General features: G+C 62.7%; 54 protein-coding genes (2 of these 54 only partly in view). 22 read left to right on the forward strand and 32 right to left on the reverse strand.

Annotated elements, in window-relative coordinates; genetic code table 11:
- The 4 genes from JMY24_RS09515 to hemP all read left to right on the forward strand — a co-directional run.
- On the forward strand, positions 1-209 hold the final stretch of the coding sequence (locus tag JMY24_RS09515) for a pirin family protein (protein WP_128585444.1). The gene continues 670 nt to the left of window position 1, outside the view; 209 of the gene's 879 nt are visible here — the last part of the coding sequence; its start codon lies beyond the left edge, outside the window; the stop codon is at positions 207-209.
- A gap of 204 nt (positions 210-413) precedes the next feature.
- A complete protein-coding gene (locus JMY24_RS09520) occupies positions 414-812 on the forward strand; it encodes an OsmC family protein (protein WP_128585443.1) in 399 nt (132 codons plus the stop codon).
- An 85-nt stretch (positions 813-897) separates the two neighbouring features.
- Entirely contained in the window at positions 898-1,380 is a 483-nt protein-coding gene (locus JMY24_RS09525) for an SRPBCC family protein (protein ID WP_128585442.1), read from the forward strand.
- Positions 1,381-1,599: 219 nt separating this feature from the next.
- Positions 1,600-1,869: a hemin uptake protein HemP gene (hemP, locus tag JMY24_RS09530; protein ID WP_128594754.1), complete on the forward strand. Its 270-nt coding sequence runs from the start codon at positions 1,600-1,602 to the stop codon at positions 1,867-1,869.
- A 311-nt stretch (positions 1,870-2,180) separates the two neighbouring features.
- On the opposite strand, the gene JMY24_RS09535 is transcribed toward hemP, so the two are convergent.
- From JMY24_RS09535 to uvrB, 5 genes are all read right to left on the reverse strand, one after another.
- Positions 2,181-3,587: a 4Fe-4S binding protein gene (locus JMY24_RS09535; RefSeq protein WP_201701913.1), complete on the reverse strand. Its 1,407-nt coding sequence runs from the start codon at positions 3,585-3,587 to the stop codon at positions 2,181-2,183.
- On the reverse strand, positions 3,584-4,429 hold the full coding sequence (locus tag JMY24_RS09540; protein ID WP_128585439.1) for an FTR1 family iron permease: 846 nt from the start codon (positions 4,427-4,429) through the stop codon (positions 3,584-3,586). Before JMY24_RS09540 ends, JMY24_RS09535 begins: the two co-directional genes overlap by 4 nt.
- An 80-nt stretch (positions 4,430-4,509) precedes the next feature.
- Positions 4,510-4,842, reverse strand: coding sequence for a cupredoxin domain-containing protein (locus JMY24_RS09545; protein ID WP_128594753.1), 333 nt, complete (start codon positions 4,840-4,842; stop codon positions 4,510-4,512).
- Positions 4,843-4,960: 118 nt separating this feature from the next.
- Positions 4,961-5,509, reverse strand: a complete 549-nt coding sequence (locus JMY24_RS09550; RefSeq protein WP_128594752.1) for an iron transporter — start codon at positions 5,507-5,509, stop codon at positions 4,961-4,963.
- Between the two features lie 359 nt (positions 5,510-5,868).
- Positions 5,869-7,962, reverse strand: coding sequence for an excinuclease ABC subunit UvrB (uvrB, locus tag JMY24_RS09555; RefSeq protein WP_128585437.1), 2,094 nt, complete (start codon positions 7,960-7,962; stop codon positions 5,869-5,871).
- A 336-nt stretch (positions 7,963-8,298) separates the two neighbouring features.
- Here uvrB and JMY24_RS09560 point away from each other — a divergent pair, with 336 nt between their 5' ends.
- Positions 8,299-9,498: an amino acid aminotransferase gene (locus JMY24_RS09560; protein ID WP_128594751.1), complete on the forward strand. Its 1,200-nt coding sequence runs from the start codon at positions 8,299-8,301 to the stop codon at positions 9,496-9,498.
- Positions 9,499-9,618: 120 nt separating this feature from the next.
- Here JMY24_RS09560 and JMY24_RS09565 read toward each other — a convergent pair whose 3' ends face one another.
- Both JMY24_RS09565 and JMY24_RS09570 read right to left on the reverse strand, forming a co-directional pair.
- Positions 9,619-10,857, reverse strand: a complete 1,239-nt coding sequence (locus JMY24_RS09565; RefSeq protein WP_128594750.1) for a DUF3734 domain-containing protein — start codon at positions 10,855-10,857, stop codon at positions 9,619-9,621.
- A 10-nt stretch (positions 10,858-10,867) separates the two neighbouring features.
- Positions 10,868-11,665 carry a 3-hydroxybutyrate dehydrogenase gene (locus JMY24_RS09570; protein ID WP_317022494.1) on the reverse strand — a complete coding sequence of 266 codons (798 nt, stop codon included), beginning with the start codon at positions 11,663-11,665 and terminating at the stop codon, positions 10,868-10,870.
- Between the two features lie 243 nt (positions 11,666-11,908).
- Here JMY24_RS09570 and JMY24_RS09575 point away from each other — a divergent pair, with 243 nt between their 5' ends.
- Entirely contained in the window at positions 11,909-12,880 is a 972-nt protein-coding gene (locus JMY24_RS09575; RefSeq protein ID WP_128594748.1) for a potassium channel beta subunit family protein, read from the forward strand.
- A 242-nt stretch (positions 12,881-13,122) separates the two neighbouring features.
- Positions 13,123-13,968, forward strand: coding sequence for a 23S rRNA (adenine(2030)-N(6))-methyltransferase RlmJ (locus JMY24_RS09580; protein ID WP_128585432.1), 846 nt, complete (start codon positions 13,123-13,125; stop codon positions 13,966-13,968).
- A gap of 47 nt (positions 13,969-14,015) precedes the next feature.
- Here JMY24_RS09580 and JMY24_RS09585 read toward each other — a convergent pair whose 3' ends face one another.
- The 4 genes from JMY24_RS09585 to cueR form a co-directional block, all read right to left on the reverse strand.
- On the reverse strand, positions 14,016-15,053 hold the full coding sequence (locus JMY24_RS09585; RefSeq protein WP_128594756.1) for an ABC transporter substrate-binding protein: 1,038 nt from the start codon (positions 15,051-15,053) through the stop codon (positions 14,016-14,018).
- Positions 15,054-15,283: 230 nt separating this feature from the next.
- Positions 15,284-15,643 carry a hypothetical protein gene (locus JMY24_RS09590; RefSeq protein WP_128594747.1) on the reverse strand — a complete coding sequence of 120 codons (360 nt, stop codon included), beginning with the start codon at positions 15,641-15,643 and terminating at the stop codon, positions 15,284-15,286.
- A gap of 221 nt (positions 15,644-15,864) precedes the next feature.
- Positions 15,865-16,011 (reverse strand): DUF3563 family protein, encoded by a 147-nt coding sequence (locus tag JMY24_RS09595; protein ID WP_020069992.1) that lies wholly within the window; start codon positions 16,009-16,011, stop codon positions 15,865-15,867.
- Between the two features lie 273 nt (positions 16,012-16,284).
- Complete coding sequence (gene cueR, locus JMY24_RS09600; protein WP_128585431.1) at positions 16,285-16,737, reverse strand: Cu(I)-responsive transcriptional regulator; 453 nt, start codon at positions 16,735-16,737, stop codon at positions 16,285-16,287.
- Between the two features lie 123 nt (positions 16,738-16,860).
- Between cueR and JMY24_RS09605 the strand changes: the two genes are divergently transcribed.
- Together JMY24_RS09605 and JMY24_RS09610 are read left to right on the forward strand one after the other, a co-directional pair.
- Complete coding sequence (locus JMY24_RS09605; RefSeq protein ID WP_128594746.1) at positions 16,861-17,079, forward strand: heavy-metal-associated domain-containing protein; 219 nt, start codon at positions 16,861-16,863, stop codon at positions 17,077-17,079.
- A gap of 14 nt (positions 17,080-17,093) precedes the next feature.
- Positions 17,094-18,014 (forward strand): dTDP-4-dehydrorhamnose reductase family protein, encoded by a 921-nt coding sequence (locus tag JMY24_RS09610; RefSeq protein WP_201701914.1) that lies wholly within the window; start codon positions 17,094-17,096, stop codon positions 18,012-18,014.
- A 70-nt stretch (positions 18,015-18,084) separates the two neighbouring features.
- On the opposite strand, the gene JMY24_RS09615 is transcribed toward JMY24_RS09610, so the two are convergent.
- From JMY24_RS09615 to JMY24_RS09650, 8 genes are all read right to left on the reverse strand, one after another.
- Complete coding sequence (locus JMY24_RS09615; RefSeq protein ID WP_128594744.1) at positions 18,085-21,234, reverse strand: error-prone DNA polymerase; 3,150 nt, start codon at positions 21,232-21,234, stop codon at positions 18,085-18,087.
- Between the two features lie 6 nt (positions 21,235-21,240).
- Positions 21,241-22,722, reverse strand: coding sequence for a Y-family DNA polymerase (locus tag JMY24_RS09620; protein ID WP_236597358.1), 1,482 nt, complete (start codon positions 22,720-22,722; stop codon positions 21,241-21,243).
- Complete coding sequence (gene imuA, locus JMY24_RS09625) at positions 22,652-23,359, reverse strand: translesion DNA synthesis-associated protein ImuA (RefSeq protein WP_128598739.1); 708 nt, start codon at positions 23,357-23,359, stop codon at positions 22,652-22,654. Before imuA ends, JMY24_RS09620 begins: the two co-directional genes overlap by 71 nt.
- A 320-nt stretch (positions 23,360-23,679) precedes the next feature.
- On the reverse strand, positions 23,680-24,591 hold the full coding sequence (locus JMY24_RS09630) for a ketopantoate reductase family protein (protein WP_128598738.1): 912 nt from the start codon (positions 24,589-24,591) through the stop codon (positions 23,680-23,682).
- A 141-nt stretch (positions 24,592-24,732) separates the two neighbouring features.
- Positions 24,733-25,887 carry a sensor histidine kinase gene (locus JMY24_RS09635; protein ID WP_201701916.1) on the reverse strand — a complete coding sequence of 385 codons (1,155 nt, stop codon included), beginning with the start codon at positions 25,885-25,887 and terminating at the stop codon, positions 24,733-24,735.
- Positions 25,888-26,023: 136 nt separating this feature from the next.
- Complete coding sequence (locus tag JMY24_RS09640) at positions 26,024-26,410, reverse strand: response regulator (protein ID WP_128598743.1); 387 nt, start codon at positions 26,408-26,410, stop codon at positions 26,024-26,026.
- Positions 26,411-26,590: 180 nt separating this feature from the next.
- A complete protein-coding gene (locus JMY24_RS09645) occupies positions 26,591-27,277 on the reverse strand; it encodes a response regulator transcription factor (RefSeq protein WP_128598742.1) in 687 nt (228 codons plus the stop codon).
- 123 nt (positions 27,278-27,400) lie between these two features.
- The gene (locus JMY24_RS09650) at positions 27,401-32,479 is read right to left on the reverse strand and encodes a trifunctional serine/threonine-protein kinase/ATP-binding protein/sensor histidine kinase (RefSeq protein WP_201701918.1); all 5,079 of its coding nucleotides are present in this window, start codon (positions 32,477-32,479) and stop codon (positions 27,401-27,403) included.
- A 409-nt stretch (positions 32,480-32,888) separates the two neighbouring features.
- Between JMY24_RS09650 and JMY24_RS09655 the strand changes: the two genes are divergently transcribed.
- Positions 32,889-33,221, forward strand: coding sequence for a hypothetical protein (locus JMY24_RS09655; RefSeq protein ID WP_128597768.1), 333 nt, complete (start codon positions 32,889-32,891; stop codon positions 33,219-33,221).
- Positions 33,222-33,293: 72 nt separating this feature from the next.
- On the opposite strand, the gene JMY24_RS09660 is transcribed toward JMY24_RS09655, so the two are convergent.
- From JMY24_RS09660 to JMY24_RS09675, 4 genes are all read right to left on the reverse strand, one after another.
- A complete protein-coding gene (locus JMY24_RS09660) occupies positions 33,294-34,073 on the reverse strand; it encodes an alpha/beta fold hydrolase (RefSeq protein WP_128597769.1) in 780 nt (259 codons plus the stop codon).
- Positions 34,074-34,156: 83 nt separating this feature from the next.
- Complete coding sequence (locus tag JMY24_RS09665; RefSeq protein ID WP_128597770.1) at positions 34,157-34,492, reverse strand: DUF4148 domain-containing protein; 336 nt, start codon at positions 34,490-34,492, stop codon at positions 34,157-34,159.
- Positions 34,493-34,732: 240 nt separating this feature from the next.
- Complete coding sequence (locus tag JMY24_RS09670) at positions 34,733-36,241, reverse strand: M81 family metallopeptidase (protein WP_201701920.1); 1,509 nt, start codon at positions 36,239-36,241, stop codon at positions 34,733-34,735.
- A gap of 117 nt (positions 36,242-36,358) precedes the next feature.
- The gene (locus tag JMY24_RS09675; protein WP_201701922.1) at positions 36,359-37,648 is read right to left on the reverse strand and encodes an MFS transporter; all 1,290 of its coding nucleotides are present in this window, start codon (positions 37,646-37,648) and stop codon (positions 36,359-36,361) included.
- A 153-nt stretch (positions 37,649-37,801) separates the two neighbouring features.
- On the opposite strand from JMY24_RS09675, the gene JMY24_RS09680 reads away from it, so the two are divergent.
- The gene (locus JMY24_RS09680; RefSeq protein WP_128597771.1) at positions 37,802-38,770 is read left to right on the forward strand and encodes a LysR family transcriptional regulator; all 969 of its coding nucleotides are present in this window, start codon (positions 37,802-37,804) and stop codon (positions 38,768-38,770) included.
- A 63-nt stretch (positions 38,771-38,833) separates the two neighbouring features.
- On the forward strand, positions 38,834-39,421 hold the full coding sequence (locus JMY24_RS09685) for a TetR/AcrR family transcriptional regulator (RefSeq protein ID WP_128597772.1): 588 nt from the start codon (positions 38,834-38,836) through the stop codon (positions 39,419-39,421).
- A 242-nt stretch (positions 39,422-39,663) separates the two neighbouring features.
- Here the strand turns inward: JMY24_RS09685 and JMY24_RS09690 are convergent, their stop codons facing one another.
- From JMY24_RS09690 to JMY24_RS09700, 3 genes are all read right to left on the reverse strand, one after another.
- Positions 39,664-40,173 carry a cytochrome P460 family protein gene (locus JMY24_RS09690; RefSeq protein ID WP_128597773.1) on the reverse strand — a complete coding sequence of 170 codons (510 nt, stop codon included), beginning with the start codon at positions 40,171-40,173 and terminating at the stop codon, positions 39,664-39,666.
- A 22-nt stretch (positions 40,174-40,195) separates the two neighbouring features.
- Positions 40,196-41,227 carry an alpha/beta fold hydrolase gene (locus JMY24_RS09695; protein WP_128597774.1) on the reverse strand — a complete coding sequence of 344 codons (1,032 nt, stop codon included), beginning with the start codon at positions 41,225-41,227 and terminating at the stop codon, positions 40,196-40,198.
- 152 nt (positions 41,228-41,379) lie between these two features.
- A complete protein-coding gene (locus tag JMY24_RS09700) occupies positions 41,380-41,709 on the reverse strand; it encodes a DUF4148 domain-containing protein (RefSeq protein ID WP_128597775.1) in 330 nt (109 codons plus the stop codon).
- Between the two features lie 318 nt (positions 41,710-42,027).
- Between JMY24_RS09700 and JMY24_RS09705 the strand changes: the two genes are divergently transcribed.
- From JMY24_RS09705 to JMY24_RS09730, 6 genes are all read left to right on the forward strand, one after another.
- Positions 42,028-43,227 carry a cytochrome P450 gene (locus tag JMY24_RS09705; protein WP_128597776.1) on the forward strand — a complete coding sequence of 400 codons (1,200 nt, stop codon included), beginning with the start codon at positions 42,028-42,030 and terminating at the stop codon, positions 43,225-43,227.
- Positions 43,228-43,636: 409 nt separating this feature from the next.
- Entirely contained in the window at positions 43,637-43,906 is a 270-nt protein-coding gene (locus JMY24_RS09710) for a DUF4148 domain-containing protein (RefSeq protein WP_128597777.1), read from the forward strand.
- A gap of 64 nt (positions 43,907-43,970) precedes the next feature.
- Complete coding sequence (locus JMY24_RS09715) at positions 43,971-44,258, forward strand: hypothetical protein (RefSeq protein WP_128597778.1); 288 nt, start codon at positions 43,971-43,973, stop codon at positions 44,256-44,258.
- 208 nt (positions 44,259-44,466) lie between these two features.
- On the forward strand, positions 44,467-45,738 hold the full coding sequence (locus JMY24_RS09720; RefSeq protein ID WP_128597779.1) for an epoxide hydrolase family protein: 1,272 nt from the start codon (positions 44,467-44,469) through the stop codon (positions 45,736-45,738).
- Positions 45,739-45,996: 258 nt separating this feature from the next.
- A complete protein-coding gene (locus tag JMY24_RS09725; protein WP_128597781.1) occupies positions 45,997-46,791 on the forward strand; it encodes a GNAT family N-acetyltransferase in 795 nt (264 codons plus the stop codon).
- 98 nt (positions 46,792-46,889) lie between these two features.
- Positions 46,890-47,735, forward strand: coding sequence for a CPBP family intramembrane glutamic endopeptidase (locus JMY24_RS09730; protein ID WP_128597782.1), 846 nt, complete (start codon positions 46,890-46,892; stop codon positions 47,733-47,735).
- On the opposite strand, the gene JMY24_RS39235 is transcribed toward JMY24_RS09730, so the two are convergent.
- Positions 47,730-47,861 carry a hypothetical protein gene (locus JMY24_RS39235; protein WP_268960761.1) on the reverse strand — a complete coding sequence of 44 codons (132 nt, stop codon included), beginning with the start codon at positions 47,859-47,861 and terminating at the stop codon, positions 47,730-47,732. The two genes, JMY24_RS09730 and JMY24_RS39235, sit on opposite strands and share 6 nt — an antisense overlap.
- A 168-nt stretch (positions 47,862-48,029) precedes the next feature.
- Here JMY24_RS39235 and JMY24_RS09735 point away from each other — a divergent pair, with 168 nt between their 5' ends.
- From JMY24_RS09735 to JMY24_RS09745, 3 genes are all read left to right on the forward strand, one after another.
- Positions 48,030-48,578, forward strand: a complete 549-nt coding sequence (locus JMY24_RS09735) for an RNA polymerase sigma factor (protein WP_128597783.1) — start codon at positions 48,030-48,032, stop codon at positions 48,576-48,578.
- Entirely contained in the window at positions 48,575-49,549 is a 975-nt protein-coding gene (locus JMY24_RS09740; protein WP_201701924.1) for an anti-sigma factor, read from the forward strand. Before JMY24_RS09735 ends, JMY24_RS09740 begins: the two co-directional genes overlap by 4 nt.
- Before the next feature lie 586 nt (positions 49,550-50,135).
- A complete protein-coding gene (locus JMY24_RS09745; protein WP_236597359.1) occupies positions 50,136-50,585 on the forward strand; it encodes a universal stress protein in 450 nt (149 codons plus the stop codon).
- A 115-nt stretch (positions 50,586-50,700) separates the two neighbouring features.
- Here the strand turns inward: JMY24_RS09745 and JMY24_RS09750 are convergent, their stop codons facing one another.
- On the reverse strand, positions 50,701-52,101 hold the full coding sequence (locus tag JMY24_RS09750) for an amidase family protein (RefSeq protein WP_128598675.1): 1,401 nt from the start codon (positions 52,099-52,101) through the stop codon (positions 50,701-50,703).
- 272 nt (positions 52,102-52,373) lie between these two features.
- Complete coding sequence (locus JMY24_RS09755; RefSeq protein ID WP_128598674.1) at positions 52,374-53,462, reverse strand: sensor histidine kinase; 1,089 nt, start codon at positions 53,460-53,462, stop codon at positions 52,374-52,376.
- A 523-nt stretch (positions 53,463-53,985) separates the two neighbouring features.
- Here JMY24_RS09755 and JMY24_RS09760 point away from each other — a divergent pair.
- Entirely contained in the window at positions 53,986-54,129 is a 144-nt protein-coding gene (locus JMY24_RS09760) for a hypothetical protein (RefSeq protein ID WP_164853873.1), read from the forward strand.
- Between the two features lie 65 nt (positions 54,130-54,194).
- Here the strand turns inward: JMY24_RS09760 and JMY24_RS09765 are convergent, their stop codons facing one another.
- From JMY24_RS09765 to JMY24_RS09775, 3 genes are all read right to left on the reverse strand, one after another.
- Entirely contained in the window at positions 54,195-55,574 is a 1,380-nt protein-coding gene (locus JMY24_RS09765; protein WP_128598522.1) for a tripartite tricarboxylate transporter permease, read from the reverse strand.
- Positions 55,574-56,074, reverse strand: coding sequence for a hypothetical protein (locus tag JMY24_RS09770; RefSeq protein WP_128598521.1), 501 nt, complete (start codon positions 56,072-56,074; stop codon positions 55,574-55,576). The genes JMY24_RS09765 and JMY24_RS09770 overlap by 1 nt, the downstream gene beginning before the upstream one ends.
- Positions 56,075-56,439: 365 nt before the next feature.
- Positions 56,440-56,682: the end of a hydroxymethylglutaryl-CoA reductase, degradative gene (locus tag JMY24_RS09775; RefSeq protein WP_201701926.1), read on the reverse strand. It continues 1,044 nt past the right edge of the window; 243 of the gene's 1,287 nt are visible here — the last part of the coding sequence; its start codon lies off the right edge, out of view — the gene reads right to left on this strand; its stop codon occupies positions 56,440-56,442.

Here is a 56,682-nt window from a genome sequence, read left to right on the forward strand (position 1 = left end):
ACCCGCGCAAGATGGTCGTGTTCAACAACGACGGCGACTCGGTGACGCTCACTGCCGGCGCCGAGCCGCTCGAGGTACTGCTGCTTGGCGGCGTGCCGTTGAAGGAACCCGTTGTGCGCTACGGTCCGTTCGTCATGAATACAGAAGACGAAATCCGCCAGGCGGTCGTCGATTATCAGGCTGGCCGCATGGGTTCGATCACCCACTGAGCAACTTGCTGAGCGAGCGCGCCGGCCAGCAGACATTTGCCGGACCGCGCGCGCGAGCCCGGGTTGGCACCACCTGCAAACCTGCGCGCACACGCGGCGCAAATGCCGCCGACTTCGTTCACAATAGCAATTCCTGCCGCGCCCTCGTCTCGACGCTGTCGAGCGGCAGCGCGCGGCGATTTCCGTCCCAGCTCAGGAGCCCGCATGGCAGAAGCCACCGTCACCGCGAATATTGGTTCGACGAATTACCAGGTCCATTTCGACGACGGAAAGCACACGTGGCTCGCCGACGAACCCGAGTCGCTCGGCGGCGGCGATCGCGGCCCGACTCCGGTTTCGCTGCTGCTATCGAGCCTCGGTGCATGCACGTCGGTCACGCTCAAAATGTACGCGCAGCGCAAGGGCTGGCCGCTCGAAGGAGTGCATGTGACCCTCGGCATGGAACAGGGCGACGAAGGCTCGACCATCGACCGCAAAATCACGCTGCACGGCGAGTTGTCAGATGAACAGCGGGAACGGCTCTTGCAAATCGCCAATGCATGCCCAGTTCACAAGATTCTCACGGGCTCCATCACGATCCGCTCGGGCTTGACCGTCGCGTGACGTGGCGAACGGCCCGGCAAGCGCGCGAAGCTGTCCGGGCCGCGTTACTGCACCGCTTGCAACGCTTTCATAGGATGCCGTCGTCTTGAATTTCGAACACCTTATCCAGATCAACGACCCGTTGAATCCGTTTGTCGACTCCATGACCCGCGAGCAATTGTGGGAAGGACTCGTGCTGCGCGCCGAACAGCCGCAACTGTTCGTGATTGGGCTCGACAGTTGCACGATTCTCTCGCGCGAAGGCAACACGCTCGAGAGGGAGTTGCACTATGGCCAGGCCACCGTGCGCGATCGCGTGACGCTGCACGAAAGCCAGGCCGTGCGCTATGACATCCTGCCGACGGCGGACTATGTCGGCGGCTCGCTGACGATGACCATCGAACAGCCGGATGAACTGCAACTCTTCCTGCGCTTCGAATACGCGACCACGCTGCCCGTCTCCGACGACCAGGACGCCGTGCAGACGCAGGAGATCGTCAAGTCGGCTTATCGCGAGAACGACATTGATACGGTGCGCCTGATTCGTCAGTACGTGCAGGCGAAACAGGAGCCGGGCTCGCTGCACTGAGCTTCCTCTGGCCGCCACCGCGCCACCCGGGCGAATCGTGACCGGGCGGGTGCAGGTTCGCTGCGCGCAACAGGCGGCCGTCTTTCATGCGTCGCCGCGTCCTCCACCTCTGCTCTGGTCCGCCTATCGAAAGTTTGAACCGATGAATTTCTGCCTCTTGTAAATAGGAATGGTTATCATTTAGAATTCATCCATCGAATCAAACAACAGCAAAGACGAATGACCGATACCACTCGCACCTCCACGCTCAGCCTGCGCCGCCCGGCCGCCGCGTTGACGAGCCGCCAGAAGCCTTCGGCAGCCACGGCATCGGCAACGGCCGCCGCAAAGCCTGCAGCCGACCGTGCGAACGGATCCGGCGAAACGGCCGAACGGGTAGTGCGCAGCGACGCTTTGCTGCAAGGACATAGTCACATCAGCATTCTGCATAACGGCGAAACGTATCAACTGCGCGCCACCCGTTTGGGCAAGCTGATCCTGACCAAGTAACGACGAACGAGATTTCAGTACCGGGTATTGTGGGGACCACCTCCCAGAGAGGTGTTGGGCATTAGCCAGCCACGACGGCTTGCACGTGAGAACTAGACCCCTTCGTGCAGACACCAAGCCAGCCGTCGCAGCCAGCCAGGCCGCTTTTTTGGTTCCCGCCCATGCGGACACGAAACGCCGTGTACCGTCATGCCAATGAAAAAGCCGTGGAGACGATGTCGTCTCCACGGCTTCTGTTTTTGTGTCGGGTGGTGTCGGGCGGTGTTGGGCAAGCGAGTGCCCCGAAACGAGTAGCCGCCCCTCCCGCGCGCCTACTTCGAGGCCCAGCCCCAGAACATCAGCCACCAGGCGCTGTCGACCACGGCGAGCGCAGCGGCAAACCACAGCATTGCGAGGCCGCGTTGAACGAAGCGCTCGCTGTAGCGCCGCGTGACGAGCCACGCAAGCCATGCGCTCCAGAGATTGGCGATCGCCAGAATCGCGATGCGCAGATCGGAAGCCCACCACAGCGGCACGTGCTCGGCGCGCAACAGCGACAGCGTAGTGGCCGACAAGCCAAGGAACACGCCCGCGCCTGCAATCGGAATCAGCCCTTGCGTCAGATGATGCAGACGCACGCTGCTGAAGCGCCCGAGCATGCGCGTCGCGCCCGTCATCAGGACGAGTAGCGCAGTGCCGTAGACGAGCGCCGTCGCGAGGATGTAGCCGATCACCATCGTGCCGTCGAGCCACGAGAACACGTCGTTCTGTTCAGGGTAATGCGTGAACAGGAACCAAGGCGCGTTCGTATCCAGCGGCCAGGTGATGTCGTGATCGACGAGCCACGTCGCGAAGAACATCTTCAGGTTGATGAACCAGCGCGAAGCCGTCCAGTGAAATGCGCCAATCGCGATACCGAGCAGGCCGTACAGGATCAGCGCGGTGTCCCATGGGTTCGCCTGCTTGTCGCCGAGCTGCACGACTTCCGACGACGGCGCGCGCCACGTGAGCGCAATCGCGTCGCGGTGGCCGCTGCAACGTCCGCACATATGGCAGTCGGACGCTCCCTTCATGTTGCGCAACGGCACGAGCGGTGCGCAATTGATCGGAATCACGCGATGCCCGTGTTCGCCGTTCTTGTACGAGCGGCGCCACGCGTCTTCATCGACTTTGTAGTGGAACGGCGCGAGGCGCGCCAGAAGCGAAAAAACCCCGTTCACGGGGCAGAGGTATTTGCACCAGACGCGCTTCTCCCGCCCGTACAGCAGGCCGATCACAATGGCCGCCAACGTCGAGCCGCCGAGCACCAGCAGCACCGCTTTCGGGTACTGGTAGACGCTCACCATCTGACCGTAGATGGTCGTGATGCCGAACGCGACGAAAGGCCAGCCGCCCCAGCGCATCCAGTGAGGAATCGCCTTGCCGCGACCGTGCTTGCTGGCAAATTCCGCGAGCGCGCCTTCGGGGCACAGCACGCCGCACCAGACGCGGCCGAGCATCACCATCGACAGCAGCACGAACGGCCACCAGATGCCCCAGAACACGAATTGGGCCGCAAGCGTCAGGTTGTTCCACAAATGCGCGCTGTCATCCGGCAGCGGCATCACGGCCGGAACGAGGATCAGCAACGCATACACCGTCACCACGACCCACTGGATACCGCGGATCGCTGAACCGTGACGCTGCATCCACTGCCCGGCCGCGGCGAGACGCCCCGGGCGGGTCATCAGCGTACTCATGCTGCGCGCCCTGCCGCTTGTTGCGCTGGCTTGCGGTTGGCACGGCGCAGCAGCAGATAAACCACTGCCCAGTACACTGCATACGCAATCAGGTTCATCAGCGCGGGATGCGCGCGATAACCGGTGAGCGTCGCGACGAGCGAGCCGAAGGTGCTCGAATCATCGAGCACGGCCGACGTGTTCCACATCTGGTCGACGATGGTCGGCAGGAATTCCTTGTCGATCAGCTTATCGACGCCCGTTTGAAAGAGCCCCGCGCCGAGGAACAGCAGCATGATTTCCGTGACGCGGAAAAAGAGCCGCCACGAGAAGAACTTACCGCCCAGCTGCAGCATGTAGAACGTGAGCAATGCGAGAGCGAGGCCGATCACGACCGCGAGCATCTGGTTGGTATCCACGTGACCGGACTGACCGAAGCCGAGGCCGTACAGGAAAATCACAGTCTCGCTGCCTTCGCGGGCGATCGCCAGAGCCACGAGCACCGCCACGCCCCACCAGTTCGAGTCACGCTGGCTCTGTTGCAGCGACCGTTCCATGTCGCGTTTCAGCGAGCGGCCGTGCTGCTTCATCCACAGAACCATTTGCACGATCAGCACGCAGGCGACCAGCACCATTGCGGTCTGGAAATAGTCCTGCGCGTCGCCGGAGAGCACCTCGGTAAAGCCGACGAGCGCCGCGCCGAGCGCTACCGCTGCAATCAGGCCCGCCACGACGCCGCCCCACAGGTACGGCAAACCGCGGCGCGCATCGTCGTCGCCATTTTTCAGCCACGCGTACAGGATGCCGACGACCAGCAATGCCTCGACACTTTCCCGCCACACGATGAATAGAATCTGACCCATCAAGGACTCCCTTCAGCTCTGCAACTGCTCTTGCGAGTGCGAGCGGCCCGAGGCCTTCGCGCCCGCCTCAAAAACCACTGCTACTTCGCGACGATCACGCCCTGCGCCTGCTGGTGAAAATCGTCGAAAAACTTGTACTCGCCGGGTTCCAGCGGAGCGATCACGACGAAAGAATCCGCGCCTGGCGCGAGGACTTTTTCCTTGCGCAACTGGACGCTTTCGAACTCGGCCGCGCCCTTGCCCGTATTGCGCACCTCGATCTTGATACGCTGCCCCGCCGGCACTTCGATGCGCGCGGGAGTCAGCTTGCCGTCGTTCATTTCGAGCTTGAAAGTGGGCAGATCGGCTGCATGCGCCGCGCCCGCCAGCAAAATCGACGAGGCAAGTACAGCGATCTTTCGATTAATTGTCATTGGCGTTTCCAGAAAACGCGGCGCGAGGCGTGGAGTCCGCGCGCCGCCTGCTGCATTCATTCACCTGTCACGCGTTGCTCGCATACTGCCAGGTGACGAGCTGCGACGATCGTGGAGATCAGTACCCGCCCTTCTTGCCGATGCCGGCGAACGTGAAGTCGTATTCAAGCGTGATCGGCTTGAACCACGGACCCACGCCAGTTTCCTTGTCGACGTGGCGGCCAAACGCCATGTGGCCGGTTTGCATCGGCGCTTCGACGATCATCTTCAGGTGATACTTGCCGGGGCCTTGCAGCTTGACGTTGTCGCCGTAGTGCGGGCCGTCGTTGGCGACCATCGCCATCAAGTCGCCCTTTTGTGTCTCTTTCGAACCGGCTTTCGTCAGTTCGTAGCGCACTTGCAGATACGGCATCCAGTCGCCTTCCGCGAAGCCTGTCGGATTGTTCTTGACTGCGTGGATGTCCGCTTCGAGGTGGATGTCCGAATCCGACGCCTTGCGCATCATGCCTTCCGGCTCCATCGTGATCGGCTGCAGGTATACCGCGCCGATTTCCATGCCGCCCTGAATCTGCTGCTTGCCGATCGGATATTCAGCGGCTGTTGCCGAAAGAGCCGCCACAGCCGCAGCCGCGGCTACGCCGCCACGCACAAATGAAGAAATCCGCATTGAAACTCCTTGTTTTTATCAGACTCGATTTGATCCCATTGGAACAGTGCGTCGGGCGACAAACCGAAGCAGATCGCATAGTTGAACGTTAATGCGAACCATTCTCAATATTGGTCGAGTTTATCATCTCTCGCCTGCCGGAACAAATACGAACGCACGCCAAGCCTTATGCCAGCAGGGTCTTAAGGGTGTCTTAAGAAACGACGTGTGGGGATGAGGCGGCAGATGGCCGGCGGTTTCCTCGGTGGTTTTGTCGGCGGTTTATCGGCGGTTTTGGCGGCCTGTCGGCGAAAATAAGGCGCGGCATTGCCGCGCCCTTGCGTTGGAACCACACTGCTTCGCTGCATAGTGCTGCCGTTTTACTCGACGCCGGATACGTGATCACCGACGTTCGCCCCGAACACGCGCTGACGCAGCAACGCCAGCTGGTCGCGCGTTTGAGCGGCCTTCTCGAACTCGAGGTTCTTCGCGTGCTCCATCATCTGTTTTTCGAGGCGCTTGAGTTCCCTGGCAAGCTGCTTCTCGGACATGTCCTCGAATTTCGCGCGCGTTTGCTGTTCCTTCAGCTCGGCGCGGGCGTCGTCGACGTTGTACACGCCGTCGATAATGTCGCGGATGCGCTTCACCACGCCGCGCGGCGTAATGCCGCGTTCGAGGTTGAAGGCAATCTGCTTGGCGCGCCGCCGCTCGGTTTCGTCGATGGCGCGGCGCATTGAATCCGTCACCTTGTCCGCATACAGAATGGCCTTGCCGTTCACGTTGCGCGCCGCCCGGCCGATGGTCTGAATCAGCGAGCGCTCTGCGCGCAGAAAGCCTTCCTTGTCCGCGTCGAGAATCGCGACGAGCGACACTTCCGGAATATCCAGACCTTCGCGCAGCAGGTTGATACCGACGAGCACGTCGAAAGTACCCAACCGCAGGTCGCGGATGATCTCGACGCGCTCTACCGTGTCGATGTCGCTATGCAGATAGCGCACCTTGACGCCGTGGTCGCTGAGAAACTCTGTCAATTGCTCGGCCATGCGCTTGGTCAGCACGGTCACCAGCACGCGGTCGCCCGCCTTCACGCGCTCGTTGATCTCGGCGAGCACGTCGTCGACCTGGCTGCGCGCGGGGCGCACCTCGATTTCCGGATCGACGAGCCCGGTCGGACGCACCAGTTGCTCCGCCACCTGGCCCGAGGTCTTCTTTTCGTAGTCTGCCGGCGTGGCCGACACGAACACGACCTGGCGCATCTTGCGCTCGAACTCGTTGAACTTCAGCGGCCGGTTGTCGAGCGCCGAAGGCAGACGGAAACCGTAGTCCACCAAATTTTCCTTACGCGCCCGGTCGCCGTTGTACATGCCGTTCAACTGGCCGATCAGCACGTGCGATTCGTCGAGCAGCATGAGCGCGTCCGACGGCAAGTAATCGACCAGCGTGGGCGGCGGCTCGCCGGGCGCCGCGCCCGAAAAGTGCCGCGAATAATTTTCGATGCCTTTGCAGAAACCCAGCTCCTGCAGCATCTCCAGGTCGAACCGGGTGCGCTGTTCGAGCCGTTGCGCTTCGACCAGCTTGCCTTCGCTATAGAAGAATTCCAGCCGCTCGCGCAGCTCTGCCTTGATCGTTTCGACCGCGCGCACGACGGTGTCGCGCGGCGTCACATAGTGCGACGACGGATAGACGGTGAAACGCGGAATTTTCTGACGCACCCGTCCGGTGAGCGGATCGAAGAGTTGCAGCGTTTCGACTTCGTCGTCGAACAATTCGACGCGCACCGCCATTTCCGCATGTTCGGCCGGGAAGATGTCGATGGTATCGCCTCGTACGCGGAACGAGCCGCGCTGGAAGTCCGCCTCGTTGCGGTTGTACTGCATCGCGATCAGACGCGCGATGATGTCGCGCTGGCCGAGCTTGTCGCCCGTGCGCAGCGTAAGAATCATCTGGTGGTATTCGGACGGATTACCGATACCGTAAATTGCCGACACGGTCGCGACGATCACCACGTCGCGCCGCTCCATCAGGCTCTTCGTGGCCGACAGGCGCATCTGCTCGATGTGTTCGTTGATCGACGAGTCTTTCTCGATGAACAGATCGCGCTGCGGCACGTACGCTTCCGGCTGATAGTAGTCGTAGTACGAAACGAAGTATTCGACCGCATTGCGCGGAAAGAACTCGCGGAATTCCGAGTAAAGCTGCGCGGCAAGCGTCTTGTTCGGTGCGAACACAATGGCCGGACGCCCGAGCCGCGCGATCGTGTTGGCCATCGTGAAGGTCTTGCCCGACCCCGTCACGCCGAGCAGCGTTTGGAACGAGAGGCCGTCCTCGACGCCTTCGACGAGCGTCTCGATCGCCGTTGGCTGGTCGCCGGCGGGCGGATAGGGCTGATAGAGCTGGAACGGCGAGCCTTCGAAGCGGACGAATCTGGATTCGTCGAGCGTGTCGTCGGCTTCGGTCAAATGTTGTTCGGACATGGGGGCGGCAGCGGCCTTAGGCAAAAAACTATTCTAACGGGTTGCATGGAGATGGACCGGCGACGGACTAAGCGGATCTGCGTAGGCTGGCAGCGCGGTGTGATGCGGTCGGCTTCAGTCATTTAGCGACGGCCTGCCCGTTTTTCAAGCAAATAAGTCCGGCAAGGGGCGTTCTCGTCCGAAAAACGTTCGTAGATTCGTTACAATGCGAAGTTGCGCTCGCTTGCGGCTGTCCGCGTTCTGCATCATCCGGCGTTTGCGTTTTGCATTAAACGCAGCCGGCACGGTCGCGCATGCTCGTAGCTGCCCTCTTTTCACTACTGCTGCCCACCCACCATGTCTCTGTTCTCCGCCGTCGAACTTGCTCCCCGCGACCCGATTCTGGGCCTGAACGAAGCCTTCAACGCCGACACGCGTACCACCAAGGTCAACCTCGGCGTTGGCGTGTATTTCAACGAAGAAGGCAAGATTCCGCTGCTGCGCGCCGTGCGCGATGCGGAAAAGGCACGTGTCGAAGCCGCGTTGCCGCGCGGCTATCTGCCGATCGAAGGCATTGCCGCATACGACGCAGCCGTGCAAAAGCTGCTGCTCGGCAACGATTCGCCGCTGATCGCCGCGGGCCGCGTCGTGACGGCGCAAGCACTGGGCGGCACGGGCGCGCTGAAAATCGGCGCGGACTTCCTGAAGCGTCTGAACCCGAGCGCCAAGGTCGCGATCAGCGACCCGAGCTGGGAAAACCACCGCGCACTGTTCGAAGCCGCGGGCTTCGAAGTGGTGTCGTATCCGTATTACGACGCGCACACTCACGGCGTGAATTTCGACGGCATGTTGAGCGCGCTGAACAGCTACGCAGCGGGCACGGTCGTCGTGTTGCACGCGTGCTGCCATAACCCGACCGGCGTGGACCTGACCGTCGATCAGTGGAAGCAGATCGTCGAGGTCGTCAAGGCGCGCAATCTGGTGCCGTTCCTCGACATCGCCTATCAGGGCTTTGGCGACAACATCGAAGCGGATGCTGCGGCCGTGCGCCTCTTCGCGACCTCCGAGCTGAACGTGTTCGTCTCGTCGTCGTTCTCGAAGTCGTTCTCGCTGTACGGCGAGCGTATCGGCGCACTGTCCATCATCACCGGCAGCAAGGAAGAAGCTACTCGCGTGTTGTCGCAACTCAAGCGCGTGATCCGCACGAACTACTCGAACCCGCCGACGCATGGCGGTTCGGTGGTCGCCGCGGTGCTCGCGTCGCCGGAACTGCGCGCCACGTGGGAAACGGAACTGGCGGAAATGCGTGACCGGATTCGCGCAATGCGCAATGGCCTGGTCGAACGCCTGAAGGCAAGCGGCGTGGATCGCGACTTCAGCTTCGTGAATGCGCAGCGCGGCATGTTCTCGTACTCGGGCCTGACCGCGCCGCAAGTGGACCGTCTGCGCGAAGAGTTCGGCATTTATGCCGTCGGCACGGGCCGCATTTGCGTCGCTGCATTGAATACGCGCAACCTCGACGTGGTGGCCAACGCGGTTGCCCACGTGTTGAAGTAAAGCGTTTCGCAAGGCGCGCGGTGACGTGCGCTTTGGTTGACTCGGTTGAAGCTGAATGTAAGAACGGCGCCCCTTCGAGGGCGCCGTTCTTGTTTGGGGACCCCGCGTTGGCGGATGATGTCAGCGCGAGTCGCGATGAATGTCGTGCGTGACGAAGCCCGCGTCGTTATCCGGCATGGCGAGCCAATCCGGCTGCGACAGCGAATGGCGGATGTCTTCCAGTCCGCTTTCCCAGTGCTCCCGCATGGTGGAGAGGCCAAACTGGAAGTCCTTGTAGTGCCCTTCGTATTCCTTCTGCCGGTAGATCAGATGGATCACGTTGAAGCGCTTCGAGCACGACAGGTCTTCAGCCAGCTTGCACCATGGATCGTCAAGCTGGTCCGGCGACACTCGGTCCAGCACCTCGCGCAGCACATGCCGGAAACGCTGCGAGCGTTGCAGCATGTCGGTCACAAGACGCGTGCGACTCGAATACTGAATGTCTTTCATGCGTCCCTGCACGTCGGTGATGCTGTCGGGCACCGGCCCGATCGCGCTCCACAGATCGACCTGGAAAGCGAGGGTGTCGCGTCGCGGCGTGGTCTGCACCACCTCGTAGAGCGGCGTGTTCGACATCAAGCCGCCGTCCCAGTAATACTGGCCGTCGATTTCCACAGCTGCGAACCCCGGCGGCAAAGCACCGGACGCCATGAAGTGCTCGGCCCTCAGCGTGGTCTGCGTGTTGTCGAAGTACGCAAAATTCCCCGTGCCGCAATTAACTGCGCCAACGGACACGCGCATTTCCCGTGAGTTGATGCGATCGAAGTCGCACAGACTTTCCAACGTTGCTTTCAGCGGCGCGGTGTCGTAGTAGCTGGCCGTTTGAGGCGGCCCCGACACCGTCGGCAAGGGCGGCGGGAAGCGCGGCACAAAAAAGCCCTTTTGCCCTTCGACGAGCGCACCAATGGCCTGCGTTGCCGTGAAAGCTTTACGCACGGCGTCGCTCGAATTGAAGAACGCGTGCTCGATAAACGCGGGCAGCGGCAGACCGAATGCCGGCTGGCAGATGGTCTCCCAGAATTGCAGCAGCCGTTCGACCCGCTTTTCCGGCGGATTGCCGGCGATGATCGCCGTATTCAACGCGCCGATAGAAATGCCCGCCAGCCAGTTCGGCTCGACGCCGGCTTCCTGAAGCCCCTGAAAAACGCCGGCCTGATATGCGCCCAGCGCGCCGCCACCTTGCAGTGTGAGCGCGATGGTTTCGTAGGCCGGCACTTGCACGCGCTTGCCGCGAGCGGAAGCGGACGCCGCGCTGGCGCCTGCGCCTTCCTCATTGCCGGTCGCACCGAGGCGCGCCCGTTTCAGATTGCGTTGCGCCATGCGCACCTCCTTATTGCATGTACCAGCCGTGACTCACGATGAACGATTGGCCCGTCAGTGCGGCCGTGGGGAAAGTCGACAGGAACAGGACGGTTTGCGCGACGTCTTCCACGGTGGTGAAAATGCCGTCCACAGTGCCGCCCAGCATGACGCGCTTGACCACTTCTTCTTCGCTGATGTTCAGTTCCTTTGCCTGCTCCGGAATCTGCTTGTCGACGAGCGGCGTACGCACGAAGCCCGGACACACGACATGCGAGCGCACATTGTGCCTGGCGCCTTCTTTGGCGAGCACGCGAGCGAGGCCGAGCAGCGCATGCTTGGCCGTCACGTAGGCGGACTTGAGCGGCGACGCCTCGTGCGAATGAACCGAGCCCATGTAGATCACGATGCCGCCGCGATCGTCCTTGTACATGTGCTTGAGCGCCGCCTTCGTGGTGAGGAACGCACCGTCCACGTGAATGGCTTGCATCTTCTTCCAGTCGGAAAACGAGTAGTTTTCAATCGGGTTGACGATCTGAATGCCGGCATTGGAAATGAGGATGTCGACCGAACCGAGCTCCGCCGCCACTTTGTCTATGCCCTGGTTCACCGCGTCTTCGTTGGTGACGTCCATTGCGATGCCGATCGCCTTGCCCCCGCCCTTCGTAATTTCTTCAGCGACGGCGTTCGCGCCGTCCTGGTTCAGGTCGGCAATTGCGACAGCCGCGCCCGCAGCCGAAAGGGTCAACGCAATCTGCTTGCCGATTCCGCTCGCCGCGCCGGTGACGACCGCGACCTTGCCATTCAGATTTGTGTTCAGTGACGACATCCAGAACCTCCATGCAGTTGATGAGCAATGAGACCACGAGCCGCGCGCAGCGAGAAGTCGACCGAATGGCATAGGCGCGCATAGGCGCTGTCCTATATCGTTCAGCCGATGTTGCACTGCGGCCGATGCTGCTATTGTGCATGAACCGTGTGGAATCGATCGGTAAAAAGCACGCCCCGGCTTATCTATTTAAACTAGGCGTTCTCGCAGAATTCCGGTCGCTTCACTATCGAGGAGAATTGCATGAATTATCGGCGTCTAGGCCGCTCGGGCTTGCAGGTCAGCGAGTTGTCCATCGGCTCATGGGTCACGTACGGCAATCAGGTCGACCATCGCGCGGCGCGTGAATCGCTCGCGGCCGCGCGCGATGCGGGCGTGAATTTCTTCGACAACGCGGAGGTATACGCAGGCGGCAAGTCGGAAGAAATCATGGGCCAGGCGCTCAAGGAACTGGCGTGGCCACGCGTGAGCTATGTCGTGTCGACGAAATTCTTCTGGGGCCTCGAAGAAGCGCCCAATCAGTACCACACGCTGAATCGCAAATATCTGCTGAACGCAATCGACTCGTCGCTCGAGCGTCTCCAACTCGACTATGTCGATCTGGTCTTCTGCCATCGCCCTGATCCGAACACGCCCGTCGAGGAAACCGTATGGGCAATGAGCGACATGATCACGCGCGGCAAGGCCTTGTACTGGGGCACGTCCGAGTGGAGCGCCGACGAAATCCGCGCCGCTTATGACATTGCGGAGCGGCACCATCTGCACAAGCCGGTCATGGAGCAGCCGCAGTACAACCTGTTTCACCGCAAGCGCGTCGAACAGGAATATAAGCGTCTTTACGAAGATATCGGTCTTGGTCTGACTACCTGGAGCCCGCTCGCGTCCGGCCTGCTCACCGGTAAGTATCGCGACGGCGTGCCGACGGACAGCCGCGCGCAGTTGCAGGGCTACGACTGGCTGCGCAAACAGGTTACCGACGCAGGCAAAAACAATGTAGTCGGCAAGCTAGGCGAAGTGGCCGACGAATTGGGCTGCACCGTCGGCCAGCTTGCGATTGCATGGATTCTCAAGAATCCGCATGTCAGCACCGTGATTACGGGCGCATCGCGCGTCGAGCAGATTAGCGAGAACATGAAATCCGCTGAAGTCGCCGAGCAGATCACGCCGGAGATCAAGGAGCGGATCGAAGGCATTTTCGGCGACGTGTACGACTAACGCCGCTCTGTCGGACTTCTGCGTGCGGCCGCAGCAGGATCGCGGTCGCACAAGGAGAAGGAGCCGCGCATTCCGACAACGGGCCCGGTAACGCCGCCGCAACTCACTGCGCCGCGCGCGGCGTCGCGTACAATACGCGACCGCGCTGCACATCGGCGCTCTGTGCCGCCGTGCCGCCGCAATGCATCCGCATCGCCGACTCCAGCCTGGAACGGCGCGCCCTCTTTCAGCATCTCCTCATCATGCTCAGCTATCGCCACGCCTTTCATGCAGGCAACCACGCCGACGTTCTCAAACACGCGGTCTTGTTGCAGCTATTGCGCTATCTCGGTCAGAAGGACAAAGCCTACTGGTATATCGACACGCATGCCGGCGCGGGCGTCTATTCGCTGAAGGAAGGCTATGCCGTCAAGACCGGCGAGTTTCAGACAGGCATCGCCAAACTTTGGGAGCGCAACGATCTGCCGCCGCTCTTCTCCGACTATGTCGACGAAGTCGCCGCACTCAATTCCGACGGTCAGCTGCGCTTCTACCCCGGCTCGCCCTACATCGCCTGGCGGCAGATGCGCGAGCAGGACCGCATGCGCTTGTTCGAGTTGCACACCACTGAAATCGACGTGCTGCGTCACAACTTTCGCGATGCGGGCCGTCGCGCGATGCTGTACGCGGGCGACGGCTTCGACGGCATTCTCGCGCTGCTCCCGCCGGCGCCGCGCCGCGCGCTGGTGCTGCTCGATCCGTCCTATGAGGACAAGCGCGACTACACGCGCACGTTGCGTTGCGTCGAAGAGAGCCTCAAGCGCTTTCCGACCGGCACTTACGCGGTCTGGTATCCGCAGGTGAAGCGCCCGGAATCGCAACGCTTTCCCGAGCAGCTGAAAAAACTGCAGGAGCGCAACTGGCTGCACGTCAGCCTGACAGTGAGCAATCCGCCGGCGGACGGCTTTGGGCTTTTTGGCAGCGGCATGTTTATCCTAAATCCGCCGTACACGCTGCCGAAGATGCTGAAGGATCAGATGCCCTGGCTGGTGAAGGCGCTCGGTGAGGACAACGCCGCGCAGTTCAAGGTCGAATACCGCGGCGATTGAACCCCGCGAGGGCGCGCATGGTCGAACGGCGCGCCCTCGCCGCGCTCTTACTTGAGTTGCGCCGCGGCCTTGCGGGCGAAATCGTTGGTATAGGTCGAGTTCAGGTCGATCTTTTTAGGATCGAGCCGGTTGTCGAACGACGCCAGCGCGCGCAACGAAGTCGCCGGACCGTCGGCGGGCATCAGGCCATCCGGCGAATAGGCGTCGCGCACATTGTGGAAAGCCTCGACATAGAGCGAGGAGTCGTTGAGCAGATATGCCGGCGGCACCATCTTCAGCAGATCGGCATCGCTCGCGGTCTGCAGCCAATGATCAGCGCGCACGATGGCATTGGCGAGCGCCTGCGTCGTCTTTGGATATTTCTGAATGAAACTCTCCGACGCATAGAGCGTGGCCGCCGGCATCGTTCCGCCGAACACGTCCTCGGTGCCCTTCACGGTACGCGTGTCCACCAGCACTTTGATTGCGCCGCTGCGCGTGAGCTTCGTCATCATCGGGTCGACGTTGGACAGCGCGTCAATCTGACCGTTGCTCACCGCCGCGAGCACCGTTGCGCCGCTGCCTACACCGATCGCCGCAATGTCGCTTCTTTGCACGCCGGCCTTGCGTAGAGCGACGGTCAGCACGAGATCGGTCGATGACCCCGGCGCGCTCACGCCGACCTTTGCGCCTTTGAAATCAGCGAGCGTCTTGATCTTGTCCGCCTTCGACGTCAACACGGCGACGACGATCTGCGGCGCGCGGCCCATCAACGCAAAGGCCCGGTAGTGTTGCCCCTTCGCCTGCATGAAGAGCGTGTGCTCGAATGCCCCGGCGCCGATATCCGCGCTGCCGCCCACCACCGCTTCGAGTGCTTTGGAGCCGCCCGCGAAGTCTTCGAGCGTGACCTCGAGACCCTCGTCCTTGAAATAGCCCAACTGCTGCGCCGTTAGCACCGGCAAATAGTAAAGACCCGGCAGACCGCCAACGGCCATTGTCAGCGCCGGCTTTTCAGGGACGTCTTTCGCGGACGCCACGCCGTGCAGTGCGACAACGGCGAACATCGCGGCGCAAACGGCGGCTCGCCGCATCCAGTGATTGGGCATGGGCATTTGACGTCTCCTTTTTGTATGTTCTCGTTCAATCTGTTGCCGGGCCGCCCCCTTGTGAGGCTATCGGCTGGGCTTTGCGGCAGAGACCGCCTGAGGATTGTCGTCGCCCGGCTGGAGGCGCGCCATGCGCCCAAACCCGAATGACCAGGCGCGGGCGCACGAATTCGCCGCGCCGCGCGCGGACTTCCGGGCAACAAGCTACGAGAAGGATCGGTGCGAGTCAGTTATTGCGGACGCGGCACCGGCCGAGGCCAGGGGTGCGGTTGGGGTTGCGGTTGCGGTGCGACACCACCGCCGCCGGCGGGGAACTGGATATACGGCGCGACGACGATCGGCACAGACGAATTCGGCGCCAGTTCGGTAGGCGTAGCGATAGGTTGGGCTTCGACGATGGGTTGCCGCGATAGCGGCGCTGTCTGCAGGACGGTGCCGCTCTGCCCGTCGCTGATCCCATTCTGCGAGTCGAGGATCACAGGTTTGCGGCTATTGCTCGACGCAGCAGACACGCTCGACACGGAGCAGGCCGTGACAAACAAAACTGCAACGGCGACCAGAGAGGGTTTGAACGAACGGATCGAAGACATGGGGCGGACCGGTTGAGCCGGGAAGGCCGGATTGCGCTGAAAAACGCTTTACCTTACCGCGACGCGGGCTTTGCCGCTAGTCGATATTCGCCATCTCGAGTTTTTCGACGCCTCGCGGACAACGTGGCGCCCAGATGTGACAAAGCCCCGCAAAAGACGGGGCTCACACTTAACAGCTACTACTGAACTACGCTGGCGGCACGAGACGCGCGCGATGAAACTTACAGCGAATAGCCGTTGGCTTCGAGCGAGCGGATGCGCTGTTCGAGCTGGACGATATCCGACGACGAAGCCAGATACGCTTCACGACGATCGCGCTCTGCAGTTTCAAACCAGGTGCTTAGCTTTTCAAGGACGTATGCAAACATGATGTTCTCCAAGGATCCGATTGAGTCCCCGGTGGGTTAGGCATCAGGGATTTCCCGTAAAAGGGTTAACCCGGATTATATGCCGATGGTGCAACCGCGCCAGTGAAATGCTCGCATAATGTGCATTCCAATTTGGAATGCCGCACCTAGTCAGTGCATGGAAGGTATTGATTTAATTGGAAGGCGACACGGTCGGTAGACCAAAAAGTCCGTTATAGACCGAAGTTATGCACACATTAGGTGCATACAGCAACGGATCGCGAGTCGCCGCCCCTACAGGTCGACGTTCGCCTTGGAAAACCCCTTGCAAGCGCCCCCGCTCTCCGGTGAAACCATGCCTGCGTCCGCGAGCCCCTCGATGATCGGACACTCCGGACGGTCGTCGCCGTGACAATGGTCGGCAAGGTGCGCCAGTGTGTCGCGCATATCGGTGAGTTCGGCGATGCGTCGATCGAGTTCGGCGACGTGGTCCAATGCGATCGCCTTCACTTCGGCACTCGCGCGCGTGCGGTCGTGCCACAGCGCGAGCAGGCGCCGGATGTCTTCCACCAGGAAGCCGAGCCGACGCGCCTGGCGAATGAAGCGCAGTGAATGCACCTCCTGCGGACCGTAGACGCGATAGCCGGCCGTGGTACGGGACTTTGCCGCGAGCAAACCGACGCTTTCGTAGTAGCGAATCATTTTCGCCGTGACGCCCGACGCGCGGGCCGCTTCACCAATGTTCATCACTATTTCCCCACTGAGTGCGTCGATCGTACACCTTCCCATGATGGGAAGGTCAGCCACTTAAATCTGGTCGGGAAGGCATAATTCAATCATCTCAACCGTCATTTCCCCGAGGCACTTCCGATGAAAACCGAGTTCCAGGTTGAAGGCATGAGCTGCCAGCATTGCGTGGCGGCAGTCACCAACGCTATTCGCGAGCACGACGAAGCTGCGCAAGTGCAGGTGGATCTCGCGGCGGGCCGGGTCGCGGTCGAGTCGACGCAATCTGTCGACGCATTGAAGGCCGCCATCGACGAGGCCGGCTACACGGTCAAAGGCGTGTCGTCCGACGCGGCGCGCTAGGGAGAACGCAGATCATGTTCAAGGTCGCTGTCATAGGAGCTTCTGGCCTGCTCGGTCGCGCTGTCGTCGACGAACTGGCGGCTCAGCCGGCCTGGCAAGTCGTCGGCACCGCCTTCAGCCGGCCAGCGCAGAACACCGTGGCGCTCGACGTCCGCGATCCGCGGGCAATCGAACAGTTTGTCGAGCGCGAAGCGCCCGATGCGCTCGTGATTGCCGCCGCCGAGCGTCGGCCGGACGTGTGCGAGCGTCAACCGGAACTGGCCCGCGCGCTCAATGTGGATGCCGTGCGCGCGATCGCCGCCGCCGCGCATCGGCGCGGCGCGTGGACGCTGTCCATTTCCACCGATTACGTTTTCGACGGCACTCATCCGCCCTATCAGCCTAATTCCGCACCGGCGCCGCTCAATGCATATGGGCGCAGCAAGCTGGACGGCGAGCAGGCATTGACCGACACGACCGACCTGGGCTGCGTGCTGCGCTTGCCGCTGCTGTACGGGCCGATTGTCGATTGGGCGGAATCCGCCGTGACGAGTCTCGTGCCGGCCATTGCCGCGTCGGCATCGGCGCAAGGGAAAGCGGCCAACATGGACGCATGGGCGATCCGTTATCCGACCTTCACGCCGGACGTCGCGTTCGTGATCCGGCAGATGCTCGAGCGTCACGCCGCGGGCAACGCAATTCGCGGCATTGTCCAATGGTCGGGCGACGAACCGATGACCAAGTACGAGATCGCCATGCGCCTCGCGCGAGCGCTGCAACTCGACGCGCGGCTGGTGCCGCAATACGCGCCGACCGATGCGACGCCGCGTCCGCATAATTGCCACCTGGCCTCGGACCGGCTGGAGCAACTCGGGATCGGCCGCCGCACGCCGTTCGATACGGCGATACGCCAGGTATTGGCCGCGTTTCCGTGGCGCGGCGATACGTCCGCCTGAAGCGGATCGCGATTTTGTTCTCTGCAGGCATGCGGTCAACGTCGAGGGCCGCTCGAAGCGCACAATCCTCTCAGCAAAAATCCCTGCTAACGGAATGCAGGCCGCCCAGCAGATGCGACATATCGACGAGCCGCTGTGCCACCAGATGCCGGACCTCACCCTGGCATTGCCATACTCCATAGACAGCCAGCAGCGACGCACTGAGCGCTTCCTTGCGTTGCTTCTCGAGCAGGCTTGGCCACACGATGACGTTCACGTTGCCCGTTTCGTCTTCGATCGTCACGAATACCACGCCTTTCGCGGTGCCGGGACGTTGCCGCACGGTGACAAGACCGCAGCCTCGCGCAAGCCGGCCGTCGCGATAAGTGCGCAGCGTCGCAGCCGGCATCAACCGGTTTGCCAGCAACTGCGGGCGCAAAAGTTCCAGCGGATGGCGGCCGAGCGTCAGACCCACTGAGCGGTAGTCCGCCACGATGTCATGTGCTTCGGAGGGCGCGCCGAGTTCGGGCGTTTCATCCTCGACGGCCGCGACTGCGAGCATGTCCTTGTCGGGCACGGCAGCGACCGACTGCCACAGCGCCTCGCGCCGGTTGCCGGCAAGCGAGACCAGCGCATTGGCGTCCGCCAGGATATGCAGGTCCCGGCGATCGAGCGCCGCGCGACGCGCGAGGTCTTTCGCGCTTGCGAACGGGCGCACCGCACGCGCATTCTCAATCCGCTCTGCCGTGCCTTCCTTCATGCCACGCAGCAGCGACAGACCCAGGCGCACCGCAGGCCGTCCGGCATCCGCAATACGCTCAAGAGACGAGTTCCACCCACTGATGGTCACATCGACTGGCAGTACGCTGACACCATGTCGCTGCGCATCCTGCACGAGTTGCGAAGGCGAGTAGAAGCCCATGGGCTGGCTGTTGAGCATCGCGGCCAGAAATGCCTCGGGCTCATGGCATTTGAGCCAGCTGCTCGCATACACGAGCAGCGCGAAACTCGCGGCATGACTCTCCGGAAAACCATATTCGCCAAAACCTTTTATCTGCTCGAAGATGGCTTCCGCAAACGCAAGGTCATAGCCTCGCTCCTGCATGCCGAGCACAATGCGGTCATAGTATTTTGCAAGACCACCCTTGCGTTTCCACGCCGCCATCGCGCGCCGCAACTGGTCGGCTTCGCCCGCCGTGAAACCCGCGGCGAGAATCGCGACCTGCATCACCTGCTCCTGGAAAATCGGCACGCCGAGCGTGCGGCCCAGTGCGGTCTTCAAATCGTCGCTCGGATAGGTGACCGGCTCAAAGCCCTGGCGACGGCGCAGATAAGGATGAACCGCACCACCCTGAATCGGACCCGGCCGCACGATGGCCACTTCGATCACCAGGTCGTAGAACGTTCGGGGCCGCATGCGCGGCAACATCGACATCTGTGCGCGCGATTCAATCTGGAACACACCCACCGTGTCGGCGGCGGAAATCATGTCGTACGTTGCATCGTCTTCTGAGGGAATGTCCTGCATCTCGAAGCGCTCGCCGCGCTGCTCCGACACGAGGTCGAGCGTGCGCCGAATGGCCGACAGCATGCCGAGCGCAAGCACGTCGATCTTGAGCAGCCCCAGCGATTCGAGGTCGTCCTTGTCCCATTGGATGACGCTGCGCTCTGCCATCGCGGCGTTCTCAACGGGAACGAGGCGCGTGAGCTTGCCCCGGCTGATGACGAACCCGCCCGAGTGCTGCGACAGATGCCGCGGAAAGCCATACAGTTGCGCGGCGAGCGTGGCCCACGCGCGGATGAGCGGCGTTTGCGGGTTCAGCCCGCATTCCTCGAAGCGCTTCAGCAGGTCCGCGCTGTTATCGAACCAGTGATGCGACTTGGCGACCGCATCGACTATCTGCATATCGACACCGAGCGCCTTCCCCGTTTCGCGCAAGACGCCACGCGCCCGATACGTCGAGACCGCAGCGGCAATCGCCGCGCGGTCGCGACCGTACTTGCGATAGATGTACTGAATCACTTCTTCGCGCCGCTGATGCTCGAAGTCGACGTCGATATCAGGCGGCTCTCCGCGCTCTTTCGAGATGAAGCGCTCGAAAAGCATGTTGCCGCGCGCGGGGTCCACTTCCGTCACGCCGAGGCAATAGCAGACTGCCGAATTGGCCGCCGACCCGCGTCCCTGACACAGGATGTGCTGACTGCGCGCAAAGCGGACCAGGTCGTAGACCGTCAGGAAATACGGCTCATACTGCAGGTCGGCAATCAGTTCGAGCTCGTGCTCGATCTGCTCCTGCACGTGGTGCGGAATGCCTGACGGAAAGCGCCGCTGCGCGCCGATGTACGTCTCCTGCCGGAGATAGGCGGTTGGCGTGAAGCCGGGCGGTATCAGTTCGTCGGGATACTCGTAGCGCAGCTCGTCGAGCGAGAAGGTGCAGCGCGCGGCGATGTCGACGGTCGCGGCGAGCGCCTCCGGCGGATACAGATTGGCCAGCCGCAGCCGCGAGCGCAGATGCTGCTCCGCATTCGGCGCAAGCTCGTATCCGCATTCATGAACCGGCTTACCGACGCGAATGGCGGTTATCGTGTCCTGCAGCGGTTTTCTTGAGCGCACGTGCATCACCACTTCGCCGAGTGCGACCACCGGCACGTCCCGGTTGCGCGCGACGAATTCGACCGCGCCGCGGTGAATGTCGTCCATCGCCCGCTGATGGAGCACCATGCCAACCCACGCGCGTGCGGGAAACGTCTCGTCCAGCCATTCGACCTGGGCATCGAGCACATCCTCTTTTGCCGGGAAGGTCGGCACGAGAATGGCCAGGCAGTCCGGTAGGCCCAGCAGGTGCCGGTATTCCTTCTCCGGTCGCGACAGATCCTGCGGCGTGAGCCGGTATTCGCCCTTCGGGGCGCGTGTGCGTGCCAGCGTGATGAGTTCGGACAGATTGCCGTAGCCCTCGCGATTTTTCGCCAGCAGGATGAGCCCGAATGCCGGCGAGCCGTCGGCGTTCACCAGACGAAAGTAGGAGCCGACGATAAACGGCAGCTTCGCTTCTTTCGCCGCGACGTGCGCGCGCACCACACCCGCAAGCGAGCACTCGTCAGTAATTGCAAGCGCCGAGTAGCCCAGTTGCGCGGCGCGCTCAGCGAGTTCCTCGGCGTGCGACGCGCCACGCAGAAACGAAAAATTGGAGAAGCAGAAAAGCTCGGCATACGCCGGCAGCATGCTGAAGGTGGCGTCCATGGCGCGTCATCCGAAAAGGCCATGAAGGAACCACCGCTGGTCTTCTTCGGCGTCGCGGCTGCTGACACGTTCGCGGTAAATCCAGTAGCAGCTCTGGTCGTCGGCCTGAGCGACGAAGTAGTCGCGCGTCACGAGTTCGCCGTCGAACCAGCCCGCCTCGATACGCTCGCCCGGCGACACCATGCGCAGCGGCGAGCCATAAAACGGACGATGCTGGCGCATGATTAAGCGCACCGGCGTATCGAGCATCCACGTGGGCCTCGGCAAACCTTCCGGTATGACTGCGGGCTTCACCGGTTGCGTCACCGGCACCCAGCAGTTGGCGACTTCCGGCCGATGGTCGGGGCTCGGCGCGGGCCGCAGCACGTTCTCGTCACCCAGCCGGGCGACCAGCAGTTCGAGCAGCCGTGCATGATCTTCCTTCGAGCCGCCGGGCTCGGGAAAAAGCGTATCGGAAGCCGGCACAGCGGACTCCACTTTCGAGGCATCCAGACGCAATGCGATAACCGGCGCGGTGAGTTCGATGCGATGCAGGCGCTCCTTCAGCAGCCTCACCAGGTGTTCTTCGCGCCACGTTGGCTCGCCGAGAGCAATGTCGATGGTGGTGGGTTCGATGGCGTCGCGCCCGCGCTCGTGCTCCAGCATCAAACGTATTGCGGTGACCGCGAACTGCTTTGCGCAGAGCCAGCCGCACAACTGCACGATAAGCCGATGCGCGCCGAACACGGCGCCGTCCGCATGTTCGAGCCGGTCCGGCATTTCGATGCGCGCGGAAAACGTGGGCGGCAGTTCGAGCCAGTCGAAGAGTTCCGGCGCGGTGCCAAATGCGCGGTCGAGCGAATCGAGCAGATGTTCGCCGCAGCGCCGCTGCAACCCGGCGCGCGGCAACCGGCGGATGTCGGCGATGGTTTCGCAGCCGAGCCCCGCGAACCAGTCGGCGAACTCGCGCACCTCGGGGACCGCGACCATTGGCAGCGCGGCGAGCCGCTGTTCGAGCGTGGACAGCTTCAGCACACGCCGTGCGCCCCGCCCCTTCGCATATCGCGCCAGCAGCCACGCGCCCTGGCCGGTCGGCGCGGCGCTCACGCGTGCGGTGAGACCGAGCGTGGCAAGCAGCGCCTTCGCCTCGCGGCACAGCGCAAGCAGTCCGCCAAAGAGGCGCAGGCTCGCGCCTATTTCCACAACGACAGTCGCTTCATCGAGCAGCGCGACTTCGGGCGAAAAGCGCATCAGCGCCATGCCGACCTCGCGTTGTGCGGACTGCTCGCGGGCGAAGTCGCGTTCGTGCATGTCTGTCTCGGGCGACAGCGTGAGAACGCCACCGCGTTTCATGCCGAGCCGCACTCCGGCCGCGCGCGCGACGCTGTCCGCAATCACGACCTTGTCCTTCTCGAGCACGACACTGCCGTGAGCGGGCTCAGGCGACCACTTCGGTCTGAAAACTTCGAGCGGCAACTTCGGCAGGTGAACGGCGAGGAAGACGCGCATGTCGTGACAGCAGAACAGGAGTGGGTTGAAGGGGAATCGACAGGGGCTCCGCGCGCGTGGGCCCTCGTCGTTTCACGATGTCGACGGTCAGGCCGTCGGCAGATGGTTTGAGCGCCAGCCGCAACAGCGCCGGCGACGCGTCCTGAGCGCTCGCGAGCGGCCGCACCATGACGAAAAGCGTCTCCGACGACTGCGCCGCCAGATGCAGGCGCCGAAGCGACGAAGCCTGCGCATACTGCGCCCAGAAAATCAGCGCGCCGCAACTGCCGGCACGCAGAATCTGTTCTGCCGACCAGAGCGCGTCCGCCGTTTTCTGCGCCTTGACGCGCAGCACCTGCTCAAGCGACAGGCCGATGTAGCTGAGCCCGAGGCCGTCCGGTGTATGCGGGGGCTGGACGAATGCGATGGGCCGGTTGCCCGCTGCACTGAGTGCGGGTCGTAGCAGCCGCAGCTCGCCTACACCCGGCTGCTGCACGAGCAGGTCGATCAGTGCGCCCACCGGCCAGCCGCCACCGGGCAGTTCAGCCGATAGCGCCGGATAGCCGGTGTCGACCACCCGCCCCCGGCCGCGCGCAAGCTGGGACGCCCGCCACAGGGACGGGTGTATCGCTTCGGGCGGTGGAGAAGATGCGATCATGGACGAAATACCTGTATGGATGTACAGTATCCTACACGTATTTTCGCGACGGGGAACAGGCACTTTTTTCGGGAGCGAACAGAGGGACAGGTGTGTGCCCAGGCTCGTGGGCCATCCATTTCAAGGAAAACGCCATCAACGCGGGCACTTCCCGACGCATACCGTCATCGCGACGGTGTGCGTCTGAATCCCAATGAAAGGACTCGAAGGATGCGATCAGGAGCGCGTTGCGGCTGCGCTCATGACGCGTCGACGCGAACGAATGCGAGGACGTTCGAGCACCGTCAGAGCCTTCTCCGCGTTCGGGCGCTGTCGGTGCATCACAAGCCCGCGCTTTGCCGATTGTCCAACACCTGAACGAGCATCAGCAGAAGATGATTCACCGGCGTCGGAATGCCGAGCGCGCGTCCGCGACGCACGATGTGGCCGTTCAGATGATCGATTTCGCTGCGCCGCTTGCGCGCGACGTCTTGCGCTGTCGACGAATACTGTCCCGCCGGAATCGTGCTCATGATGCTTTGCACTGTCGCGTTCACATCGTCCGGCATGGCGACGCCGTCCGCGCGCCCCACGGCAATGCACTCGGCGACGATATCGCGCATGGCTGTTTCCACGCCCGCGCCGCCCAGCCGGCGCAACTCGCCTAACGGCAACTGCACTAGCGCGGAGATAGCGTTGTATGCGCAGTTCAGTACGAGCTTCTCCCATAGCGCGCCGCGCACGTTGGGCGATAGCGCCGTCTGGATGCCAGCGGCATTGGCCACGCGCGCCATGCGCCCGGCGGCGTCGCCCGGTTCGACGATCAGTTCGCCGCGCCCGTGATGCCGCACGTGCCCCGGCCCGGCCATCTCACACGCGACATAGACCACTGCCGCGCAAACTTCCTGCGTCACGACGCTACGCACGCGCTCCGCGTTGTCGACGCCGTTTTGCAACGTGACGATCAGCGCATCGCCGCGAAGATGCGGTTTCATGGCAGCCGCGGCCGTCTCGGTGTCGGACGATTTCACGCACAAGAACACCAGTTCCGCGCCCGCGACGCCGCTCGCCTCGGTGCTCGCCGATACGGCAATCGCTTCGTCGAAAAACGGCGTCTGCAGACGCAGCCCTTCCCGCCCGATCGCGCGAACATGATCCGGCCGTCCGATCAGCACTACGTCGTGCCCGGCTCGCGCGAGCATTCCGCCATAAAAGCAACCCACGGCGCCAGCGCCCATCACTGCAACTTTCATTCACATCCTCGAAAGAGATTTATCAATGCCTTGCATCAACTTCGTTCTGTCCCGCACATGAAGCTCCAGCTACAACACGCGAAACCGCTCGCTTATTCCGCGAATTCGCGTGGACGGCTTTCCATCGCGCGCTGCATGGAATCACGCTACCGCGAGAGGCAGCGTCAATCTCGCTTCGAGTCCGCCGTTACGGCGGTTTTCCAGTTGCAGTTCGCCGCGCATCGCGAGCGTAAGACGTCGCGCGAACGTGAGGCCCAAGCCGGAATCCGGCGCTCGCGCTGCCGTGCGCGGCGCACGATACCAAGGCGCGAACACGGTTTCCATTTCGGCCGGCACGATACCGGGCCCTGAGTCGACCACTGCGAGCACCACGCGCCGTGCATCGACGCGCACGCACAAACGCACGGCGCTGTCATAGCGCAACGCGTTGTCGATCAGATTGACGAGCACGCAGCGCAGTGCATGCGGGCACGTCGCAACCGGACGACCCACCTCGCCTTCAAGTTGTACCGAGCGGCCGGCGTCCCTGTAGTTATCGACGAGCGCGCCGAGCAGTCCATCCGCATCGAAGCACTGCAACGGTTGCCCCGCCCAGCATTGCATTCGCGCGCAAGCGAGGCTTGCGTCGACCAGTTCGCCCATCTCGGCGAGATCGCGCTCGATCGCGTCGCGCGCTTCGCCGTCGTCGAGCCGCTCACAGCGCAAAGCCATGCGTGTCAGCGGCGTGCGCAGGTCGTGTGCATAAGCTGCGAGCACGTCGAGCACCTGGGCGACGCGTTCGGCGTCGTAGCGCTGCGCGCCGTTGATCGCGCGTGCCAGACGCGCGACCGTGGGCGGCCCGAACTCGGCCAACGTTTGCGGCAACGTGTCCGTGCTGCTGCGCTGCTCGATTGCGGCGGCGAGGCGCGCGATGCTCGAACGCTGCTCGTACGCATACACCCACAGCGCCACCGCGAGCAGCCCGAAGCCGGTCGCGAGGAGACAGGCGATCGGCAGAAGGTTGCTGTCGGCGCGGCACGGCCGCGTGTAGAGCATCGCCGCGTGCGCAGCGGGCGCGCTCATCGTGACGAATAGCGCGACGAGCAGCGCGAGCAGCGCGATCGCGCTCATACGCTGCGATTGCACGCCGGTGCGAATGACGTGAATGGCGTGAAGGGCCCGAGCGGTCCTGGCCGCATGACCGGGCGGATTCGCGCAAGCAATCCGAAACAAGGAGTATCTTGCCGCGCGAGTACGGAGTCGCAGCACGGATTCCTGCAAGGCCTCGCGCGACACGGTCGAATGGATGAAGGTCATCGTCGTTCTCCTGGCGCCGCCACGTCGGACGGCATAGGAGAGATGAGATCATGCGGCGTAGCGTTCGCACCATCAAACGAGTGGTCGCCCACCCCCTACGAAGGTTTGCCCTCGCCATGCACTGGTGTCGCTTTCGCTAGTTTTGCTGGCCGTGTCCCAGCGCGCGGCGAATCCACGACTCGAATTCGTTCGCGTCGATGGGCTTCTCGATCACGCACAACGCGGAGCTGGCCCCTACCCGGGCGCGCGTGCGCGCGGAAGCCAAGGCCGTGATGAATAGCGTGGGAATGCGCATGCCGTCGGCTTCGAGCTTGTCGAGGAGTTCTATGCCGCCCATGCCGGTCATCTGGATATCGCAGATCAGGCAATGGGTTCGCGTGAGTACATCCGACGCCAGAAACGCTGCCGCGCTCGCGAACTCGCGCGCCTCCCAGCCGAACGAACGCACCAGGCTGCTGGCGGCGGCGAGCACGAAGGGGTCATCGTCGACAATGACAACGAGTTCGGTGGATGAAAGCGACAAAGCGATACCTGCCTGAAGCGAGGCGAACGGATGGGCCCATCCCACCGCTCACCGGTAGCCCAGCATAACGCCGCACATAGGTACCGCCATCATATGTAGGTATGGGTACACCTTCGCCGCTCGCCAGAGCGCGGGGGTACAGCTTCGTGTGCGCAAACGGTACGCTTATCGACCGTACGCTTACTGCTCCGCGCCGCCCATTCCGCCGAGTTTGGCGATACCGAGCGCTTGCATCTTGCGCACCAGTTCCGCCACGGAGCGCGTGTTCATCTTGCGCATCGCCTGCCCGCGATGGATCTTGGCCGTGATCTCTGCGATCCCCATGCTGGCCGCGATCTGCTTGTTCATCAGCCCCGTAGCCACGTGCTGAAGCACCTCGCGTTCGCGCGGCGTCAGCGATTCCCAGCAGGCGCGCACCTCGTGCAGCGAGCGGTCGGCCTCCAGCCGCCTCGCGTCGCTGTCGAGCGCGGCGACTACCGCATCGATCATGTCCTGGTCGCGAAAGGGCTTGGAGAGGAAATCCATCGCACCGGCCTTCATCGCCTTCACGGTCATCGCTATATCGCCGTGGCCCGTCATGAAGATGATGGGCATGTGCGGCTGGCCGGTCTCCATCAGCGATTTCTGGAACGCAATGCCGCTCTGCCCGCGCAGCCGCACGTCGAGCACGAGGCACGATGGATTCGCGCTTTTGGGCGCGGCGAGGAATTCCTCGGTCGAGGCGAACGCGTGCACTTCGAGATCGATCGAGCGCAACAGGCCGATCAGCGCGCCACGCACGAGGTCGTCGTCATCGACGATGTAGACGACGCGGGACTCGCGTCCCGTGGATGAAGCGGCTGTACGGAAGGTTCGGGAATCGGACATCGCAGCGTTCGCAGGGCTCTCGTTGAAGGGCCGCGAGGCGGCCCGGTGGTTAGACGTGGTAATCGAAGCGCCGGCGCCGGCTCACACATGCATCATGCGAACCGCAACGCGCCGGCGCGCTGCTTATGTTCCTTCCGCGTCGAGCCGCGGCAGCACGAACCCGGCGCGCGTGCCGGTGACTTCGCGCGGCGCGAGAGTCAGCGTGCCACCATGGGCGTCGACGATTGAATGGGAAATGGCGAGGCCCATGCCCATGCCGTTGTCTTTGGTGGTAAAGAGCGGTTCGAGCAGCCGGTCCGCGACTTCGGGCGCGATGCCGCTGCCCAGATCGTCCACCGTTACGTGCACCATGCGGTCCGCGCCCCTGGTGCACGCGAGCACGAGCAACCGCTCGGTGTCGAGCGCCGCCATCGACTCGGCGCCGTTCGTCAGCAGATTGATCGCCACCTGCTGCAACTGAACGCGGTCGCCATGCACGTAGACGGGCTCGTTCAGGCCGCGCAATTCCAGCACGACGTTCAGCGCGTCCAGTTGCGCGGCCACGAGAGCGGCGGCCTCGCGCAGCGCTTCGCACAGGTCGAGTCTCGTGAACTGCGGCTCGGCCTTGCGCGCCTTTGCGCGAAGCGCCTGAATAATGCTCTTCGCACGCGTCGCGCTGCGGCTGATGTGCGTGAGCATCTCCCGCGCCTCGCCGATCTCGGGTGGACTGCGGCTCAACCAGCGCAACGCGGCGCTCGCCGAAGTATCCACGGCGGCGAGCGGCTGCCCGACCTCATGCACGATCGACGCGACCAGCTCGCCCATCGCCTTCAGACGCGTTGCGCGCGCGAGGTCGGTGAGCGCGGCGCGCAACTGTTCCTCAGCCCGCGCGCGCTGCTCGTTCTGCTCGACGAGATCGTCGTAGAGCCGCGCGTTTTCCAGCGCGAAGGCCGCCTGCGACGCGATCACTTCCAGCACCGCCGCCTTGGCCGCCGTGAACACCTTCGCGGCCAGATTGTTTTCCAGATACAGCACGCCGACCAGCGTCGAGTAACGCATCAACGGCACGCACAACACCGAGCGCGGCCGCTTGCGGCGGATGTAGACGTCCTGCGCATAGACCGGCGAGTCGTGCGGGTCGTCGGCTACCACGCCTTCCTGTGTGCGCGCGACGGCCTGCACGAGCGAGACCGGCAGCACGTCGGACGTGAACGGCACCGCCTCCTGCGTGACGGCGATCGCGCCGTTGACCACCTGCGCGCGCGCGGGCACCTGCCACACGCCGTGGCGCAGTAAAACGAGCGCGCCCTGCCCGGCGCCGGCGCTTTCGAGCGCCGTGCGCAACAGCGTTTCGACGAGCCGCGCGGGCACGATGTCGCTCGCGAGCGCATTCGAAATGCGCAGCACCGCTTGCACGTCGAGTTCCTGAAGACGGCTCGCGGCGGGTGCAGCCGTGTCCGCGTCGAACAGTTCGGGGTGGTCGGTCTGCAACTGCCGCGCCTTCGCCATCGCGCCCCAGCGCTGCCACGCCCCGCGCGCGTGACGCAGATACGCCTGCGCGGCCACCTCTTCGCCGCGCGCAGCGTGGAACGACGCGGCAAGCTCGGCCGCAAGCGCTTCGATCTGCGTGAAGCCGTGACGACGCGCGTGCGAGACCGCCTTCGCATAAGCTTCCAGAGCGTCGAGCGCGCGGCCTTCGACACGCGCAATCTCGGCATGCACCAGTTCGCATCGTCCGACGAAGTTCTCCGGGCAGGCTCGCGCCCAGATCACGAGTTGCCCTGCGTGGCGCTGCAAGGCCGTCTCTTGAACCGGATCGCGTTGCGGCAATGCGAGCAGCGCGAGCGCCCCGTAGAAAGGCAATTCGCCGCTCTCCGCGAACGAGCGCGATGCGTTCGCGCAGGCTTCGGCGCGTTGACGCGATTCCAGCGCATCCGCGAGGTCGCCGAACAGCAGCGCGCGCTGCAAGCGGTACACCCAGTAAGAGAAGTCCACCAGCGTGGGCGGCCTGCCGTCCACAGGCACCGGCGGCATCTCGACGCGGCCGTCGAACTCGCCTTCCTGCAAGCGCGTGAGCAGCGCCCATTGCGACAGCAGCGCGTCGATCACCAGCTGGAAGTTGGCGTCGCGCGCGCTCGCCAGTCCGCGCGCAACCGTCTCGCGCACGTCGGCCAGCAACTCGCCCGCGAACAGCATGCCGGTGGCTTCGTTGCGGCCGCAATACAGCGCGAAGGTGTGGTCGCTGCTTTCTATGGCGACGTTGTAGGCGCGGCGCACGTAATCGCGCGCGCTCCGTGCCGGCAAGGTCCAAGGCACGACGAAAGTGCCGAACACCATGTAGACACGCGCGCGATGCCGCACCAGCCCGCGCTCGTCGACCAGATGCAGCGCGAGTTGGCCGAACGGAAGCGAAAAGCTGTAGTCGCCGTAACGCACGCCGAAGATCTGGTTCATGCACGTGTACACGTTCGCGGACGCGTCCGAATGGCCGTGCTCGATCGCGAGGTTGACCGAGCGCAGCAGCATGAAGTCGACCAGATTCTGGTCCGTGTATAGCGCGGGCGGGATGAGATCCGAGAAGATATCGGTGATGGCGCGGCGCAGCGGGTCCGCGATGATCGGCAGCCCGCGCAGCCCGCCAATGCCGTGCTGGTCCAGCCAGCCGCGCAGACGCGCGTATTCGCGGTCCACGTCGGCATCCACGGGGTGCATGGGCACCTCGATTCCCGCGCGATGCAAAAACGCGAGACCCACGCCGAGCGCGAGGTCATAGCGGCCGAGCGTCGTGTAGAGCGCGGCGCGCAGCCGCGCAAGATCGGCGCCGAAGATGCCGTCCCCCGCCTCGGCTTCCAGCGCCGAGAGGCGCGCCTCGGCCACCTCCAGCGCGCCGGTCATGAACTCGGCCTCGCCGCACAGCTTGCGGGCGAGCAGGCCGTCTTCGCTCTCAGTCTGGTCGCCGAGCAACTCGAGCGCCGCGCGGAAGAAGCCCAGCGCCGAATCGTGCGCCGTTGCGATTTTCGCCTCGCGCCCGGCGTCCAGATTGAGCCGCGCGAAGATGCGCCGTTCGTCGGGATCGTCGAGCGCCGGGCGCGCGAGGTTGGCTTGTGCGGCGAGCGCGAACACATCGGTCTCGGCGCCCCGGCTCGCCAACTGGCGACGGGCGATCTGCAAATGCAGCGCGGCGCGCTCCGTTGCCGGCACCGACGCGTAAGTCGCCTCACGAATCCGGTCGTGCCAGAACACCCAGTCGCCGTTCTCGCGATACACCGTGCCGGCTTCGAGCGCGGGTTGCAGATGCTGAGTCGCATCGAGTTCGGGCAGCCCGGCCGCCACGGCGAGCATTGGGGTGGACGCGCGCTGCCCGAGGCAGGCGAGCACCCGCAGCATGAATTGCGCGGCGGCGGGCAATTGTCCGAGCTTGCGCGCGAGCAGTTCGACCACGTTTTCGACGCCGGGCTGTGCCGCCATCTGTTCGAGACTCCAGCGCCACGCGGACGACTCCACGTCGTATTCGAGGAGGCCGTCGTCCGCGAGCAGGCGCAGCAGATGATGCGCGAAAAACGGATTGCGCCCGGTCTTGCGGCCGATCATCTCGGCGAGCGGCCCGAGCGAATCCGCGTCCTGATGTAGCGCACGCGCAATCAACTCACGCAGCGCGCCCTCGTTCAGCGGCCCCAGTTGCACATGCAGCGCGGCGGGCACGTCGGCCAGTTTGCCGGCGCGCAGCGGGTGATCCGCGGCTACTTCGTTGTCGCGGAACGCGCCGATCAGCAGCAGCGCCGCTTCCTTGTGCTGATGCAGCAGCCGCTCCAGCACCTGCAAGGTGCCGGCGTCCGCCCATTGCAGATCGTCGAGTACGAGCACGAGCGGACGCGCGCCGGTGGCAAAGCACGCGATCAACCTCGCGATCCCCTGAAGCACGCGCTCGCGTTCGAGCGCGGGCGCGGCGTCCGGCGGGTCGAGCGCTTCGGGCTGCGGGCCGAGCACGGCGCCGAGCGTGGGCAGAAATGCGCTCAGCGTGCGGCCGACGGGCGCCGTGGCCGTGGCGATCCGCTCACGCCAGATCGCAAACTCGCTGTCGGGGCAGCCGAGCACGAAGCGCAGCAGCTGCTCGAGCGCCTGGCCGAGAATCGCGTACGGCTTGCCGCGATGACCTTCCTCGCTCTTGCTGACGGCGAGGAGCGGCGGGCTCAAACGCTGCATCCGCGCAACGGCTTCTTGCAGCAACGTCGACTTGCCGATCCCGGAACTGCCCGACACCCACGCGACGCGCGCTTGCCGGACGTCGGTGACCGCACGGAACTGCGCGAGCAGCGCCTCGATTTCGTTCTCGCGGCCGAGCACGCAGTCGGCCTGCTGAAGGCGTTGCAGAGCCGCATGTGTGTCGAGCGTGAACGGTGCGATGTTGCCGTGACGCCGTTGCAAGTCCTCGCATCTATGCAGGTCCGCAAGCAGCCCGGCTGCGTCGGCGTAACGTTGTTCGGGCGCTTTCTCGAGCAGCTTCATCACGACCCGCGAGATTTGCGGCTGCACGTCTGCCGCGAGTTCGTGCGGCGGACGCGGCCGGTGCGTCGCGTGCGCATGCACGCGCGCGGCGGTGTCCGCGGCCTCGAAGGGCGGCATGCCTGTCAGCAACTGATAGAAGATGCAGCCAAGCGAATAGAGATCGGCGCGTTCGTCGACCGGCACGTTCATGCGCGCGCCGAGTTCGGGCGCCATGTAGATGAAGCTGCCGTCGTTCCATTCGAGGTCGGCGTCGGGCGAAGCCGCGTCGTCGCCGGGACGGGTGGCAGAGCCAAAGCCGGTGAGGAACGCCTGGCCTTCGTCGGTCACGAGGAAGCGGGCCGGCGACAGCGCACGGTGCACGATGCCCGCCGCGTGCATCGCGCGGACCGCCGTCGCAAGGCCGATGGCGATCTTCAGGAAGGCCGCGGCGCCGTCCTGGCGCGAGCCGCTGCAGCAGCGCAACGGCTCGCCGCCCGGATCGGCGAGCAGGAGCAGCGCGCCGTCGCCGTGCGGCACGAGCGCCTGCGGAACCGCCGACCACGTCTCATGCAGCGCGGCGCGCAACGCGTATTCGCGCTGTAGCGCCGCCAGCACGGCCGGCGCGCCGCTGCCGCGACCGGCGACGAGCACCGACGACGCACCGTGGGCAACAGCGCGTTGCAGACGCGGTGAACCATTGCTCAGTTCGATAAAGCTTCGGTTCGACAGTTCGATCATGCGAAGACGGTATGGACGCAGCGACGCGCGAGCAGTTCAGGGAAGGTACAGCACCCATGCAGACGATTGCACACTCCTTCACACCGGTTTCACGGGCAGCCCGATGGCCTCTACCTAAGGTGTGCGCCGAAAATAATACCCACTCTCAGTTCATTTCGGATCAGCCGGTCAAAACAAAATAGACATCGCGGAATCTGTACGGTCGTCCGTATCTCCGCACGAGAACTGTACCCTTCCGACGATGAGAACTGTCCTGATTCTGAAGCAGTACTGTTCACTTCATAACCGCCTGGAATGGACTGTTCCAGACTTGCCTTCGGATAAAGCACGCCCTATTATGGACCAAGTGATCCATAATTAACAATCGCCGGCTGCGGCCGATCAGCCGCAGCCGACTTCGGGGAAAACAATGACCATCGATTTTTCGAAAGTGAATAGCTTCGCCGGTGCATCCGCGACTTCGGGCTCGGCGTCGGTTGGCGCGAGCAGCAGCAATAAGCCGTCGTTCCAGTCGCTATTGGCCGAACTCACCGATTATGTGAACGGCACGCCCGGCGAGCGCATGGAAAAAATGATTCTCGCGAAGCTGGGAGTCACGGAAGAAGAACTGAAGAAGATGTCGCCGGAAGAGCGCGAGAAGATTATGTCGAAAGTCCGGGAAATGCTGAAGAAAGAGATGGAGGCACAGCAAGAGGTGCAACAACAGAAGACTTCGGGGCAACAGATTAACGTGTCGGTTTGATCGACGAGTTATTCGCCCGTTCACTTGCGTGAGCGGGCGAATAACTCATCAAGCTTGCTGCTTGTCTGCCGCTTATTGCGCGGCCTTCGCCGCGGCGATGATCGTGTCGGCGACGAGCTTCGGCTGGCTGACCATCGCGACGTGGCTTGCATTCGCCACCGTGACGTGCGCGCCAATGTTCTTCGCCATGGTCTGTTGCAGGCCCGGATCGATCATGCGGTCCTGTTCGGTGACCACGAAGTACGACGGCTTGTCATGCCACGCTGCTTTCGTGACCTTCTGGCTGATACATGCCGAAGCCCACGGACCTTGCGTTGCCGCGATCACACGGCGCTGCGGCAAAGGCACGTCTTGCGCGAAGTCTTCGAGCACCGCTTTGGTCGACAGCGTCAGATAGCCGGCCGAGTCCTTCTGCAATTCGCTCGCCCACACCGGCGCCGGCTTGCCCTTCGTGATGTCGTCTATCGATTGACCGCTATCGGGCGCGAACGCCGCCACGTAGACGAGGTTTTTCACCTTGTCTTCGTTGCCCGCCTCGCTGATCACCACGCCCGCCCACGAATGGCCGACCAGAACCACAGGTCCGTTCTGCTGCTCGATCACGCGTTTCGTCGCGGCGACGTCGTCGGCCAGCGAACTGAGCGGATTCTGCACCGCGACCACGTGTGCCCCGCGCGCTTCGAGCAACGGAATCACTTTCTCCCAGCTTGAACCGTCGGCGAATGCGCCGTGCACCAGCACGATGTTCTTGCCCTTCAGGTCCTGCGGCGGGGCCGCGTGCGATGCTTGCAGCGCGAACAGTCCACCGAGCAGCAGCGCGGAACCGACGAATTTCTTAAGAAGCCTGGTCATTGATTTTCTTCCGGCAGAATAGAGTTGACGTTGATTGAACTATTGCGCAGACGGCGCGCGGCGAACGCGCGCCGCCGCGTGAATCACGAATGCGCGTAGATCGCGCCGAGACCGACCACGTCCTGCTGCGGCGCCGATGCGCCATTCGTTTGTGCGCGCGACCCCGCTGCCGAACGGCTCTGCGCGACGCCGCCATATGCCGCGGCGGCCGAGCCGTTTTGCGCGGCAACGCGCGCTTCGGCGGCTTCGATGTTCTTCGGATATTGGGCGTTGTCGCTGCCCGGGTTGTAGCCGGCCTTCTGCAACTGGACGAGTTCTGCGCGCACATCGGCGCGCGTCACCGCGTGACTCGATTGGGCGAACGAAACAGCGGGGACGGCAACGAGTGCTGCAACGAGAAGGGATTGAACGAGTTTCATGAGCTTTCTCCAGAAAACGACGGCATTCAAAAGGTCGGAAGTTCGGTTGAAACACCTGGCAGCCCATACCTACGAGCTAGCGTGTCACCCGAATCGGGCGCAGTGTTGCGAATCAACCTTGCGTGTAGACATTTGAACCCGCCGACGTATCTGGAATGTTTTCGCGAACCGGTTTAATGCAAGCGCGTTTATCCCGGCACGGCCTGGATACACTGCGATACAAAACCGCAGTGAAGCGAATCAGCCGGCTACCATATTGAAATCGCTGAACGACGGCCCGAGTGGCCGCACCCGCATTTCCGGATCGAGACGCACCCACGGCAGATCCGCAGGATCGGCGGCCATGGGGCCCGGCGCTTTGGCGACGAGAATCGCCTCCGCGATTGCTTCGAAATCCGCGCGAAAATGGACGGAGCTCTTGTTGACCAGAATCTTCATTCGCTCGGGTTCAATGCCCGCCACGCGGAACAGATTGCGGTCGAAGACCTGCATTTTCACGGAGCTCACCGCGATCCGCACGCCTTCGATCCGCAAGCATGCGACCGGTCCCAACTCCCCTTCCATGCCGTTGAGCATTGGCCCGTCGAAACGGAAGCGTCCGTCCGACAGGTGCTCGACTTCAAACTCGGCTTCGAGCGGCGCATCGCCTTTCACGCCGGAACCGCCGCCGAGCCGCAGCGCAATGCGCGCCCCAACGCCCGCGCGATGTGCCGCAGCCGCCGCCTGGGCGTCCCAGATCACGCCGACTGCCGCATCCTTCGCGCCGTTACGCAACAGCGCGCGCACCATGCCCATGGTGTTCGAGTCGCCGCCCACGCCCGGGTTGTCCTGCGTATCCGCGATGATGACCGGGCGCGATGCGGATGCGCTCACGCGAATGGCTTCGAGCGCGGCTTCGTCGGGCGAGAGAAACGGCACGTCCCAGCGCGCTTCCTCGCCGACGATCCTGGCGAACAATGCGTCGGCGGCCTGCGTCGCCGCGTCTTCGTCGAACGAATAGGCCCAGATAGTCGGACCGCATTCGGGAAAATCCGCCGCCGGGAAGCCGGGCGCGAACGATACCGATACGACCGGACGCTTCTCCAGCTCGGCGAGCATGCGGTACATGTCGTTCGCCGGCTCGACCAGCGTGCACATGCCGTTCACCGGAATCAGAAAAGGCACCCGGCGTACCGCGCAATGCAACGGGCGCTGCTCCCACATCAGATCTTCGAGAATCCGCGCGGCGCGCTCGCCGGTTTCCGCCATGTCGACGTGCGGATACGTGCGGTACGCGACGAGCGCACTCGCATGAGCGAACATGCGGGCCGTGACGTTCGCATGCAGATCGAGCGATACGACCACCGGCATGCGATCGCCGACGATCCGCCGCACGCGTTCGAGCAACTCGCCCTCGCCGTCGTCGTGCTGCTCGGTCACCATTGCGCCGTGCAGGTCCAGATAGATCGCGTCGAAGCCGCCTTGCTCGACGGCAGCGATGATCTCGCCGCCGATCCGCTCGAACGCATCGGTGGTCACATGTGCCGACGCGCTCGCGCCCGCCCAGATCACCGGCTTCAGTTCGCGGCCGTTCGCCTCCATGACCTTGATGAAGCCGCCGATCGGCACGTTGACGTCGCGCAGGCTGAACACATCTGCGCCGCGAACCATCGGCGGGAAGCCCTCGCCCTGGACGAAGCTCTCATAAGATGCCTTGGTCGGCGCGAACGTATTGGTTTCATGCTGGAAACCGGCGATCAGGATTTTCATGTGTTCACCTTGATGTGTTCCACCGCTGCGCGGATGCACGACGCAGCATCGATACATTAATTCGGATGCCTATTTATTACGCCGCGATAGAGAGCGGCGAATTTCGCTTGAAGGCCGCTATTGCTGCTTCAACGTCAACTTGCCCTTCAGGATCAGAATGGCGGCCAGCGCGGCGGCGCAAGCCATGACGAAGAGTCCCGCATGCATGCTGCCGGTCCCCGCCTTGGTCCAGCCGACCACCGCCGGCCCCCAGAATCCGCCGGACAGTCCAACGGTATTGATGAGCGCGATGCCGCCGGCCGCCGCCGTCCCTGCGACGAGTTGCGACGGGATCGCCCAGAACACCGTGTAGGCCATCCACAGGCACGCTGTACCCAACGTCAGTGCGAGAAGCGTGAGCGGCAGATTTCCGTCGGTAAAGATCGCGGCGATCAGACAGACCGCGGCGCCCAGCGCGGGAATCGCGCAGTGATAGCGGCGCTCGCCGAAGCGGTCAGAACTGCGGCCCGCGAGATACATGCAGATGGCGGCCGCCACGTACGGAATCGCCGTGTACCAGCCGAGGCGCACCGTGTCCGTCACGCCCTGCTCCTTGAGCAACGTGGGCAGCCAGAAACTGATCGCGTAGATCGGAAAGATGACGCTGAAGTAAGCCAGTGCGAGCACATACACTCTCGGGCTTTTCAGCACAGCCTTGAACGAATCCGCGCGATGCTGGGTCGGCGCGGTTTCGCCGTCGAGCAGCGTTTTTTCGCGGTCGTCGAGCCAGCGCGCGTCGGCGGGTCGATCGGATATCACGCGCAGCGTCAGCAGGCCCAGCACGATGCACGGCAGCCCCTCGACGAGAAACATCCATTGCCAGCCGGCGAGGCCGCCGACGCCGGCAAGGCTCGTCATCAGCCACGCCGACACCGGTCCGCCGACAATGCCGCCCAGCGGTCCCGCGACGAACACCAGCGCAATGGCGCGCGCCATGCGTGCCGGTCCATACCAGCACGACAGGTAATAGATCATGCCCGGCGCGAAACCCGCTTCGAAGACGCCCAGCAAAAAGCGCATCGCGTAAAACGCCGGTACGCTTCGCACGAACAGCATGCACGCCGACGTGATACCCCACAGCACCAGAATGCGGCTGAACGTCTTGCGAGCGCCGACTTTCGGCAGCATCAGATTGCTCGGCAATTCGAACAACACATAGCCGATGAAGAAAATGCCCGCCCCCACGCCGTATGCGGCGTCGGAGAAACCGAGGTCGGTCTGCATCTGCAATTTCGCGAAACCGACGTTGACGCGGTCGAGATACGCGAACATGTAGCAGGCCACCAGAAACGGCAGCAGCCGCCAGTTAAGCTTGCTGTAGAGCGCGGCGGCGGGATCGCCGGCGGCCGAGGGGTGGATTGCTGACATGGTTGTCTCCGGATGCCTTGCTGGCCCGTTGCAGGGGTTGAGTCGATGGTGGCAGCGCAAAAACGGAGCAGCAAGAGCAACTAAGTTCACATATCGTTGTCTTATGGGCAACACAAGGCTGCGTGAGTGGCATCCGGCGTTCGGAGCGATGAAATGCGAGAAATCAACCAGCAGCGGCTACGCTATTTCCACGAAGTGCTCAGTCACGGCACGATTCGCGGCGCCGCCGACCACATCAATACGTCACCGTCCGTCATCACGCGGCAGATCAAACTGCTCGAAGACGAACTCGGTGCCGTGCTGTTCGAGCGCCAGGCGCGGGGCGTCAAGCCGACCGAAGCCGCCATGCATCTGCTCGAGTTCTGGCGCGGCTACCGCTCGCAACAGGAGAAGCTCGAAGACCAGCTGCACGCGCTAAGGGGTCTGCGCACCGGGCAGATTCAACTGGCCGTCAGCGAAGGTTTCGTCGACACCTTCGTCGACGACGTGCTGGCGCCGTTCTGCACGTGCTATCCCGGTCTGGAAGTCAGCATGACGATGCTGGCGGTAGACGCGATTCTCGACGAGGTCGCCGAGAATCGCGCCCACATCGGTCTCGCCTATAATCCACCGCCGCACGCGCGCATCGCGTATCGGGCGAGTTCCGCACAGCCGGTTGTGCTGCTGCTGAGAAAGGACCATCCTCTGGTCAAGCGTGGCGGCCCGGCGAGTCTCGACGATCTGCAGGCTTATCCGCTCGCGCTCATGCCGTCTACGTTCGGCATCGGTCATGTCGTGTCGATGGCGCAGGTGGCCGCGAACGTGTCGATCCGTCCCACTTTGACCACCAACTCGTTGAGCGCGCTCAAGCGCTTCGTAACGGCGGAGAATTTCATGACGTTGATCGGAGAATTCGCCGCGTACCGCGAACTCGCCAGCGACGAGTTCACCACCGTTCCGGTCGCCCATCCTCTCTTCGAAAGCGCACAGGCAAGAGTGCTGGTCAAAACCGACCGGCCGCTCGCCGCCGGGCCGCTCGAACTGTTGAAATGGATCGAGGAGCGCATGCCGATGTTCGCGCGCGAAAAAGCACAAAGGCACAGGCTGAAAAAACGCGAGTCCAGCCGCGCAAGCGACGGCTAGCCGCAGCACACACAGCGAAACTTTGTTACTGACTTATCAGTCCACAACTACCAGGCTGAAAATATGGTGAGACCACGTGAATTCGATCGGGACGAAGCGCTGGATCGCGCCATGCGCGTGTTCTGGTCCAAGGGTTATTCGGCGACGTCCACGGACGACCTGCTCGCGGCAATGGAAATTGGCCGGCAGAGTCTGTACAACGCATTCGGCGACAAGCGCAAGCTCTACCTGGAAGCGCTCGACCGTTATCAGCAGCACAGCATCTCGGCGCACGTCGAGCGGCTCACGCGCGGCGCGTCGGCGTTAGCCGGCATCAAGGCGATGTTGCTGGGCGTGATTGCCGCCGACGCCGCCGAGCGCGCAAACGGTTGCATGGGCGTGAACAGTGCCGCCGAGTTCGGCGCGGGCGATGCCGATGTCGTTGCGATCCGCTCAGCGGGTGCGAAGCGCCTGAAGCAGCACTTGCTGGCTCGTATCGAGCAAGCGCAGCGCGAGCGCGAGATCGATCCACGAATGAACGCGGAAGAAGTCGCGCTGTTCATCAGCAGCACCATGCAAAGCATTCAGTTGAATGCACGCGGAGGCATGACGCCGGCTGCGCTGCGGCGCCTTGCGAAATTCGCGGTCGAGCGGCTGGTCGTGCGTTCATAGCGCGGGCCACGTCGACGAAACCGCCACGTTCGTATCGTTCCTCGCGAACGGTGAAGCCACCTACATGACCGGCGCGAGTCTGACGATCGACGGCGGTTTGTCGCTCTGAAGCTCATTGCCCCGGCGCGGCGCCGTAGCGGAGAACGCCGCAACGTTCGAACGGGCCGCAGCGATGTTTTTTGCATCGCTGCGGCCCGCTCTCCTGAACGACTCACACGCGTTTCGTGCGCACGCCGCCCCGGCTACGGCGCGAATCGCGTGAACACATAATCGCGATCCTTTACCTTCGCCGCGTGACACGCGAAGCACGTCTCGTGCTGCGCCGCATCCACCGGCTGCCCGTTGACGAAACGCCCGAAACCCCAGCCGCCCGTCGACGCATAACGGCGCGAGTCCTTGACCATCACCTGAACGGTAGTGGGCGCTCCGGGGATGGTCGCCGTCGCGAACTCGGGCGACTGCTTGCGCTTGTACGCAAGCTTGACCAGGATGGTGCCGTCGGGATACGGCAACGTCGACTTCTCGATCGCCTTGATCGCCGCGGGATTGCCAAGCACCACGCGCAGTTCGTCGAGCGGCGCGGCTTCCTCCGCAGGCGCGATCATCTGCCACTTGCGGTAGCCATCGGGAATCGTCACCCCGTAGATCGGCGACGGCGCCGACTTCGCGGGCTCCGCCAGCGCATGATTTGCCACCACGCCAAGCAGAAGCGCCGCATTCAGCGCAACGTGTGCAAGCCGGATCTTTCGCATTGCGTGTCTCCCGTTCGTCCGCTCAGAAACGGGCGACGTCGATGACGGCGTCGGCGAAGGCTTTCGGCGCTTCTTGAGGCAGGTTATGCCCCACGCCGCCGCCGATGTTGCGATGCGCGTACTTGCCAGTGAACTTCTTCGCATAGGCAGACGGCTCCGGATGCGGCGCGCCGTTGGCGTCGCCTTCCATCGTGATGGTCGGCACGGAGATGGTCGGGCCCATCGCGAGGCGCTTCTCCAGGTCGTCGTATTTCGCTTCTCCGGACACAAGGCCGAGACGCCAGCGGTAGTTGTGAATCACGATCGCGACGTGGTCGGGATTGACAAACGATGCCGCCGAACGTTCGTACGTCGCGTCGTCGAAATTCCATTTCGGCGAGGCCGTATGCCAGATCAGCTTGTTGAAGTCGTGACGGTTCGCGTCGTAGCCGGCTACGCCGCGCTCGGTCGCGAAGTAAAACTGATACCACCAGGCAAGTTCCGCTTTCGGCGGCAACGGCGCCTTATTGGCTTCCTGGCTGCCAATCAGATAACCGCTCACCGACACCATCGCCTTGCAGCGCTCCGGCCACAGCGCCGCGATGATGTTCACCGTGCGCGCGCCCCAGTCGAAACCGCCGAAAATGGCCTTGTCGATCTTCAGCGCGTCCATCAGATTGATGACGTCGACCGCGATAACCGCTTGCTGGCCGTTGCGCGGCGTATCCGCCGAGAGAATCCGGGTGGAGCCGTAGCCGCGCAGGTACGGCACGATCACGCGGTAGCCGGCGGCGGCCAGCAGCGGCGCGACTTCCACGTAGCTGTAGATGTCGTACGGCCAACCGTGCAGCAGAATGACCACGGGGCCGTTTTGCGGGCCCGCTTCCGCGTAACCGATGTTCAGCCTACCGGCGTTGATCTGCCGTAGGTTCTCGAACGACGTGGCGCCCGTTCCGGATTTCGTGCCGTTGGACTGCGCGTGAGCGAGTCCGCTCAAACCCAGTTCCATCAGACTGATGCCCGCGACCGTCGTGCCGAGCAAACGGCGCCGCCGGGTATTGACCTGTTCAGACATGGCTATTTCCTCTTTTTGTACGAAAGCTTGGTAGGACCTGCATGCACTCGCGGACAAAAACTTCTAACGAATCCGCACGCCATCAACGGTATACGAACAGGCCCATGGTCGAAATGAGTACAGGCAGCTGGATAAATGAGCGATGCGTTACGTTACGGCTTGGCGTAGATCGGGCCGAGGCCGACAATATCCGACTCGGACGAATGCGGCGAGCCGGAAGCAGAGCTACCGTCAGTGGACGATCCATACGATGACGCGAGCAAATTCTTCTGCGCGTCGACACGCGCCTGTGCGGCTTGAATGTTCTTCGGATACTGCGTTTGATCGCTCGCGGGGTTGTAGCCGGCGTTCTGCAATTCCACCAGTTGCGCACGAACTTCTGCGCGGGTCAGCGGCTGGTTCGACTGCGCGAACGATACAGACGGCAATGCAACGGCAGCGGCGACGGAAGCGACGGCAATCAGCGATTGAATGACTTTCATGATATCCACCTCAAGAGAATGTCTTTCGACGCAAACGCCCGTTTGCGTTTCGGGTTCTGCATGCACCAGCACGGCTGGCATGAAAGAATTAGACGCCCTCCAGGTATCTGGCGTATGTCGGCGATCCGCGCCGGTGCAACGTTATGTACCGCCCCGGCATGCAGACACATTGCGATACAAAACGAAGACGGTTCACAATCAACTCCTCCGCGTGGAAAGAATCCGCGCTCGCCGGTGGAATAAGACGGGCCTGGCAGGTGTTATCGGTTGCAACCGGCGTAGCCGTCCGTCCACCGACTTACTGGAACACTCCGCACGATGAATTTCGCGACCTTCTCGTCTCCCGCCTTCTTTACCAACCCCTATCCGATGTACGAAAAGCTGCGGGAAGCAGGTGCGCTGCTGCCCGTTGGGCCCAATGCGCTCGTCACGGGCCGCTTCGAAATCATCGACACGCTGCTGCGCGACCGGCGCATGGGCAAGACCTATCTGCAAAGCGTGCGCGCACGTTACGGCGACGCAGCCACTGACCAACCGGTATTTCAGGCGCTCAGCCGCACGTTTCTGATGATGAACCCGCCGGCGCACACGAAGCTGCGAACGCTGCTGATGAAAGCGTTCAACGCGCGGCAAATCGAAAAGCAGAGAGAGATAGTTGAAGCGACGAGTCGTGAACTTCTGGATCGCATCGGCTCCGCGGCGCAATTCGATCTGGTGAGCGAGTACGCGTTGCCACTGCCGGTAGAGATCATCTGCCGCCTGCTCGATATTCCCTCTTCTCATGGCACTGAACTGGGCGCGGCCGCGAGCCGTCTGGTCGCTGCATTCGATCTCGCGCCGCTCGACGAGGCCGCGCTCGCCGATGCAAATGAAGCCGCGCTCACGCTCGAACGCTATTTCCGCACCGTCATCGCGCAGCGCCGTGTGCAGCCGGGCGACGACATCGTCTCTTCGCTGGTCCATGTCGAGGACGAGGGCGCGACCTTAAGCGACGACGAAATCGTCTCGAACGTCATACTGTTGTTCATTGCGGGCCATGAAACCACGTCGAACATGATCGGCAATGCAATGGTCGCGCTGTTTCGCCAGCCGGCGCGACTCGAAGCGCTCAGGCGCGAGCCGGCGTCGATCGCAAGGGCGGTTGCTGAGTGCATGCGCTTCGACAGTTCTGTGCAAATGGTGGTACGCACCGCGCTGGAGGAAATGGTGATTCACGACGTGACGCTCACGCCCGGCACGATCGTCTTCATGCTGACCGGCGCAGCGAATCGCGATCCCGCGGTGTTCTCGCATCCCGACCAACTCGACTTCGACCGTGGCGCGAATGTTCCTTCGCTCGCATTCGGCGGCGGCATTCATTATTGCCTCGGCGCAAGGCTCGCGTTGCTCGAAATGGAAGTGGCGCTGCGAGATCTTCTCGCGCGCTTTCCTCAGATGCAGCCCGAGAATCTCGACCAGTTGAACTGGCACCGCCGCAACAATCTGCGCGGCGTCCAATCGCTGCGGATACATACCTGAGCGATTGCACTCGACGCGGTGTGTCGGCGGCTTTGAATTGTGTTTGTCGCGCTACTTATTCGCGCCGCGGGCGTTGCAGATGATAGAGCGTGGTATAGCCAACCGCTACTTTCCTGCAACGTCATTCCCTCCCTTCGTTGCACGTCTTTCCGCGCTGACAATCAGCGAATCAATTGCAGCGCTATTGCAAGTGAACTGACAGTTTTGTTTCTCAATGTGTATGAGATTCGAACTGATACACAGCATTGCAATAGCCCGCTCCCATGACACAAGCCAGATACCTCGTCTGGCTTTAATGCATCTCAACGACGGAATCTGATCAACGCGACGAGGCGGACCTCACTGTTCGCAGTCGCCTTTCAGGTGCCCGTACGGATGCTTTCCACTTGATCTGTTTCAGGAGAACGACATGAAAGTTTCGATCATCGGTTTGGCTTTTGCCGCTTTCGCCGCTTCCGTAACGACTGTTTCCGCTTTTGCAGCCAGCTCGACCGCCACCCCAGCGGCGACTTCGTCCCGTACCAACGCCGGCACCTCCGACGCTCAGCAAGCGGCTCTTTGGGCACCGGCCCAAACAGCCTTAAAAGCGAAGACGCGTGCCGAGGTTCGTCAGGAACTGGTGCGCGCCGAGAAAGACGGCCAGCTCGCGGCACTCAGCAAGCTCTATCAGGGCAGCTAAGCCAGTCGCCCTATTTCAGACATACAGAACATTTGCTGCCAATTCAATCAGTGGAGATTTCATCATGATCAAGCGTCTTGTCATTGCCGCGGTTCTCTCCGCGAGCGCCGCAGTCGCCGCGCCGGTTTTCGCCAGTAGCGGCTATGGTCCCGCGCCTCATTACGACCCGCTCGTCGGCGCGCCGTCGTCGCAACGTGGCCAGAGCGAGCAGACCGTGCGTGCCGAACAGACCGAGTTGATGGCCAGCGCGGACGCCGCCGCGCAGTCTTACGGCGGCACGCGCGACACGACTTCGCAAGCAGGCTCGCGGGCCGCGTCCGGCGTATCCATCGCGCCGTATGGGCATCACTGAGTGCGCATCGTTCATCGGTACGACGTGTCGCTATTCGACAGGATACCCGGCAACGTCGTTATCGCCGTCGTCTGAATCTGCTTGCCGTCTGACTCGCGCTCCATACCGCTTGCTCACCGACAAGTTCGGCCGTGGAGCGCTCTCTTCGTGCACATTCCGGTTCGCCGCGATCGGCCCGCCGGCTTCTTATAGCGCCAGGAAATCAAACATGTCTCCAATACCGTTTTCTCCCGCTCGACGTCACGTTCTCGCCGCCTCGGTCGCAGTCGGCGCCATGGGGCTGATTCCCGGCTCCGTGTTTGCCGCCGCCGGCGACAGCAAGGTCCGTCCGTTCAAGGTCAACGTGCCCGAAGAAGATATCGCCGATCTGCGCCGACGCATCGCTGCCACGCGCTGGCCAGGCAAAGAGACCGTCGCGGATGAATCGCAAGGCGTGCGGCTCGTCAGAATGCAGGCGCTGGCGAAGTATTGGGGCACTGATTACGACTGGCGTAAAGGCGAGGCGAAACTGAACGCGCTGCCGATGTTCATGACCGAAATAGACGGCCTCGACATCCAGTTCATCCATGTGCGTTCGCGCCACAAGAATGCATTGCCACTCATCATGACGCACGGCTGGCCGGGCTCGATCTTCGAACTCATCAAGGTCGTCGGGCCGCTCACCGACCCGACCGCATACGGCGGCAGCGCCGACGACGCGTTTCATATCGTCGTGCCGTCGCTGCCAGGCTTTGGCTTCTCGGAACAACCGAAGGCGACCGGCTGGGGATCGGACCACATCGCTCGCGCTTGGGGCGAGTTGATGGCGCGTCTCGGCTATACGCGCTTCGTTTCGCAAGGCGGCGATTGCGGATCAGTCATCTCACACCGCATGGCGATGCAAAAGGTGAAAGGCTTAATCGGCATTCACGTCAACATGCCCGCAACGGTCCCGCCGGATATCGCTACTTTGCTCTTGCTCGGAGAACCGGCGCCAGCCGATCTGTCGCCGAAGGAGAAAGCGGCCTATAACTCGCTGAACGTTTTCTATCGCGACAATTGCGGGTATGCATCGATGATGGTAACCCGGCCGCAGACCGTCGGCTATGCACTCGCGGATTCGCCGGTGGGCCAGGCCGCGTGGATGTATGACAAGATTTCGCAATGGACGTATAGCGGCGGCGTGCCGGAACGCTCGCTCACGCGCGACGAGATTCTCGACGACATCTCGCTCTACTGGTTGACGGACAGTGCCACCTCCGCCGCGCAGATCTACTGGGAAGATCATTCCAACAACTTCAATGCCGTGGATATCTCATTGCCCGCCGCGGTGACGGTCTTTCCCGGAGAGATCTATCAGGCGCCGCGTAGCTGGACCGAGCGCGCCTATCACAATCTGATCTATTTCAACGAAGTCGACAAAGGCGGTCACTTCGCCGCGTGGGAACAGCCGCAACTGTTCGTAACCGAAGTTCGCGCCGCGTTCCGCACGCTGCGTTAAAGAGAGCCGTAAGTCACGGCGAGCGGCATCGCGCGGCCGCCGTCAGTTCATTTTATGCTTGCAATGCGGCTTTCTGCGAGATTACGCGGAAAACTATTTCGCCTCGTAACAACCCATCTTGCCAAAAACACCTCGCCACTGGAATAAAGCCCTGCGCTCAGGTGTTCTGGACTGATACAACGCGCGATACGTGTCATTGGGCATCTCAACGCCATTGCTTTGCCGTGCATCGCGTCTTCATCCACCAGCCCGATAGTCATGAAAAGATCAGAAATTCTCGAATCCAACGACCAGTACGTGTCGATGTGGAAAGTACTCGCCGGCGAACGCAAGGGCGCCGATCTGCGCGATAAAGCGGGACTCTCGGTATGCTGGGCCGACAGCCCGTTTCCGTTCTGGAACGCGCTATTCATCAACGAGAACATTTCGAATCGCGATCTGCTGCGGGTTCGCCTGAGAATGTCGCGTACTTATATGCTGGCGAAACAGCACAGCGGCCTTGTATATGTTTGCGAAGATCTGCTGAGCGGTGCGGCGCGCGAAGAACTCGGCGCAATCGCCGCGAGCGAGAATCTGACTTTCGCGCTCGATATCACAGGTATGGCCGGCGATATCCTGCCGCTCCATGCGGGCTTGCCACATCCGGTGCTGGACTTTGCGCGCGTCGACAGCGAAGCGGCATTGCAGGCCTATGCCGACATCAATAGCGAAGGATACGGTTTTCCGCTCGAAGCGGGACGCGTGGGCCTTGCAGGATCGGCGTTCTGGAAGAAAGTGGCCTTCGCTTACATCGGTTATCTGAACGGTAAGCCGGTCTCGACCGCGGCGGCGATCGTCAACGACGGCGCGGTCTATCTCGCGCTCGTGGCGACGCGGCCCGACGCGCAACGCAATGGGTTCGGCGAGGCCACCGTCCGCTGTGCGCTCAGTGCGGCATACCATGCAACCGGAATCAGGCGGACCATCCTGCACGCTACCGACGCGGGCCTGCCCGTTTATCTGAGAGTCGGCTACCATCGCACGACGGTCTTCAAGACCTATCGGCCGGCCTGAAGCCGCGAACTGATACGGTACAAATCCGCGCTGCTAGTTGCACTGCTAACTCGCGGTGCTAATCGAGCAACAGCCTTCAAAAATTTCCGGAAGTTCTAATGGCCGCATTGCCATGGATTGCCATTTTTATCGCCGCTTCCACGGCGATTTTTCGAGCGCCCCGCCGACTGACATTAGTCCTTCTCGCTATCGGCTACGGGCTCGCCTTCGCGCTCGGACAATTGCATGTACTCGCGATAGTTCCAATCGCCCTTCTGCTCTGCACCGGCATTCTGTTGCAATGGAACCCTTCGCCGCTCGGCAAACTGCTCTGCAATGTCGTTTTCGTGATCGTGGCGCTCGGCCTCTTTCAGCATTGGCTACCGGGCTTTCACAATCTGAAGGTCATCGACGCCGCGCGTTTCACTCCCGACGCCGCGCCTTATACGATGTACCTGAACTTCGATAAGCCGTTAATCGGCTTCTGGCTGCTGCTCACTTATCCGTGGGTTCAGCCGAAGAAACCATTCCCCGTCGTGGCGGTTTCCGCGCTCGGCGCTTGTGCGCTCACGTCGGCGGTCTGCCTTTTTATTGCGTTCGAAGCCGGCTCGATTGCCTGGGCGCCGAAGTGGCCGCGTCTCACGTGGCTCTGGATGCTCAACAATTTCCTGCTGGTTGCGTTCGCCGAAGAAGCATTTTTCCGCGGCTATATTCAAGCAGGAATAGCGCGCCTGATGAAAGCGCGGCCACAAGCCTGGTGGTTCGGGCTTATCGTCGCGGCTGTTCTCTTCGGTTTCGCGCACTATCAGGGTGGCGCCGCGCTGGTTGTGCTGGCGGGACTATCGGGTCTCGGCTACGGCCTCGCGTATCGTGCCGGCGGACTGCAAGCCGCGATGCTTACGCACTTCGGACTCAATCTGATGCAATTCGGCTTGTTTACCTATCCATTCATCGCCCGGTCATAAAAGCGCGGATGTGCCGGGCAGGTGCGATACGGCAATTTGCGTCATGTTGCGGCCCTGACGGAATAACAGTTCGATCGGCTTGTTTACGTGTTGATGGATTGCCTGCCCAATTTCGCCTGAACCCATGGACACTCGTCAGATACCGCAACCGGTCCTCAAGCGTCGACGTTCGAGTCGGACGCGGACCCTGCCGCACGAATCAACCCGACAGCGGCGCTCCTGCCATATCAGAGAGCACTTATTCGCCGAGCCGGTGCACGCCGGCAGTGCCGCATCGGACGAGGACTCGTGCCAATGACCGCCGCCGACCTGTCCGCCATGCTTCCGCCGCTGCTGCCGCGTCTGTGGGCATTCGCGCTGCGTATCTCGGGAGATCAGCACGATGCGGAAGATCTCGTGCAGCGCGCTTGCGTGCGCGCGCTCGAACGCGCGCATCAATTGCAACCGGGCACCGCACCGCTCAGCTGGATGTTCTCGATCGTGCAATCCACGTGGATCAACGAACTGCGCGCGCGCAACGTGCGCGGCCGCTCGGGCATGGATTGGGACGACGACTTCCTGGAAACGGTCGCCGACCCGGCCGCGCGCACGCCGGAAGAGAACGTCATGGATGGCCAGATCGTCAAGGCGGTGCAGCGGTTGCCCGAATCACAGCGCGTGGTTATGCTGCTGGTAGGCGTGGAGGGCCTTTCCTACAAGGAAGCGGCCGAGGCGCTCGGCGTGCCGATCGGCACGATAATGAGCCGGCTTTCGCGGGCTCGCCAGGCCATCGGTGCCCTCTTCAGTGGCCTAAAAGAAGAACGCGTAAGCAGCGCGGCGATTAGTAAAGACCAAAGGGCATGAAAATGGACGACATCCTGCTCATGGCATATGTGGATGGCGAACTAACGCCGCACGAGCGCGAGGAAGTCGAGAAGGCGATTTGCACCTCGGCCGATGTCGCCGAACGCGTTGCGTTACTCGAAGCGTCGGTGCTGCCCTATCGGCGCGCGTTCCAGCAACAGGCATTGCCGCCGGTTCCGGAAAGTCTCACACGCAAGATCGCCGAACTCGCGCACGCGTATGCGACTCGCGCTGAGGCCGCGCCAGTGGGCGGCAACCATCGCGCGGCCGCCCCCGACTCGCAGCCCGATGCTCTCGCAGGCCCGTCCCTGCCGGTACGCTCGCGCTTACGCACCGCCGCACCGTGGCTCGCGGTGGCGTTCATCGCCGGCGCGTTCTGCTGCGGGACGGTACTGCGCTTCGCGCCCGGCGCGGCTCAAGGCGGCTTCGCGCAACCAGCCCATCAAGTGGCTGAGCAAGTGGCCGGGCAGAACGGGACACAAGCCCGGACACAGGCCGGCGCGTCGTCGTGGGTCGTGGCGGCAGTCAGTTATCAGCGCCTTTACACGCGTGATACCGTCGCGTGGGATTCGTCCAATATGGCCGCTGCTGCGCACATTGTCGATAACATCCGCCACGACGACGGACTGCCGATCCGCGTGCCCGACCTCCGTTCGGCCGGGCTGACGTTCAAACGCATACAGCGTCTGCGTTATAACAACAAGCCACTGGTGCAGATCGTCTATCTGCCCGAAAAAGGCTCGCCAGTTGCGCTGTGCGTGATGAAGGACGAAAAGGCCGATTCGGCGCTCGCGCAACAACAGGTGGACAGCATGGACGTCGTCACGTGGCGGCGCGCCAAGCTGAGCTACGCGCTGATCGCCACGCCCGGCGATACCGATCTCGGTGCGATCGGCAAACGCATTTCCGAAAGCAATGTCGAAGCACTCATCGGCCAGTTGTCGAAAGCCGATCGCGCATTCGCGAGTTGAGAGAAAGTCTTTCAAGAAGCGCTTCATAAGTACGCCAGAGCTAATGCGCGCCTGTACACGCGGAAGCACTGCCTTCGCGTCGTGCAGCGACGCTCCTTTGTTGCAGCGCCATTCATTCTTCCCAGTATGTCGTTTGTATGGGGCAGTAGTCCCACACATACGTTTCAATTGCGCCCTCTAAGCTTTTTGCAATGTATCCATCTTCGCGACTGCTACACAACATTGCAGAGGTCCACTTCACCGACATACGCCAGGTACCTTGAGGCAGTTCCACTGCATCAACGACGGTTCTTTCCGAAGGCTAAATACCGGCAAGAATCGCTGTACGGCTTCGTTATTCGAGTTGCTAATGCGCGTCACAGGAAACGGATAGGCGTCGCTTATCAGGAGGCGGCCGACGCGCCGCAGATACCAATAGGCACCGTGATAAGCCGGCTGCCTCGCGCGCCGGACCATCGGCGCGCTGTTCGACGACGATTGCAAAACGACGAGATAGTGCCGCGCCCGCGTCAAGCGGGAATAAACGCGCGGGGTGGCGTGTTTTTGTGTCAGCGCCTCCCCTCAGGCCCTAACTTGCGATAGACACATGTCATCTCTCTTCAGAATGCTGCTCGTGTACGACGGCACAGACGAGTCCCAAGCCGCGTTGTCGCGTTGTTCGCAACTCTCGCTGGCATTGTCGGCCGAGGTCGATGTGGTGTCGGTCGTCGACCCGGTCGGCGCGAACGCAAATTCCGCGGGCATGCTGAGCGATCTCGCCTACAGCCGCCTCGAAGAACTCGCGCGCCATACGTTGCAAACCGCCATTGGCAAACTCGTGGACAACGGCGTCACCGCTCACGGCTACCTTACTTTCGGACGCACGGTGGACGCCGTCTCGCGACACGCGGCCAACTTCAATTCGGATATCGTGGTGGTCGGCCACCGCACCCAGAAAGGGTTCTTGCGCTGGTTGGGCGAGCGGCCGGTTCATCTCGATCTGGCCGAACGCCTGTGCGGATCGACTATCGTCACGGTGACGCTGCCATCGGCATAGCGTCGAATCGTCCGCACTGTGAAGTTGCGTTACGCGCATGCTTTGCACTCGCCGCAAACACGCACAACAGGTTGTTCGCGACGACGTGTGCCTCACAGTGCGGGCCTTTCCACACTCAGAAGTCCGGATCGACAGGAGACGCCGGTGCACCGCGCGCTTCGATCGCTTCGCCGGCGAGCAGGCACAGGTCTTCACGAAAGTGCGCCGCGACGATCTGTACGCCGACCGGCACGCCGTCGACGAGTTGCGTCGTCACCGCCAGCCCCGGCAAACCCATCGCGGGCAAAGCGCGCATCGTCAGTTGCGCCTCCCACACGCGGTCGAAGCCCGCTGCGCCCTGCATGTCGAGGTCGTCGGGGAAAGGGAGCTCCGACGAAACCGGCATCAGCACGACCGCGTACAGATCGAGAAACAGCCGCCATTGACGCAACAACGTAGTGCGCCGCACGAGCGAACGGCTGATCACATCGGCGGGCAGGTCCTTCACTTTGAGACGCGCGGCCGCGACCACCGCGTGCGCGCCAGGATCGCCGTCGCTCGCCACCATGTCGGCGAGCGCCTCGAAACCGTCGCCGAGCCACAGCCGCTCCTGCAATTGCGCGGCTTCGCGAATCGCCGGCACGTCGTCGATTTCCTCGACGGTCCAACCAGCGTCGACCAAACGGCGCGCGGCGTCGAGCAAGGCGTCCTCCACTTCCTTGGCGATCTGCAAGCCGCCCGGCCGCAAGCAGATGGCCGCGTGCAACGGCACCGCGCGTCCTTCGAGTGGCATCGGCATATACCAGGGATCGCGCAGGTCAGCCGCGGCGAGCGCGGCGAGACCGAGGCGCAGGTCCTGCACAGTGCGCGCGATAGGCCCCGTAGCGGACATTAGCTGCGCACCGATCGCGCGCTCCGGCGACGAAGCGTTGAAGGCCGGCACGCGACCGAAGGTCGGCCGGAGCCCGTGTACGCCGCATGCGTACGCGGGATAGCGCAGCGAGCCGCCGATGTCGGTACCGAGCGCAAGCTGACCGATGCCCGCCGTGACCGCTGCCGCGCCGCCGCCGGTAGAACCGCCCGGCGTCAGTGTCGGGTTGCGCGGATTCAACGTGCGGCCGTGCACCTGATTCGAGGTGAACCAGCGCAGCGCGAAGGTCGGCGAATTGCTCCGGCCAAGCAACACCGCACCGGCCTTCGCGAGATTGTCGACAGCGGGACTATTGGCGTGCGCCACGAGGTTTTCCTGTAACCGCGTACCGTTGGTGGTCGCGAAACCGGCATGGTCAGTATTGATCTTCGTCGTAACCGGCACGCCGGCGAGCGGCCCCGGATCTTCGCCGCGCGCTATTGCGCGGTCGACGTTATCCGCTTGCTCGAGTACCAGTTCAGGCCGATACGCAACCACTGCGTTGACTTTCGGATTCACCGCATCGAGCCGTTCGAGCGCGGATTGCGCCGCTTCGCGAGCAGATACGTTGCGGGTCTTGACCAGTCCGGCCAGCTCGGCCGCGGACAAACGCCATAGTTCACTCATGTTGCCTCCAATAAGAATTCTTATTTGACTAGCTCAACGTATCCGCTGTATTTCCAGCTGATGCCGCTTTGCAAGCTAGTTTTTCCAGAGGCGCCGCAGATACATTGCGCTACGAAAGTTCACACGTGCTATTCAGTGAACGGTGATGCGGAAACGGCAAGAAGGAAACGCATCGGTCGTTGCATAGGCTCGCGGGGAACGCGACGGCTCTAAACGCAGCGAGCGCAGTGCATTCGACAGTCGACGCGACATCGCGCTCGGCGTCGCGTCGTTCACGCGGCGATCAACGGCAACGTGAGCCGCGCTTCGAGCCCGCCCGTAAGGCGGTTTTCTAAACAAAGCTCGCCGCGCATCGCCAGTGTGAGGCGGCGCGCGATCGCGAGACCAAGGCCCGAACCGTGCGCGCGTGCGGCAGTGCGCGGCGCGCGATACCACGGCGCGAATACCGCTTCCATCTTCGACGGTTCGATACCCGGTCCGTTATCCAGCACGGCAAATACCACGGCCTGCGCTTCAACTCGCAAGCGCAAATGCACGTCGCTGCCGTAACGCAATGCGTTGTCGATCAGATTGACGAGTACGCGGCGAAGCGCATGCGGGCAAGTCTCGATCGAATAACCCACCTCGCCTTCGAGCTCGATGCAATGCCCCGCATCGCGATAGTCGTCGATCAGGCCGGTGAGCAGTTCGTCGACATGCACACGCGTTGGCGGCTCTTCGACGTTGCACTGCAGTCTCGCGCAAGCCATGCTCGCCTCGACTAGCTGCTTCATTTCGGCGAGGTCGCGCGTCAGCGAACGCCGCAACGCGAGATCGTCGAGCGTCTCGCAGCGAACGCCCATGCGCTTGAGCGGCACCTGCAGGTCGTGTGCGTAAGCGGCCTGACTATCGAGCAGGTCCGCGAGGCGGGCCGCATGACGGCGGCGCGCGAGATTGATTACGCGCGTCAACCGCGACACGACAGACGGACCGCGCTCGGGTAGCGGCGCATGCTCGTCGCTTGCACTTTGCAACTCGATTTCCGTCGCGAGATGCGCGATGCTCACGCGCAGATAGACTACATACATCCACAGCGCGACGGCGAGCAGCGACAAGGACACGGCCACGGCTGCGGCGATCGCCAGCGGACCGTTGGCGGCGAAACAGCGAATCACAAACAGCGTCATCGCGCGGCCGCCTTGCTCGAAGAACGACACGAGCAACGCGCACGCCGCGATTGCCAATACGTTGCGGGCTCGGCCTGCGCCATACGAGCGACGAATTCGAATGGCTGGCGGCAAAGCACAGTCCGCTGCATCCGTGCGAACCGGTGCGGGCGATCGGCGAGTGGAATCGGACGGCAACAAGGCAATCATCGTCATTGTGATTCTCCTATCGCCGCCGCGGTGGACGCACATCAACGCCCGTGATCGAATCGCGCGAGTGTTACGACGTTCTTCGTAGCAGGCATCGGGTCGCCGTTTGGAGGCAGCTTGTTCATTCGAGCATGTCGGATGAAAGGAAGTCCCTTCGCGTCATCGCCCGGAATACAAGAATACCTTTCGAGGCGTGGAGCACCATCATATGTAGGTATGAGCCGAGGCCGCCGGATATCGTCAGTCGAGCTTATGAACCGGCCGGCCGACCTTCTGCCGGTGGACGGTCTATGTTGGCGCGGGCATACCTTGGTTTATCTTGACCGTCGCTGTGGCCGGCGGCACGATTGCCTGCCGGCCGGCCGTCCCGCGCCGGGCGCGCGGCGGCACCCGGTCGGCGTGCAAGGAAAGGTATCCGATGAACCACGATCGAAGCAGCAAACATAGATCGGCGCCGCGCCTTCCCGCATCGCTCGGTGCGCTGCGCGATCACCTCTATCCGCGTTTCAGCTAAGCCGGCATCGGCAAAATGCTGCGCTTCGGCAGGCTTATATTCGCGATCGGCGATGCGCGGGCCGCATCGGCCAAACGCGTCGCCGCCGCGGTAGACGACGGCGCGGCGGTCGTCTCCGAAATTCACCAGTTCCCGAACTCTGTATCGCCTACCGCTTGATGCGCGCCCGGCGCGGGTGACCTCGCGGCGATTGGAACTTCACCGCAGCAGGCGCGCGTGTCCTGCTAGAAGAGTTTGATGATCGCGGGCACGCTCAGCACGGCGGCGTAATAGCCCATGAACTGGACGCCCGCGTTGAACGCAAACAGACGCGACAGCAGACCGCCAAACAGCCCGACCGTGAGGATAACGGCAAGTCCCAGCAACTGCCCTTCCCAAAGACCGATCACGACGACCAGCCCGGAAAACGTCGCGATAATCGCCTCGTGACTCAGTTTGCGCGCGACGAAAGAAGCGGCGCGGTGCGCATAGTTCATCGCGAGCGGATAAGCGATCAGCGCGGCCAGCAGAATGGACAACAGGCCGAAGACGAGGAACTGCCACGTTGTCATCAGCGTGTGAAGGTTGTCGATGTGGCCGGTCGCCGTGTTCACGGTGAAGCGCGGCGGCGCATTGAAGAGCGGCGCCGCGGGCCCGGCGGCCACCGGACTGAGCGGCAGTCCGAACGCGATCAACGGGATCAGCGCTTCAGCGATATAAGTGGCTTCGGTCACGCCGTTACGCACGGCGATGACCGTCGTCAAACGGTGGTACGCATGACGGATTCGCGCGCCGACTATCTCGCCCATCAGCACCGTCATCGCGACGGGACTGAACACGAAGGTCGCGCTCGACACCGCCGCCGTCGCGACCGTGTATGCCGTCTGTTGCCGGTCGAGTACTTTCAGCGGATTCGGAAAGTAGCCGCTCCAGCCTTTGAGGTCCGGCGCGAGCGCGAAGTTCGACACGTGGTCGCGACGCATGCGTCGCCGTTCGACCGGTGAGAGTATCGAGAACAGATCGGCAATCAGCGGGCCAATCGCAATGCCGAGAAAATAGCTGACGCTCAGATTGACGCCGTGACTGCGCGTGAGCGTTTGCAATCCGACTATCAGCAGCACGAACGGAATCAGCAGAAGCACCGACGCCCATCGTCCCGCCGAAAAGTACGCGATGCAAACCGCCGCGAACAGAAACACCCACGGCGCGGCGCGCGTGATCAAACCGCCGAACGGCGCGAGCATGACGGCGAACAGCACGGCGAAAGGCAATGCAACGAATGCCGCCACGATCGCGCCGGAGATCATCTTGCGCAACGCGATATGCGGCACGCCGAGCGAGCGCAGCATCGCGGCTTGCTGGAGAAGCGGCGCGGCCATCGTGTCGCCGGGAATGCCCAGCAATGCGGTGGGAATGGCGTGGGTCATGTGCTTGGCGACCGCGCCCGCCATGAAGAAGGTGAACACGCCGGCCGGCGGAACGCCGAGCAATGCGACGAGCAAAGTCAGCGGCGCGATCGTGGTGGTTTCGTCGGTGCCGGAAACAAGGCCGATCGCCGCGAAGACGACAGCGCCGAGTAGTCCCATTGCTAACGCCATCGGAAACTGTTGGAGGAGCGAGTCCATCAGCGTTCTTCCTTTAGTTGCGCGGCTTGCTCGGACAACTCGTACGCGGCGAACAGATCGTAGAGTCCCAACTCTTTCAATTCGGCTGCTGCGCTCGGCGGAAGATCGGCGAGCGATCCTATGCCGCCTCCTTCTTCGGCCAGTTGCTTCAGCACATGCCGGCGGTCCGACTCGCCGACCGTCTGGTCGATCACTACGCGCTTTGGCTTGAAGAAAAACGCACTGAGCGCGCCCGCCGCGAGGCATCCGCCCAGGCCGACCAGCATTGCGTAGGCGCGCACGATAGCCGCATCGCTGACGGCGGACGACAGCGCCGCCTTGCCGGCCTCGAACGCAGCGACGCTGACCGCCACGCCCAGCGCTACCGACCACGCCAGATGACGGAGATCGACGGTATCGCCCCATACTTCGGCAAGCTTGAAGGTGGACGCTTCGACGTGCGCGCGAATGTCCGATCCGTCGCTGGCGGCCGGCGCTGCACTGGCACTGGATGATTTCAATGTCTGTCTCCTGACCAAGGTGTTTTATTAAGGGCGTGCGCCTCGCGACGCCTCATGCACGGCCAGAACATCGCCGTGGGCCTTCGAGTAGCGGTTTGATTCCGTCTAATTTAATAAGCAAAGATGTCGCGAATGATGTGCGCTCTTCAATCAAACGCGGCTCAAACGTGACAGCGAAAGCTAACTCATATAAGCGAGAAAAGTACTCTGCCAGATTGCTAGTCGGCGCGCGTTTGCGAGTTCGAATTTTTGGCGTGATGTTGGCGGCGCGCCGGTACAACGGAATGGCCGATGCCGGCCCGGCGCCGCCTCGCTTTGCGAAGACCGTCGATTGCGGCCCCCGGCAAATCGTATCCGCGCAGATGTCATGCATCTCGCGGACGTTGCAGAACTTCTAATGCGAAGTCAGTGCGGAAGTCCGCCGAACTTATCATTTTCTTGACTACCCAGTCAACATCGCTGCCCGTTGCGCCCGCACCCAAAGCGATGTTGCGTGCATGCAGGGTCATGTGTCCGCGCTGAATGCCCTCGGTTGCGAGCGCGCGCAAAGCGCCCATGTTTTGCGCGAGACCAACCGCGACTGCAATCTCGCCGAGTTCCTGTGCCGA

The sequence above is a fragment of the Paraburkholderia kirstenboschensis genome, from assembly GCF_904848585.1.
In the GTDB taxonomy this organism is placed as follows: Bacteria; Pseudomonadota; Gammaproteobacteria; order Burkholderiales; family Burkholderiaceae; genus Paraburkholderia; species Paraburkholderia kirstenboschensis.

Coding starts and splice junctions, on each gene's coding strand:
- JMY24_RS09765 (WP_128598522.1), bottom strand. CDS start 55,574: ATGGACTCGCTCCTCCAACAGTTTCCGATGGCGTTAGCAATGGGACTA.
- JMY24_RS09665 (WP_128597770.1), bottom strand. CDS start 34,492: ATGAAACTCGTTCAATCCCTTCTCGTTGCAGCACTCGTTGCCGTCCCC.
- JMY24_RS09750 (WP_128598675.1), bottom strand. CDS start 52,101: ATGAGTGAACTATGGCGTTTGTCCGCGGCCGAGCTGGCCGGACTGGTC.
- JMY24_RS09700 (WP_128597775.1), bottom strand. CDS start 41,709: ATGAAAGTCATTCAATCGCTGATTGCCGTCGCTTCCGTCGCCGCTGCC.
- JMY24_RS09710 (WP_128597777.1), top strand. CDS start 43,637: ATGAAAGTTTCGATCATCGGTTTGGCTTTTGCCGCTTTCGCCGCTTCC.
- JMY24_RS09520 (WP_128585443.1), top strand. CDS start 414: ATGGCAGAAGCCACCGTCACCGCGAATATTGGTTCGACGAATTACCAG.
- imuA (WP_128598739.1), bottom strand. CDS start 23,359: ATGATCGCATCTTCTCCACCGCCCGAAGCGATACACCCGTCCCTGTGG.
- JMY24_RS09760 (WP_164853873.1), top strand. CDS start 53,986: ATGCTGCGCTTCGGCAGGCTTATATTCGCGATCGGCGATGCGCGGGCC.
- JMY24_RS09655 (WP_128597768.1), top strand. CDS start 32,889: ATGACCATCGATTTTTCGAAAGTGAATAGCTTCGCCGGTGCATCCGCG.
- JMY24_RS09590 (WP_128594747.1), bottom strand. CDS start 15,643: ATGTCTTCGATCCGTTCGTTCAAACCCTCTCTGGTCGCCGTTGCAGTT.
- JMY24_RS09755 (WP_128598674.1), bottom strand. CDS start 53,462: ATGACGATGATTGCCTTGTTGCCGTCCGATTCCACTCGCCGATCGCCC.
- JMY24_RS09725 (WP_128597781.1), top strand. CDS start 45,997: ATGAAAAGATCAGAAATTCTCGAATCCAACGACCAGTACGTGTCGATG.
- JMY24_RS09650 (WP_201701918.1), bottom strand. CDS start 32,479: ATGATCGAACTGTCGAACCGAAGCTTTATCGAACTGAGCAATGGTTCA.
- JMY24_RS09675 (WP_201701922.1), bottom strand. CDS start 37,648: ATGTCAGCAATCCACCCCTCGGCCGCCGGCGATCCCGCCGCCGCGCTC.
- JMY24_RS09615 (WP_128594744.1), bottom strand. CDS start 21,234: ATGGACGCCACCTTCAGCATGCTGCCGGCGTATGCCGAGCTTTTCTGC.
- JMY24_RS09745 (WP_236597359.1), top strand. CDS start 50,136: ATGTCATCTCTCTTCAGAATGCTGCTCGTGTACGACGGCACAGACGAG.
- JMY24_RS09690 (WP_128597773.1), bottom strand. CDS start 40,173: ATGCGAAAGATCCGGCTTGCACACGTTGCGCTGAATGCGGCGCTTCTG.
- JMY24_RS09620 (WP_236597358.1), bottom strand. CDS start 22,722: ATGCGCGTCTTCCTCGCCGTTCACCTGCCGAAGTTGCCGCTCGAAGTT.
- JMY24_RS09545 (WP_128594753.1), bottom strand. CDS start 4,842: ATGACAATTAATCGAAAGATCGCTGTACTTGCCTCGTCGATTTTGCTG.
- JMY24_RS09540 (WP_128585439.1), bottom strand. CDS start 4,429: ATGGGTCAGATTCTATTCATCGTGTGGCGGGAAAGTGTCGAGGCATTG.
- JMY24_RS09635 (WP_201701916.1), bottom strand. CDS start 25,887: ATGACCTTCATCCATTCGACCGTGTCGCGCGAGGCCTTGCAGGAATCC.
- JMY24_RS09695 (WP_128597774.1), bottom strand. CDS start 41,227: ATGTCTGAACAGGTCAATACCCGGCGGCGCCGTTTGCTCGGCACGACG.
- hemP (WP_128594754.1), top strand. CDS start 1,600: ATGACCGATACCACTCGCACCTCCACGCTCAGCCTGCGCCGCCCGGCC.
- JMY24_RS09610 (WP_201701914.1), top strand. CDS start 17,094: ATGTTCAAGGTCGCTGTCATAGGAGCTTCTGGCCTGCTCGGTCGCGCT.
- JMY24_RS09560 (WP_128594751.1), top strand. CDS start 8,299: ATGTCTCTGTTCTCCGCCGTCGAACTTGCTCCCCGCGACCCGATTCTG.
- JMY24_RS09685 (WP_128597772.1), top strand. CDS start 38,834: ATGGTGAGACCACGTGAATTCGATCGGGACGAAGCGCTGGATCGCGCC.
- JMY24_RS09630 (WP_128598738.1), bottom strand. CDS start 24,591: ATGAAAGTTGCAGTGATGGGCGCTGGCGCCGTGGGTTGCTTTTATGGC.
- JMY24_RS09570 (WP_317022494.1), bottom strand. CDS start 11,665: ATGTCGTCACTGAACACAAATCTGAATGGCAAGGTCGCGGTCGTCACC.
- JMY24_RS09550 (WP_128594752.1), bottom strand. CDS start 5,509: ATGCGGATTTCTTCATTTGTGCGTGGCGGCGTAGCCGCGGCTGCGGCT.
- JMY24_RS09680 (WP_128597771.1), top strand. CDS start 37,802: ATGCGAGAAATCAACCAGCAGCGGCTACGCTATTTCCACGAAGTGCTC.
- JMY24_RS09645 (WP_128598742.1), bottom strand. CDS start 27,277: ATGTCCGATTCCCGAACCTTCCGTACAGCCGCTTCATCCACGGGACGC.
- JMY24_RS09670 (WP_201701920.1), bottom strand. CDS start 36,241: ATGAAAATCCTGATCGCCGGTTTCCAGCATGAAACCAATACGTTCGCG.
- JMY24_RS09565 (WP_128594750.1), bottom strand. CDS start 10,857: ATGGCGCAACGCAATCTGAAACGGGCGCGCCTCGGTGCGACCGGCAAT.
- JMY24_RS09580 (WP_128585432.1), top strand. CDS start 13,123: ATGCTCAGCTATCGCCACGCCTTTCATGCAGGCAACCACGCCGACGTT.
- JMY24_RS09730 (WP_128597782.1), top strand. CDS start 46,890: ATGGCCGCATTGCCATGGATTGCCATTTTTATCGCCGCTTCCACGGCG.
- JMY24_RS09575 (WP_128594748.1), top strand. CDS start 11,909: ATGAATTATCGGCGTCTAGGCCGCTCGGGCTTGCAGGTCAGCGAGTTG.
- JMY24_RS09585 (WP_128594756.1), bottom strand. CDS start 15,053: ATGCCCAATCACTGGATGCGGCGAGCCGCCGTTTGCGCCGCGATGTTC.
- JMY24_RS09605 (WP_128594746.1), top strand. CDS start 16,861: ATGAAAACCGAGTTCCAGGTTGAAGGCATGAGCTGCCAGCATTGCGTG.
- JMY24_RS09595 (WP_020069992.1), bottom strand. CDS start 16,011: ATGTTTGCATACGTCCTTGAAAAGCTAAGCACCTGGTTTGAAACTGCA.
- JMY24_RS09740 (WP_201701924.1), top strand. CDS start 48,575: ATGAAAATGGACGACATCCTGCTCATGGCATATGTGGATGGCGAACTA.
- cueR (WP_128585431.1), bottom strand. CDS start 16,737: ATGAACATTGGTGAAGCGGCCCGCGCGTCGGGCGTCACGGCGAAAATG.
- JMY24_RS09535 (WP_201701913.1), bottom strand. CDS start 3,587: ATGAGTACGCTGATGACCCGCCCGGGGCGTCTCGCCGCGGCCGGGCAG.
- uvrB (WP_128585437.1), bottom strand. CDS start 7,962: ATGTCCGAACAACATTTGACCGAAGCCGACGACACGCTCGACGAATCC.
- JMY24_RS09735 (WP_128597783.1), top strand. CDS start 48,030: ATGACCGCCGCCGACCTGTCCGCCATGCTTCCGCCGCTGCTGCCGCGT.
- JMY24_RS09720 (WP_128597779.1), top strand. CDS start 44,467: ATGTCTCCAATACCGTTTTCTCCCGCTCGACGTCACGTTCTCGCCGCC.
- JMY24_RS39235 (WP_268960761.1), bottom strand. CDS start 47,861: ATGGGTTCAGGCGAAATTGGGCAGGCAATCCATCAACACGTAAACAAG.
- JMY24_RS09660 (WP_128597769.1), bottom strand. CDS start 34,073: ATGACCAGGCTTCTTAAGAAATTCGTCGGTTCCGCGCTGCTGCTCGGT.
- JMY24_RS09715 (WP_128597778.1), top strand. CDS start 43,971: ATGATCAAGCGTCTTGTCATTGCCGCGGTTCTCTCCGCGAGCGCCGCA.
- JMY24_RS09705 (WP_128597776.1), top strand. CDS start 42,028: ATGAATTTCGCGACCTTCTCGTCTCCCGCCTTCTTTACCAACCCCTAT.